The organism is Nonomuraea sp. MG754425 (genome assembly GCF_021699195.1).
GTDB lineage: Bacteria > Actinomycetota > Actinomycetes > Streptosporangiales > Streptosporangiaceae > Nonomuraea.
On record NZ_SSXE01000031.1, the window covers coordinates 1 to 57671 of the forward strand.

Sequence of the window (57671 nt, forward strand, 5' to 3'; positions counted from 1 at the left end):
GTGGCGGGCGTGGGGTGGCGAGCCGTGGGGTGATGGGATCAGTTGAACGTCTGCCAGGTGTCGCGCAACGGCCGCTGCCCGGCTCCGGGCTTCGTCCAGTCGCACACACCCGACGGGAAGATCTCCAGCAGCCGGCGGCGCTCGGCCGGGCTGAAGGTGGCCGGATAGTCGCGCCGGTCGACGGCCTTGCGCCGGCAGGTCACCACGTCGCCGCTCAGCGGCGCGCCGGCGACCAGCCGCGGGGTGGCGTAGGCGGGGAACAGCCGCCCGCACTCACCGGTGTTGTCCGCGGTGAGCCGTTGCACGATCTTGCGCGGCTCGGCGTCGCGGCTCCAGCAGGCGTCGGTGAGCTCGGCCGGCTTGTTCCGCACCACCTTGCGGTGCGCGGACAGCCGCGAGTCGTCGGCCGCGATCGCGCTCAGCCACGCCTCCATGCTCGTCAGGGCGTACCGCAGGGTGGGGCTGGTCAGGCTGAACCCGCCGTAGCGGCCGTCCTCGACCAGGAAGACCTGGTTGCCGGCGTCGCCGTTGGCCGCCTCCAGCCGCGCCCGGGTGGCGTAGCCGTGGGTCATCATGTGGATGTCGCCGTTGGCGGCGTCCTCGGAGTAGGACCGGTAGTCGATGATCGGAGTCCCGGCCAGGCCGGCTCCGCCGTGAAGGACACGCCCGGTGCGGTAGGCGGCGTCCCTCGCGATCGGGTCCGCCGCGGTGCGGTGGGGTGTCGGGCGGGCGTCGAGGTCCAGGCCCCCGATGCCCTCGTTGAGGTCGAGGAACTGCCGCGGGGTGATCGCGCCCGCGGTCAGCGCGGCCAGCCCGTACTGCACGCCCACGTTGTCCAGCGGACGCCGGGCGAACCCGGTCGCCGGATCGCGCCCGTAGACGTTCACGGTGTGGTCGTAGACGTCCGCGCGCGCTCCACCGGGGTTGCTCTGCGGGTGGTAGCGCAGGTCGGCGGGCAGCCCGTCGGGGAACTCGGCGAGGGGATCCAGCCGTTTCGCGCCGTCGCTGAGGTTGCCGATGCTCTCCCACCGCAGGAAGCCGGCGACCTGGCGCTGCTCCTCCCGGCTGAAGGCGTCCGGCGCGACCTCGGTGAAGTAGTGCTCCAGCAGCCGGGCGTCGAACAGCGTGATGTTGGTCGCGGACGCGACGTCGGGGAACGACCGGCCGACCACGATGCCGTCCAGCAGGCCCGGGTAGTTGTCGGCGATCTGGTGGCTCTGGTACGAACCGCCCGAGGAGCCCCACCCGATGGTGAACAGCGGCTTGCCGTACCGCTCGACGAAACGCTCCTTCACCATCATCATCGTCTCGGCCGCCAGCAGGTCGTTGCAGTTGTTGCCGAAGACGTTCAACGACGCCGACGCGACCGCGTAACCGCGGCCGAGCATCTGCGGATCCAGGACGCCGCCGGTGTCGGTGCCCTGGGTGTACCAGCCGCGCCGGCAGCCGCCGCCGAAGGTGTAGATGAGCCGGTCGTTCCAGGCGGAGGCGGCCGGGTCGTGCAGCATGGCTATCTGGTAGATCGCCCGGTTGAGCGTGCCGGTCTCGATCCGGATGAGGAACGGGACCGTCCGGCCGGTGAGGGTCGTCGTCAAGGCCAGATCGGCGGGTCTGGCCGCCGGATCCGGCAGCGGCCTGGTCCTGCCGCCGGTCGTGCGGTAGGCGTAGTCGGTCCGGGTGGCCACGGAGCAGTCGGCGTCGAGCGGCGGCCCGAGCGTGCTGCCGTCGAGGAGCCGGAACCGGTCGGTGGTGCAGACGTACGGCGTCTCGTGCGGGCCGCTGAGCACCGGCCCGGTGGCCGGATGGTTGGTCAGGACGAGCCGGTCGCGCAGCCGCCCGGCGGTCGCGACCAGGTGGTTGGCTCCGGGGCGGAGCCGTTCGACCAGGCCGGTGAGGGTGTGGGCGGCCGGGTCGGCCCGGAAGGAGCCGGTGACGTCGGCGCCGTTGAGCGTGAACCGCACGGCGTCCAACGGCCGGCCGGGCGGCACCTCGGCGGTGACGAGCACGTCGTCCGCCGTCACCAGGTCGGGCCGGGCCGACACCGCCACCAGCCGCAGCCCGTCGTCCGCCGCTGCCGGAGCGGCGTGCAGGCCGGCCAGGACCAGGACGACGGCGAGGATCGATCGCATCTCACGCTCCCGCGGAGTAGACGGCGAACTCGGACACCTGGGTGTTGTGGCCCGGCTGCGTGGGGTAGCGCGTCCCGGTGATGCGCAGCCGCACGTGGCGTGCCTGCGCCGGCGGGAACGCCGTGGTGGCGGGCCCGTCCGTGACCGATGCCACGGTCGTCCACCGCTCACCGTCCACGGACGTCTGCACGTCGTACGAGCGCGGGGCCCAGTTCCCCCGGCCGCTCAGCGCCACCGCGCCCACTGTCGTGGTCAGCCCGAGATCGACGCCGACGAGCTCCGGGCTCTCGGGTGTCGGCGCCTGCCCGGGCGTGTGCCCGCCGGACACCCAGTACGTGGCCCCCGACCCGTCGGTCAGGAACGACGGCGGATGCTGGTATTGGTAGCTCCCCGCCCACACCCGCGGATACGGGCTGCCCGTCGCGTTGAGCGCCAGATTCGCCGAGTGCCGGAGCGTGACGTACGCCTGCCCGCCCGCCCCGTTCGCCGCCGCCGCGTCCACGACCAGGCCGGACGAGCCGGACGCCCGCCGGCCGCTCACCCGGACCGGCACCGTCACCGACGAGCGGCCGGGGATCCGCAGGGCGGGCCGGTCCACGGTCGCCTCGACCCCGTCACCGGCCGTCGCCTCGGCCGACACCGACACCGACACCGACACCGACACCGGCCGGGGTGAGCCGTTGGTGATGCGGACGCGCGCCTGGTTGACGCCGCCGGCGGCCAGCGGCAGGTCCCGCTCCAGCGCCTCCACCGCCAGCGTCGGCTGCCGGGCCTCGCGCGGCGTCAGCCGTACCGGCCCGAACAGCCCGTAGTCCTGGCGCGGCCGGTCGGCGGCCCCGGTGCCGGGCGCGACCCGGACCGCGTTGCCGAGGGTCGAGGCGACGCGCACCGTCAGGGTGTTGGCGCCGGCGCGCAGGTGCCGGCCCACCTCGATGTGCCGCAGGTCCTGCGGGCTGCGCGCCGGCAGCCGGGTGCCGTTCAGCGTCACGGTGACGGTGTCGACGGCGGCCCCCAGATCCAGGTACGCCGAGCGCACCCCGGCCCACGCGTCGCCGAGGGTGAACGTCGAGGTGTACGTCCCGACGCCGGAGACGTCGCCGAGGTCGACGCCGTAGCCGTTCGCCGGGGTGATCGCCGACCACGGCGGCAGCTCCCCGCGCTCACCGGCGACCGGTCGGACGGCCGCGAGCGTGGTCTTGGCGGTGTCGCCCGGCAGCCCGGACGCTCCCCGGCTCCAGCTCACGACCTGCAGAGCCCAATCGTCGATCAGCTCGGCCCCCAGCCCGGTGTTGGCGGCGACGGTCGGCCCGTGCTGCGGGAGCGTCCCGTCGAACCGGGTCGACAGCGCGATGACGGCGGCGTCGGACGCCTCCAGGGTGACGTCGACGACCACGCCGTGCGCGGTCCGCCGGTAGTCGGTGAGCGGGGTGATCTCGCCCGTCCAGGTGTCCAGCCGGTACGGCCGCCCCTCGCCCGTGAGCGTCAGCCGCTGTTCGCTCGCCCACGACCGCTGGTTGAACAGGTAGTAGTAGTCGGCGGCGGCGTCGGAGCGGCGCACGCTCAGCACGTCGGCCGACGGCGTGGCGGGGGCGGCGGCCGGCGCGATCCCGAGCCGGGCGAGCAGGTCCGGCAGCGCCGCGAGGTCGGCGACCCGGTGCACGCCGGGCCGCGCGGCCAACCGGCCGACCAGGCGACGCAGTTCGGCATCCTGCCCGGCCGCGTCATGGAAGCCCGGGGCGGCCGACGGCAGCTCCCCGACGAAGATCACGGGCAGCCCGTCGCGCTCCAGGTCGAGCAGCCGGCGCGCGGTGTCGGCCGTCATCGTCTCCTGGTCCTTCACGACGATCGCCCGGTACGCCCCGGCCTGCGGGAACAGCCGCCCGTCCGACACCCGCGCCGAGGGCATCCGCAGGTGTGCCGGGCTGAGGTACTCGTAGGTGTAGCCGCGCTCGGCCAGCGCCGAATCGCTCTCCAGGAGCGCCCCCGGCCCGGTGAGCGTGGTGGCCGGCGACCGCAGCCCGAAGTCCTGCAGGTACAGGGCCACGTCGAAGACCGGCCGGCCCTGCCGGAGCACCAGTTGCAGCCTTGCGAGGTGGTCGTTGACCTCCCGGTAGCCGGGCCAGTTGGGGCCGCCCTTGGCGCCCCACGCCTCGGAGAAGGAGGTGTTGCCGCCGTACGACATGCCCGGCCACACCGCCTGCTCGGCCGTTCCCTCTCCCCTGCTCAGGTACGGGTAACCGTGCCACACCACCTGGGTCACGCCACCGGCGTACCCGCGATGGACCGAGCGCAGGTTGGCCGCGTCGTCCCAGCCTCCGGCGGTCGTCGCCCACACGTTCGCCCGCGCCGCGCAGCACTCGCTCGACACCACCGGCGTGCCGTTCAGATGCGCGCCGACCGACACCAGCCGGTAGGCCTCGATGTTGTCGCCGAACACCAGCGACTCCCCCTCGGGCACGTCCACGTGGGTGGCCGCCTGCGGCGTGTCGATGGGCCCGCCGTACGGCTGGCTCCGCAGCGCCATGCCGCGCTCGTTCGCCCACCGGCGCAACGGCCCGAGCCGGGCGTCGATGTAGAGGTCGTTCCAGGTCTGCCGGTAGTCGGTCCGCACGCGCGCGCCGCTGCCGTCGGCGAAGTCGAAGAACGGCGCCGTGGTCAGGCCCGCGGAGCCGGCATCGGTGAGCGCCGGCAGCACGGGGATCGGCGAGTAGCCCCGCCGGCGCTCCCACTGGCCGGCGAAGTCCCACGTCCACTTCTGCGCCGTCCCGAGTTCGAGCGAGTCCTCGAACAGGTCGACCCGGCCGACGCCCTCGAGCGCCTCGCGTACCGGCGGGGTGAGGATCGAGGCGTCGTAGAACTGCGCCGTCGCCTGGACCCCCTGCTCGCTGAGGTGATCGAGGACGTAGTTCGACCTGGTCGTGGTGAAGTTGTTGCGCACCTGGCCGTCGGCGGTCTGGAAGAAGGCGATCAGCGCGTAGGTGTCGCCGGCCTCGCCCGGCACGTCCACACGCAGCGTGCCGTCCGCGCCGACGCTGTCACTGAGGTCGCGCACGCTGTCGCGCCGGAGCAGCCGCGGACCGCCGTCCTGACCGTCGCAGGCCGCCTGCGCGCACCGGGCGAGCAGCACGGCGATCGGGGTGCGCCGCGCGCCGTCCGGAGGCCGCGGGCTGTAGTTGGCCGGCACGGCGCCGTCGTAGCGCGTGCCGCCTTTGACGAAGGCGTGCGAGAACACCAGTTGCTGCGACGCCCGTGGATCGTTGACGTCCGTCACCGTGGGGACGATCGCCGGCCACCGTGGGCTGATGGTGAAGTCCAGCGCCAGGTCGAGCCGGTCGGCGGTCTCGGCCATGCTCTGCACCTGCCGCGTCCAGCGCGGCGACCCCCACCCGTACTCCGCCAGGAACGCCGGGTCGTCGGCCCGCGGGCCGACGACGGTGGTCGTGGCGACCTCCGCGCCGCCGGCGCCGATGGCCTTCATGTCGGCGAGCTCGGCGCGTAACTGCTCGTCCTGCGTGAAGGCCATCGGCATCCACCAGCGATACTTCGGCCGCACCGACGCGGGCGGATCGGCGAAGGTCGCCGCCGTCAGCCTCGGCACGGCCTGTGCGGGTGGCGCGGGAGGCGCGGCCTGCGCGGGAGGCGGGGCGGCCTGGGTGATGACGACGGGGGTGACGGCGAGCGCCGCCGCGAGGACCAGCCGCATCACGGGCATCACCCGGCCTCCGCCCTGCCCGCAGGCACCACGGCGTTCATCGGCAGGTGGGCGGTACGGCCACGCACGTGGTTGGTGTTGGTGGCGCGCAGCACCACCACTTCGGCGGTGCTCAGTGCGCGGTCGTAGACGCGGAACTCGTCCATGCTGCCGTGGAAGCGGTTCGTGCCGTCGAGTTGCTGCCCCAGGTAGAGGGGGCCGTCGGTGCTGATCGTCCCGGCGGAGCCGGAGGTGGCGCTGATCTGACGGCCGTCCACGAAGAGGGTGAGATTGCCGGCGTGGCGGCGCAGTGCGAGGTGGTGCCAGGTGCCGTCGGCGTAGGCGCTGGAGGTGCTCACCTCGGCCGTTCCGGTGGTGGTGGTGACGGTGCCGCGGATCCGGTTGCCGCCGGGTTCGGCCTGCACGGACGGCACCTGCACCCGGCCCCGCACCCCGTCGAACGCGAGCGCCTGGCCGTGCACGCCGCGCGTGGTGGTCACACCGTCGAACACCAGCGCCGACCGCCCCGGCACGTCCGGAGTGGTGGACGGAGTGTGCAGGTCGCGCTCGTCGAACACCACGAACACGATCTCCGAACGGTAGTCGGTCGCGCCGCGCTCATAGATCAGCCCGACCTGACCGCCCGGCAGTTCCACCAGGTCGCCGTAGCCGCCGTAACAGGCGCACTCCTCCACCGTGGCGCTACGGTCGTCGGTCCCGTACACCTGGACACCCTCGTCGGTCGAGTCGAGCGGGGTGTCCACGGACTGCCAGCTCACCCCCTCGTCGAACGACGAGCGGATGGTCGGCCGGATCCGCGGCTCCACGTTCACCGACGGGGCGAAGGTGAGAATCCGGTTGTACGCGTCGCCCTCGTCGGTCGCGCTCAGCCGCAGCGACGACGACTGGATGTGCGGCGCCTCGAACCCGCGCAGCAGCGTGAACCCGCTGTGGTAGCTCGCCCCGCCGTCCTTGCTGATCGCCACCGCCCGGTGCGGACGGACGTCGAGATCCGCCTCCTCCTCGGGGGTGCCGCCGGTCCAGTTCTGCCGGGCCCACACCATGACGTCACCGTTGACGAGCTCCACCAGGCTGAGTTCCTGCGGGATCAACCGGGCGTCGCCGCCGTAGCGCGCGTCGGCGCCCCGCTGCCAGGTGAGGCCCCCGTCGTCGCTGTGGACCAGCATCGCGCCGGCCTGATCGCCGACGTTGTAGTTGACGCCCGCGATCAGCCGCCCGGCGTGCGGGCCGCGGGTGAGCTGGATGGCGTGCACCGGCCCGGTCGCGTAGTGGCCCCAGGACGGGTCGTCCAGCTCCGCCAGCATGCGCGGCTGACTCCAGGTCACCCCGTGGTCGTCACTGTGCACGACGTACGGTGTCCGCGGCGCGGTCCGATGGTTGGTGCCGGGCTTGGTGGGATCCACCGGATTGTGCGTGCCCAGCAGCACGATCCGGCCGTCCGGCGCGTCGGCCGCAGCGGCGCCCGGCAGACGCCGGTAGACGACCGGGCCGGGATTGCCGCGGGTCGCCGGCGCCACCGGGTCACCGGCTTCGCCGCGCACCACGGTCCGCGGCGGCTCCCACACGGTGGCCCCGGCGGGGAGCCGCCGGACCACCGTCTCGATGTTGGACTTGTCCGCGCACGTGTGGAACCGGTGTTCGGCGAAGGCCAGCAGCGAGCCGTCCACCGCCCGTACGACCGCCGGGATCCGGTAGCACCCGGTCGGCACGTTCGGGCTGGAGAACAGCACGGTGGTCCGCGCTGCGAACGGGTCCGCCGTCGCGGCGGCGGCCTGGACCGGCGTCAGCGCGGCGACCACGCTGACCCCGATGGCGAGCAGTACCGCACGGCTCCTGTTTCTCATGAGGATCACGCGCCGGGCGGGATGACGGCGTTCATCGGCAGGTGCGCGGTGCGGCCGGGAATGCCGCTGGTGTTGCTCGTGCGCAGCCGGGTCAGCTCGATGGTGCTGAGCGCGCGGTCGTAGACGCGGAACTCGTCCATGCCGCCGTGGAAGCGGTTCGTCCCGTCGAGTTGCTGCCCCAGGTAGAGGGGTGCGGGGTCGTCGCTGCTGATCGTCCCGGCGGCGCCGGACGTGGTGCCGGCCTGGGTGCCGTCCACGAAGAGGGTGAGGGTGCCGGCGTGGCGGCGCAGTGCGAGGTGGTGCCAGGCGCCGTCGGCGTAGGCGCTGGAGGTGCTCACCTCGGCCGTTCCGGTGGTGGTGGTGACGGTGCCGCGGATCCGGTTGCCGCCGGGTTCGGCCTGCACGGAGGTCACGGTCGTCGAGCACCACGAACGCGATCTCCGCCCGGTGGTCCGTGGTCCCGGCGCACGTCCGGGTCGACCAGCAGCCCGACCTGGTCCGCTCGTAGAGCAGCCCCACATCGCCGTCGGGCAGTTCCACCATGTCCGAGTAGCCGCCGTAACAGGCGCAGTCCTCGACCGAGATACCACGGTCGTTGTCACCCCACACCTGCACGCCCTCGTCGCTCGACCGGGCGGGCGTGTCGACGCCCTGCCAGCTCAGCCCCTCGTCGAACGTCGAACGGATGGTCATCCGGCTACGCGGATCGGTGTTCACCGACGCCGCCGACGTGAGGATCCGGTTGTACCGGTCGCCCTCGTCGGTGGCCCGCAGCCGCAGCGCCGCCGACTGCACCGGCGGCGCCTCGAACCCGCGCAGCAGCGTGAAGTCGCCGTCGTAGCTCTGGCCGCCGTCCTTGCTGACGGCCACGGCCCGGTGCGGGCGGACGTCCGGGTCGGCCTCCTCCTCGTCGGTGCCGCCGCTCCAGTTCTGCCGCGCCCACACGAAGATGTCACCGTTGACCTGCTCGGCCAGGCTCATCTCCTGCGGGATCAACTGCCGGCTCAGCGGATACTCCGCCCGCGCGCCGCGCTGCCAGGTCGTGCCGCCGTCGTCGCTGTAGACGAGCATCGCGCCCCGGACACCCGGCGGGACGTAGTTGACGCCCGCCACCAGCCGCCCGGCGTGCGCGCCGCGGGTGAGCTGGATGGCGTGCACCGGCCCGGTCGCGTAGTGGCCCCAGCCCGGGTCGTCCAGCTCCGCCAACATGCGCGGCTGACTCCAGGTCACCCCGTGGTCGTCACTGTGCAGCACGTACGGAGTACGCGCCGCGCCCCCCTGACTCTGGCCGGGGTTGGCCGGATCCACCGGATTGTGCGTGCCCAGCAGCACGATCCGGCCGTCCGGGACACCGGCCGCCGCCGCAGCACCCGGCAGCCGCCGGTACACCACCGGCGCGGCGTTGCCCCGCGTCGCCGCCGCCTGCGGATCGTCCGGCTCGCCGCGCACCACCGTCTGCTCCGGCAGCCACTGCTTGGCCCCGGCCGGCAGCCGCCTGACCACGGTCTCGATGTCGGACTTGTCGGCGCAGCTCCTGAGCCGGTGTTCGGCGAAGGCGAGCAGCGAGCCGTCCACCGCCCGCACGATCGCCGGGATCCGGTGACATCCGGACGGCACGTCCGGATCGGAGAACACCACCGTCGTCTTCGCCCGGAAAGGGTCGGCGGTCGTGTCGGCGGTCGTGTGAGTGATCGTGTCGGTGATCGTGTCGGTGGCGTCGGCCGAGACGGGTACCGCCGTCATCGGCAGCATCACCGCCGTCAAGCCGACCAGAGCGGCTAACCAGGTGCGAGGAGTTGTCACGGTCGTCGTTCCTCTCCTGACGAGGGGGTCACGAGTCGGTGTGGTGCTTGGCGACCTCGGTCGCGAACAGCTCGTGCCGCGCGGCACGGTCGTCCTGGGTGGTGTCGCCCCGGCGCGGGGCGCCGGGGTCCAGATAGGTGGGCGGGGTGGCCTCGTAGAGCGCCCACCGCGTCACGGCCGCGCGCAGCCGCCCGATCTCGGCGCCGTACGCGGGGTCGTCGAGCAGGTCGGTCAGCTCGTGCGGGTCGGCGGACAGGTCGAAGAAGGACTCACCGGCCGTCTGCGACCACAGCAGTTTGTGCCGCCCGGTGCGGGCCATGCCCGCGGCGCCCAGACGGCGGCGGGTCTCGGCGAAGACGTACTCGTGCCCGGCCGCCGGCTCGGTCAGGTCATGCCCGGGCAGCGGAGACGCAGGCCGCACACCGCAGTTCCCCAGGACGGTCGGGGCGACGTCGATCAGCGAGACGAGCGCCTCACTGACGTCGCCGCTCCGCCGCCCGCCCGGGAACTTGACCAGCAGCGGCACCTTCACCACCGGGTCGTACATCGGCCCGTCCTTGAGCAGCAGGTGGTGGAAGCCCAGGTACTCGCCGTGGTCTGCGGTGAAGATGATCAGCGTGTCGTCGTAGAGGCCGCGCCGGCGCAGCAGGTCGAGCATGCGGCCGACCTGGTGGTCGAGCTGCGTGATGGTGGCGTAGTAGTGCGCCATGACCCGTTGCAGCAGCGGCAGGGTCAGCGGTTCGTTGTCGAAGTACTCCCGCCGGTATCGCCGGTCGCCGTCCGGGATCGTGTCCGTCCAGCCGGGCAACGGGGTCAGCGTCGCCGGGTCGTACCGGTCGTCCCAGCCCGCGGGCGGGTCGAACGGGTGGTGCGGCTTGATGAACGACACGTGCAGCAACTGGCCCGACTCGCCGGACCAGCCGTCCAGCACGCCGAGCGCCCGCTCGCCGATCCACGTGGTGGAGTGCCACTCTTCCGGCAGGTTCGACCGCCCGCTGCCGAAGGTCTCCCAGTACGCCGCCGGCGCCTGCGCACGGAACTCCCGCTCCTGGTCCACGAGGTCGGTCACCGGCGCCAGCCCGGCCGCGGCCAGCTCCCGGTGGTAGTCGTCGTCGTAACGGCCCGGCCCGTCCTGTTCGGCCAGCTCCATCCGGTCGTAGCCGACGTCGAGATAGGTCGGCGTGAAGTGCATCTTGCCGACCGCCGCCGTCCCGTACCCGGCCCGCCGCAACGCCCGCGGGAACGTGTCGATGCCGGGCGCGAGCGTGCACCGGTTCGTCCAGCCGCCGTGCTGGCGCACGTGCAGACCGGACAGCAGGGAGTACCGGGACGGGGTGCACACCGGGAACGGGCAGAACGCGTTGTCGTAGCGGACGCCGTCGGCGGCCAGCCCGTCCAGGTGAGGGGTGTGCACGTCCGGGTTGCCGTCGGCGCCGAGGCAGTCCGCCCGGAACTGGTCGGCCTGGATGAGCAGGACGTTCGGCATCACTGGGCGCCGAATCCGAGCCGGGCCACCTCTTCGCGCAACCCCGCCAGCCCCTGCGGATCAGGCGACACCAGCGGCCGCCGGCAGGGCCCGCAGTCCACACCGAACAGGGAGCCGAGCGCCTTGAAACCCGCCAGTTCACCACCGTAGCGCCCGGCCACATCGATGACCTGCTGCGCCAGAAGCTGAAGACGCCGGGCCGCCTCCAGATCTCCTTCGGCGGCGTGCCCGAGCATCCGGCGGAACAGCGGGCCGGAGAAGTTGTACACCGACCCGATGGCCGCCCGCGCCCCCCACTGCCAGGCGGCGAGCACCAGCTTGGCGACACCGACATAGATCTCCTGCTGCCCATCCGCCAGAGTCAGGCAGCGTTGCAGGTCGACCATGTCGTTGTGGGCGAACTTCACCCCGGCGAACGTCGGGATCCGCTCCCGCGCGGCCAGCAGCACGTCACTCGCCCGCAGGTTCACACCGGTCGCCGACGGGATGTGGTAGTAGGTGAACGGCAGCGTCGGGGCGGCGTCGGCGATGGCGGCGCACGCGTCGACCAGCGCCTCCACCGTGTTGGGACGATGGAAGTACGGCGGCACCGCGGAGATCGCCTTCACCCCCAGCGACTCCGCGTGCGCGGCCAGCCGGCCGGCCTCGGTGACACTGGCGTGCCCGACATGCACGAGAACGTCCAGCCGACCGGCCGCGACCTCGCACCACCGCTCGACCAGCGCCATCCGCTCGGCGGTGGACAGAGACGCCCCCTCACCGGCGGTGCCGCCGACGAACGCGGCCGGCGACCCCCACGCGACCAGCGCGTCCGCCTGCTTGGCGACGACGTCGAGGGCGAGGGCGCCGTCCTCGTCGAAGGGGGTGAACACGGCGGTCAGCAGCGCCATGTCCGGTCCGTCGGTGCAGTAGCCCAAGCGGGTCATGCGGTTCCTTTCGATTGACCGACGCCTACGTCAGGCCTTCGTGTCGGTGAGGGTGACGAAGTCGCGGGGATCGGTGTCCAGGCCGGTGACGCGCTTGTCCAACGCGAACAGCGACGGCTGGGTGGAGATCCCGATCGCCCACGACTCCTCGGCGAGGACCTTGTTCAACTCCGCGTACGCGGCCTGCTGATCCTGCGGCGTGAGCGCGGAACCGGCCGCGGCCACCGCCTCGACATAGGCGGGCGGCACCTTCTCACGGAACGTCGTGTTCTCCTTGCCCGGCAACATCTGTCGGCCCCGGGCGATCAGCGAAGGGCTCTGCAGGTTGTTCGGCTGCGCCGCGACGGTGCACTGCAGCTTGCTCGCGAACAGCGCCTCAAGGTAGGCGGCCTCCTCCTGCGGCGCGATCTCCAGCTCGAACCCGATCTTCTTCAGATCGGCCTGGATGATCTGCAACGCCTCCACCGAAGGGCTTCCCGAGGTCACACCCGCGGTGGCCGCACGGGCGCCGCCGGACTTCTCCAGCAAGGCCGCCGCCGCGTCCAGATCGAACCCGTGCGCATCGAGATAGGCCCCGTCGAACGCGGGCGAGGACGGCATGAACGCCGTGTAGATGGGCGCGCCGATACCGAAGTTGACCTGCTTGATGATCCGCTCACGGTCGATCGCCCGCGCCAGCGCCTGCCGGAGCAACTTGTTGTCGAACGGCGCGATGGTGGCGTTCATGAAGAACAGGCTCATCCGGCCGCCACCCTGCACCAGGGTGAAACGGCTCTTCAGCCGCTCGGAGTGCCGGAACCCGATGTAGGCGGCACCGTCCACCGACCCCGACTCGAGCGCGGCCACCAGCGCGTCCTCATCGGTGAAGAACCGATACTCGACCTCGTCCAGGTACGGCTTGGCGGCGTCGTAGAAGTCGGGGTTCTTCGTCAGCTTCAGCCGCTGGTTGCGCCGGAACTCCCCGAGCCGGAACGGCCCGGACCCGGCCGGCTGGTGTTCCAGTTGCTTCGGGTCGTTCTTGTCCGCCGGGATCAGCGGGAAGGCGAACATCCAGTCGATGACCAGCGCCTCCGGGGTGGGCGCCTTGAAGGTGACACGCACGGTGCGGTCGCCGTCCGCGGTCGCGCTGTCGATGAAGGCGGACGGCTGCGCGAGGGTGAACGCGGCGTCGGGGTTCTGCGCCCGCTTGATGCCCGCGACGACGTCGGCCGCGCTGACCGCCGCACCGGAGTGGTATTTCGCCGCCCGCAGGGTGAGCGTGACCGACTTGTGGTCGGCGGCGAACTCCCACTTCTCGGCACCCGCCGGAACGGCCTGGTACGTGCCGTCGCTCGGATAGTCGACCAGGTAGGTGTAGAACGCGTGGATATGGATGTCGGTGTTGGTGAGGTACGGGTCGAACTGCATGATCTTCGTCGTGCCGAGCGTGAGCTTGCTCGCGTCACTGCCGCCGCCGGTAGCGGCACCGGAACCGCAGGCGCTGAGCAGCGGCGCGGCGGCGAGCGCGCCGGTGGCCGCCAGGCCGGTGCGCAGCAACGTGCGACGGGAGACGAGGCGTGACTGCCGCGGGGAAATGGACATGGTGATCCCCTCTGAGGTGGATGGGGGCGGAGGTCAGGTGAGCCGGATACGTGGATCCAGGACGCCGTAAGCCACGTCGACCAGGAGATTCAGCAGCAGGAACGTGGCCACGACGAACAGCACCCCACCCTGGACCAGGGCGTAGTCGCGTTCCCCGATGGCGGTGTAGAGCAGCCGCCCGATTCCGGGATAGTTGAAGACAGCCTCGATGACGACGGTGCCGCCCAGAAAACTGCCCAGTTGAAGCCCGACGACGGTGACGGTCGGCAGCGCCGCGTTCCGCACGGCGTGCCGCCGGATCACCTCACGTTCGGGCACACCCTTGGCGCGAGCCGTACGGATGTAGTCCTTGCCCATCACCTCGCCCAGCGAGTTGGCCAGGAACCGGGCGGTGACACTCGAGGTGTGCACCGCGATGGCGACCGCGGGCAGGATCGTGCTGGTCAGCGCGGCACCGGGATCCTGCCACAGCGGCACGAAGTCACTGGAGGCGGGCAGCCACCGCAACTGCACGGCGAGCACGATGATGAGCAGCAGACCGAACCAGAACGCCGGCACCGCCAAACCGATCGTGAGATAACCCTGCAAGAGCCGCCCCACAGCCGAGTACGGCCGCAACGCCACCACGATGCCGACCGGCACCGCGATGAGCAACGTCAACACCAGCGTGAACCCGGCCAACTGCACCGTCGCCGGGATCCGCGCCATCAGCTCGGTCAGCACCGGCTCACCCGAATAGTAGGACAAGCCGAGATCACCGCTCACCGCGTGACCCAGCCAGACCCCGTACTGCGCCAGAAAGGGCTCGTCCAACCCCATGCGGGCACGGGTCGCCGCCAGCTCGGCGGCACTCGCGTCCGCGCCGATCAGCACCGTCGCCGGGTCACCGGGCAGCAGGAGGACGAACGCCCACACGGCGATCGACCCGAGGAACAACACCACCGCGAACTGCATCAGACGGCGGACAAGATAGCCGTACATCTACACCGCTCCTCTGCCGACGCCGCGCACACCCGCGCGCGACCCGCCGCCGCCGACCGCCAGTTGCAGGCCACGCCCGATCCGTTCCAGGAAGAACACGGTGGCGGCCAGGCAGATCCCCGGGAACAACCCGTACGTCGGACTCTGGTACAGGTACGAGCGGGCGTCCTGGAGCATGCCGCCCCACGACGGCGCCGGCGGCGGAGTGCCGAGCCCGAGGAAACTCAACCCCGCCTCGACCACCACCGCCGTCGAGGCCGTGATGACGAACTGGACCATGATCGGGCCCAGCACGTTCGGCAGGACCGTGCGTGCCATCGTGTCCGCGGTGCTCGCGCCCATCCCCTTGGCCGCCAGCACGAAATCGCGCTCACGCACCTCCAGCGTCGCCACCCGCGTCAGCCGGGCGAACTCCGGCACCGCGCCGATCCCGATCGCCAGGATCAGGTTGACCCGGCCGGGACCCAGCACCGCGATGATGACCAGCGCGAGCAGGATCCCCGGCACCGCCAGCAGCAGATCGACCACCCGCATCGCGATCGTGTCGGCCCACCGCCCCAGATATCCGGCGACCAGCCCCAGCGGCACCCCGACACCCGCGCCGACCAGGGCAGCGCCCGCCGCGACGATCAGCGAGCCCCGGGCGCCGTGGATCATCCGGGAGACGATGTCCCGGCCGAGCTGATCGGTGCCGAGCAGATGCGCCCCGGACGGGCCGAGCAACGGCTCGCCGCCCTGCGCGGCCGGGTCGAACGGCGCGACGATCGGCGCCAGCACCGCCACCAGCACGAGTGCGCCCAGCCCGACCGCACCGACCACGGCCGAGCGGGACCCGGCGAACCGGCGCACGGCCGCCAGCCGTCTTCGCGGGGCGCTCATACGCTCACCCGCCCGGACTCGTCGGCGAAGTGGCAGGCCGTGTGCCCACCGGCGACCTCACGGAGCACGGGTTCCTCCTCGGCGCAACGAGCCACCGCGATCGGGCATCTGGTACGGAACCGGCACCCCGACGGCGGGTCCACCGGACTGGGGACGTCACCGCCCAGCGGCACCCGCCGCCGCGTCTCACGGCCGACCGGATCCGGCACGGGCACCGACGCCAGCAACGAACGGGTGTAGGGGTGGCGCGGATCGTCGTACACCCGCGCCACCGGCCCGGACTCGACGATCTTCCCGAGATACATGACCGCGACCTGGTCGGCGACCTGCCGGACGACCGACAGATCATGGCTGACGAACAGATAGGCCATCCCCGACTCCTCTTGCAGGTCGGCCAGCAGGTTCAGCACCTGCGCCTGCACCGACACGTCCAGGGCGGACACCGGCTCGTCGAGGATCAGCAGCCGGGGCCGGGACGCCAGGGCCCGCGCGATCGCCACCCGCTGACGCTGACCGCCGGAGAACTCCGCCGGGAACCGGTCGAGGTGCTCCTCCCGCAGACCCACCCGGCTGAACAACTCGCGCACCTCCTCCCTGCGCCGCGCGCGAGGAAGACGCTGCAGCCGCAGCGGTTCGGCCACGTTGTCGCCGACGGTCAGGCGCGGGTTCAGCGAGCCGTTCGGATCCTGGAAGACCATCTGCGCGCGCCGCCGGATCCGCCGCAGGCCCGACCGGCTCGCCCGCCCGACGTCGTCGCCCTCCACGAGGATCCGGCCGCCGCTCGCATCCACCAGCCGCAGGACCAGCCGGGCCAGCGTGGTCTTGCCGCAGCCGGACTCGCCGACCAGGCCGAGCGTCCCACCGGGCGGAATGCGCAGCGACACCCCGTCCACGGCGTGCACCCAGGCGCTCGCCCGCGCGAACACCCCGGATCGCACCGGGAACCGGCTCACCGCATCCCCGACCTCCAGAACCGGCACCTCCGCGTCCGGCACCTCCGCGTCCGGCACCTCCGCGTCCGGCACCGCGGCCTCACCGCTCGACGGCCCTGCGGCCTCGCCGCTCGACGGCTCCGCCGACTCGGTGCTCGGTGGCGGGGCGCCGGGGGCCGCCACCTCGTCCGGGAAGTGGCAGGCGCTCGCGCCATTGCCGGCGTCGTCGGCGCGCAGCTCCGGCCGGGTCTGTACGCAGACCTCCCGGCCACGGGAGGTCGGGCAGCGCGGCGCGAACGCGCACCCCGGCGGTATCTCGGAGAGGTCGGGCGGCTGCCCCGGGATCGGGAGCAGCCGTTCCGCCGTGCTGTCGAGCCGGGGCAGCGAACGCATCAGAGCCGCGGTGTACGGGTGGCGCGGCCGGGTGAAGATCGAAGTGACGTCACCGGTCTCCACGATCCGGCCGCCGTAGGTCACGGCGACCCGGTCGGCGGTCTCGGCGACCACACCGAGATCGTGGGTGATCAGCACGACGCCCGCGCCGGTCTCCTCCCGTGCCAGCCTGAGCACGTCGAGGATCTGCGCCTGGACGCTCACGTCCAGCGCCGTGGTGGGCTCGTCCGCGATCAGAACCTTCGGCCGGTTGGCGATCGCCATGGCGATCATCACACGCTGGCACATCCCCCCGGAGAACTGGTGGGGATACTGGTCGTAACGAGCCCGCGGATGGGGCACACCCACCATCTCCAGCAGCTCCACGACACGCTCCCGCGCCGCATCGGCCGTCAGGGCCCGGTCGTGCACCCGCAGCCCCTCGGCGATCTGGTCGCCGACTCGCTGGACCGGGTTGAGCGCGGAAATGGCGTCCTGGAAGATCATCGCCACGTCACGCCCGAGCCGCCGCCGCAACTCCACCTGCGGCAGGGTCAGCAGGTCCACACCGTCGAGCACCACCTCGCCGGAGACCCGCCGCAGGTTCGCCGTCTGGAGCAGGCCCAGCGCGGCGAGCACGGAGACGCTCTTTCCCGACCCGGTCTCCCCCACGACGCTGAGTGTCTCGCCGCAGTAGACTTCATAACTCATCCCGTCGACCGCGCGCACCACGCCCGCCGGCGTCGCGAACTCCACGACGAGGTTCCGCACGCTCAGCGCCGGCCTGACGGGCATGGTGCCGCTGTGGGCGACGTCGTCACGGACCATACGATCCAGGCCTCCACCTGACACCGACGACCTCCTCCGCACCGGATGACCAGTGCGTTGCTGCAAGATGTCCTACAGATTTCGTTACCGTAGGCTTCGCCGTTCACGGGTGTCAAGACTGGCAAGATATCCTACAAGTTGATACGAAGGGGGAGGTCGATTCAGAACGTGGTCACTCGGGAGGACGACACGCAGCCGGAGTTCCGGCGGCTCGACAACAACCCTCCGCTGCACAAAATCGTGCAGCAGGAGATCAGAAACTACATCCTCAAGCAGGGGTTGCGCCCCGGCGACCCACTCAAACCCGAGTCCGAACTGGCCCGGCTGTTCGGAGTCAGTCGCAACTCGGTCCGCGAGGCGGTCAAAGCCCTGGAGTCCACCGGCGTACTGGAAACACGCCGCGGCAGCGGCGTCTACGTATGCCACTTCTCCTTCACTCCACTGCTCGACCACCTCCCCTACGGCCTCATGCAAGGCCCCCGAGCACTACGAGAGCTGGTCGCACTACGCAAAACCCTCGAAGCCGGACTCGTCGCCGACGCGATGCGCGTCATCTCACCCACCAGCCTCGCCGCCCTGCGAGAAAACCTCGACACCATGCGCGCACTCGCCGAACAGGGACAGGGCTTCCCCGAACAGGACCGCCAGTTCCACCAACTGCTGTTCCACGACCTCGACAACACGATGTTGCTGAGACTGTTCGACCAGTTCTGGCTCGCCTTCCACGCCGCCGCACCACCACCGCGAGGCCGCACACCGATGGACGCCTACCACGGCCACGCCGCCATCTTCGACGCCATCCTCAGCGGCGACGCCGACCGGGCACGCACCGCGGTCCAGGAACACTACGTCGGCATAGAGTCCAAACTCACCGAGACGCCGGCGGAGCCGGAGTGACCGGACCGCTCGTGGGGCCGGCCGGGCATCGTCCTTGACCAGCACGGATACGCCGACCGCGACACACCCCGGTATCGCGGTCGGCATCCCCCAGGCGGAACCGCCGCCACCGGCGCCCGGCTTCTCGGCCTCTTTCGGAGGAAGGGCGGGCGAAGCCCGTGCCTTTGCTGTCCTGAGGACAATTCGCACAGCAGACCGACGCCCTTTACATTGTAGATTTCTTAACTGGCGAGACGCCGGCAGGCCGCCGTCACCCTGCTGGGCCAACCGCCGGCCAGCAGGCCGCGACCGCCCTCACCGCCCTGACCACCCGCCGCACCACCGGCAAGGTCATCCTCCGCATGGCGTGCAACCCTGCCGCGGCAGGCACCCCGGGACTTGCGGGCAGGCGATCGCAACCTGTAGGTTGCCATTAATAGCAACCCACAGGTTGCAATGGAGGGTGAGTATGAGTTCGGACGTCATCGAACGCGTGGTGGTGCTGCGGCACCCCATCGAGCGGGTGTGGGCCGCGCTGACCACCGCGGAAGGGCTCTCGCGGTGGTTCGGCTCGGTGGCGGAGATCGAGCTGCGCCCCGGCGGGCGCGCGTTCTTCCGGTGGGACGACCTGGACGAGGAATCCGTCGCCACGATCGTGCTGGTCGACCCACCACACCGTTTCGCGTTCAGGTGGGCCATCGAGGGCCTGCCGGCGGATGACGCACCCCGGACGCTGGTGGACTTCACCCTGGAGCAGGTGCCGGGCGGCACCCGGGTGAGCCTGGTGGAGAGCGGGTTCGCCCAGGCCGCCACCGACGTGGCCCGCTCTGCCCACCAGGCCAACAGTCAGGGATGGGACGCCGAGCTCGTCGACCTGGAGACCTACCTCGATGCCACCGCCTGATGCGGAAGAGCAGGCCGTCGCGGTGTTCGCGGCGCTCACCGACCCCACACGGCGGGCGCTGCTGGAGGAACTCGGCCGCGCCGGCCCGGCGACCGTCTCGGATCTGGCGCGACGGTTGCCGATCAGCCGCCAGGCGATCGCCAAGCACCTCGGCCAGCTCGCCGAAGCCGGCCTGATCAGCTCCGGCGAACCGACCGGCCGCCGCCATCCCTACCGGCTGGAACCAGCCCCTGTCCGCGCGGCGCAGGTGTGGCTGGCCATGCTCGCCAACAGGTGGGACGACCGGCTGGCCGCGCTGGAACTCGCACTGGACGCCACCGACACGAAGGAGTCAAGCAACCATGACCAAGCCTGAATTCACCGCCGGCCTGAACATCGCCATGAAGATCCCCAAGGCGCAGTACGAGGCCACCGTCGCCTTCTACCGCGACACCCTGGGCTTCGACGTCAAAGAGGATGACGTCTCCTACGCGCCGACCGTCTCGAGGACGCATTCGGTGCAGTTCGGACCCAATACGCTGTGGCTCGACTGCGTCGACAACTACAGTCAGCCCGACCTGTGGCTGCAGCTCCACACCGACGACCTGGACGCGGCAGCGGCCAGACTGGCCGACAGCGGCATCCACCCGTGCGACGAGGTCGAGCCCCTGGAGAACCTCGATTCCAGAACCCACTGGATCAAGAACCCGGCCGGTGTGGTGCACCTGCTGGCGCAGTCCGGCTGATCCGCGAAGTCCTGCCGCGCACCCGTCCCTGCCACAACCCGTGATGAACAGGCTCGACATGGAATTCTTCTGTTACCACCGTGACCGGCCCGGCTCCGCAGCGCTGCGCGAGAAGCTCACCGAGGAGCACTGGTCCTACATGGACCGCTACGATGATCGGCTGATCGCCCGCGGCCCCACCCTCGACGGCGACACGGCCACCGGCAGCGTGCACATCGTCGACCTGCCGGACCCCGCCGCCGCGCGGGCGTTCGCCTTCGACGAGCCCAACTACCAGGCCGGCATATACCGGGACGTGCTGCTGCGCCGCTGGCGCAACGTCCTGGGCCGCACCATGTGGGACTTCCCCGGGGGCCGCGAGGACGGCAGCCGCTATCTGGTTCTCGGCCTCGGCACCGGCCAGGCCGCCGACGTCGTCCCACCGCCCGGCCGGCGGGACGACCTGATCGCCTACGGGCCGCTGCTGTCCGACGACGGCGGCACCTGGCTGGGCACGGCAGCCTTGGTCCGGACGACGGATCGCGACACGGCCCGCACCGTCCTGACCCCGGACCGCTATGCCGACATCGAAGTCCACGACTGGGAGTTCGGCGGACGACGGTGATCAACGGCCCGGCGCGAGCCGTAGCCGGCCGTCAGGACGCCGCCCAGAAATACCAGCCCTGGTCATCGAAGCAGGGATGGGTCTGCGTCCCACCTGCCTGGCCGTACCAGTGCCCCGCCGTCTCCTTGGCCTGCGCGGGACTGACGGAGAACAGTAGAGCCGCGAAGCCCCGGTGCCAGCGACGAAGCGCCGCCGCCGCGTCACAGAACGGCCGGGTGTCTCGTCCTTCTTGCGAAACCCCCACAGGAGAACCAAGAAGGGACGGCGGTCATGCGTATCGCAGTCTTCGGAGCGAACGGCCCCACCGGCCGTCTCCTCACCGGCCAGGCACTCTCCGCCGGACATCAGGTCGCCGCGATCACCCGGCGGCCGGACTCGTTTCCCCTGCGTCATGATCGGCTTGAGGTGGTGGGCGCTGACGTGCTCGATCCGGCGACCGTCGATGCCGCGGTGGCGGAGCGGGACGCGGTGCTGTCGACGCTCGGAGTACCGGCCGGGAAGGAACCGATCAGCACCTATTCACGAGGCGTGGCCAATATCGTCGCCGCGATGAAACGGCACCGGGTACGCCGGCTCGCCGTGGTGAGTTCGAGCGCGGTCGACCCGCACCCGTACTCCGAGGGCGGGTTCCTGTTCAACCGGCTCCTGCTTCCCTACGTGACGCGGGTGCTGGGTAGAACGCTGTACGACGACATGCGGCGGATGGAAGCGCTGGTCCGCTCCAGCGATCTCGACTGGACGATCCTGCGCCCGAGCGGGCTCTATCACCTGCCGTCCGTCACCGACTACACCGTTGTCGAGGGCCACGCCGACGCCAGGTTCACCGCGCGTGCGGACCTGGCCGCGTGCATGCTGGCCGTGCTGGACGACGACCGCCGCGTCCGCGCCACCCTCAGCGTCGTCACCACCGTCGACAACCCCACCTTGCTGCAATGGATCCGCCGAGAGGCGCTCGCCAGAGGCGGAGCGAGAGTCGGATCGCCCGCGCCGACCGCCTTTACAAAGTAAGTTCAGCGAAGTGGATCCAACGACATAACCGCCCTGATCGTCCGGGCCGGACTCGCTATCGTGATCCACATGGGGGTTCACGAGGTCCAGTTCAACATCTTGGGGCGGCTTGAAACGACGGTGGGCGGGCGGCCGGTGCGGTTGGGCGGCCCGCGGGCGCAGGCGGTGCTGGCCATGCTGGTGGTCGACCACGGTCAGGTGATCAGCATCGACCGCCTGGCCGGCGCGTGGGGGCAGAACCCGCCGACGACCGTACGCAATCAGGTCATGATCGCGGTGGCCGCCCTGCGCCGGGAGCTGCGTCAGGCGGGAGCCGCGCCGGACCTCATCAAGACCGAAGGGTCCGGCTACCGGCTGGACGGCGGCCTGGTGGACGCGCACCGCGCGGAACGGTACATCGAGCAGGGCCGGCAGGCGGCACAGGAGGGACGCCCGGCCGAGGCCAGCGACCTGCTGGGCCGAGCGCTGGCCCTGTGGCGCGGCCCGGTGCTCGCCGACCTGGAGCTGGGAGAGATCGCGGCCTATGCGGGACGATGGGACGAACTGCGGCTGGCCGCCATCGAGGAGCGGGCCGAACTGGACCTCGCCCTGGGCCGGCACCGCGACCTGGTCGCCGAGTTGTCGGAACTGCTCGCCGAGTATCCGCTGAGCGAGCGTCTACGGGGGCTGCTCATGATGGCGCTGCACGGCTGCGGGCGGCGGTCCGACGCGCTGCACGTGTACCGCACGGGGCGGAGCCTGCTGGCCGCCGAACTCGGCCTCGATCCCGGGCCCGAGCTGCGCCGGTTGGAGGCGGCGATCCTCGCTGACGCTCCTGACCTGGACGCCTTCCACGCACGGGACGAGACGAGACCGGTGCCCGCCGAGTTGCCCGCCGAGGTGACCGGCTTCGTGGGGCGCGAGCACGACCTGACCCTGCTGCGTCAGCACGTACTGTCCGGCAGCACGCCCGCCGTCACCACTGTCACCGGCGTGGCCGGGGCGGGCAAGACCGCCCTGGCGGTCCGGTTCGGCCATCTCATGGCGGACGAGTTCCCCGACGGGCAGCTCTATGTGAACCTGCGCGGCCATGCCGCGGCCCGGCCGATGGATCCGTTGGAAGCGCTGGTGCGGATGCTCGGCTCGCTCGGAGTGCCCGCCGAGCAGGTCCCCGGCGAGGAGGAGGCGGCGGCCTGCTTGTACCGCTCGCATCTGTCAGGACGCCGGGTCCTGGTGCTGCTCGACGACGCGCGGACGGCCGCACAGGTGCGGCCGCTCTTACCCGGTGCCGCCGGTTGCCTGGCCCTGATCACCAGCCGGGACGCGCTCACCGGGCTGACCGCCTCCCACGGCGCCCGGCGGATCTCGCTCAGCGTGTTCAGCCAGGACGAGGGCCTGCGGCTGCTGGAGTCGCTGATCGGCGCCCGCCGGCTGTCCGCCGAACCGGCCGCGGCCGGGGAACTCGTGGAACTGTGCGGTCACCTGCCGCTGGCCCTGCGGGTGGCCGCCGCCGGCCTGTCGGCTCATCCGCGCCGGTCGTTGGCCCACTACACCGAGGCCCTGGCGGTCAGGGGGCTCGACATGCTGCGGATCGACGGCGACCTGGCCGTGCGCGCCGCGTTCGACCTGTCCTATCGCGAACTGCCGGAGGCGGAACGGCGGCTCTTCCGGCTGCTCGGCCTGGTGCCCGGGACCGACGTGACGGCTCCGGCCGCCGCCGCGCTCGCCGGGCTCGACGTCGCCGAGGCGGAACGGCTGATGGACCACCTCGCCACCGTCCACCTGCTCGACGAGCACCGGCCGTACCGGCACACCTTCCACGATCTGCTCCGCCAGTACGCGGCGGAGCGCGCCTCCTTCGAGGACGACCCGGCGACCAGGAGCGAGGCCGTCGAACGTCTCGGTGACTGGTACGTGCGGGAGGCGGTCGAGGCCGCCGCGACCGCCTACCCGTCGATCACCAGGCTCCCGATGCCCGTCACGACCGGGCACAGGACGCGCGCCGAGGCGATGGCCTGGCTGGAGACCGAACGTGCCAACCTCGTCGCCACGGCGGTGCACGCTGCCGAAGGCACGGATCCGATCCTGCACGCCCCCACCGCCAGGGCTGTCCCCCGGTCTTCCGGCGGGCCTCTGAGGCATGCCTGGTTGATCGCCGACGCCCTGCGCGGCCATTTTCTCCACCACACCACCACCAGCCTGGCCGATTGCATGGTCATCGCCGACGCCGCCGTACGTGCGGCCGAAGCCGCGGGCGACGCGCTCGGCCTGGCCGCGGCTCACCTGTGTGCGGGTTCCGCCGCCCAGGCCCGTTCCGGGTTCGGCGCGGCGCGCGTGGCGTACGCGCTGGCCGGCGAGCACAGCGAGCGGGCCGGCTGGCTGCCCGGCATCGCCACCGCGCACAACAACGCGGCCGGCACCTGCCACGATCAGGGCAGGTTGCGCGAGGCCATCGGCCATCTCACCGAGTCCGTCCGGATCAACCGCGAGGTCGGCGACGCCCACGGCGAGGCGAAGGCCACCAGCAACCTGGGCCTCGTCCATCTCGAACTGGGGGAACAGGAGTCGGCGGAACGGTATGTGTCCCGCGCCGTCACCCTCCACCGGAGGTTGCGCGACGGCGCGCTGAGTCACTCGCTCAACGAGCTGGCGACCATCCGGCGCATGCAGGGCGATCTCGACGAGGCGCTGGCCCTGACGACGGAGGCGCTGGACCACGATCGGGCGAGCGGCCTGCACGTGCCCGAGGCCAAGAGCCTGGCCACGGCGGCCGAGGTCCACCGCGACGCGGGCCGCCTCGATCTCGCCCTCGACCAGGCGACCCTGGCCGTGGAACGAGCCGAGGACGCCCACCACGTCTACTCCGTGTGTGTCGCCACGCACGTCCTCGGCACGATCCACACCAGCGGCGGAGACTACGGGGAGGCGATCGTCGCGCACCGGCGGGCGCTCGACCACGCGACCGCGGCCGGCATGCGGTATCTGCAGGTCAGGGCGCTGCTGGGGCTGGCTCGTGCGCACGTCCGCACGGGCGCTCGCGAGCAGGCGCACGCCTACGCCCGCCAGGCGTTGGACTGCTCCCGCACGTTCGAGTACCGCCTGCTGGAGGACGAGGCGCTGGCCATCACCACCGAACTCGACGGCGACCCACGCTCCACGACCGCGGAGGACCGCTATCACGCACGTTGACCTGACGGTGCCACGCGCGGGGGTGCCCTCCGGGAGGCTCGTTCCCTAGTTCTTCGAGGGGTCGACCGCGTTGAACGTGGCGCCTACGGCGACGTTGTCGTGGAAGATCACCCGGTTCGTGACGAGAGTCGGGCCGGTGTTCCACGCGGGCTTGTAGAGCCCCCACTTCAGATAGCCCTTGGTCGTGGCGTCGTCGTTGAAGGTGTTGGCCCCGGCGACGTTCACGACCTGCTTCCAGCCGGGCGTCTTGTGGGTCTGATGCCAGCCGGTGAGGGTGCCGTCGCTGCCGTGGCTCCACTTGATGTGGAACACGAAGTCGTGCCACCGGCCCGGCTCGACGTCGGCCAGGTTATAGCTGGACTGCTTGAGGGACTCCAGCGTCGAGCAGCGGTTGCCGTCGGAGTTGACGCGGAGCTGGAACTTGCCGGTGGGCTGCACCGTGAGGAACGCGCTGGGCCACTTCTGCTTCTCGCACTTGTCCGCCCACGGCTTCCACTGGAAGACGATGTCTTCCCTGGAGTCCTTCTGCCACGTGCTCGGGATGTAGACGCTGAACCCGTAGTAGGCCGTGGTGCCCGACCTGAAGTGACCGGCCTCGTTGCGGAGCGTGTGCGATTCCGCCCTGACCCCGCCCTCGACCAGCGGATCGCCGTATTTCAGTTGGCTCATGACCGCGTGCGCACCGGTCCGTCCGCTGGAACTGATGCCGAGCGAGTGGCCGCAGCACTTGTTGACCTCGAGCGCGGTACCCGAGGAGAGCTTGCCGTTCTCGTAGGTGAATCTCAGCGTGCCCGCCGCAGTTCCCGCCGTAGTTCCCGCTGCCGTGGCCGTCTCGGTGGCCGTCAGCGCGGCGCAGCCGATGACCAGTGCCGCGCAGGCGGCACCCAGCCGGTAACTCCAGAGTGTCACTTTCCTCGCCTTCCGCCGTGTACGCAATGGGCCGTGATCGTAATGACGGACGGTATGTCCCAGGTATGCCGGACCAGGGCATGCCTCATGAGCCGGTCAGGCCGACGGCTCCGCCTCGTCCCCGGGGGACGTCAAGGCCGAGGAAGCAGCTCATGCTTGATTGATTCTGGCCACTTATGATACGAATTGCGCAAATATCGGACCAGTCCGTAAATGGAAGGCAGTCCCCCCATGCCGTTCAACGCAGTCGTCGCGGGCGTCATGGCCGCCGTCCTTACGACCGGCGCACCGGCGCCGGTCGTCGAGGACCTGGGCCCCGCGTCGTCGGTCACCTCGATCAACGGTTCGGAGTTCGTCGGCGACAAGCTGTACGTCGCCACCGGCGGTATCACCCCGACCAGGATCGGCGCCTACAATCCCGCCCAGCGCAAGGTCACCTCCATCACCGAGCTGCCCGCGGGCGACGGCGCCTGGGCCACCGCCGCCGTCGGCAGCGACCTCTACGTCGGCACGTACACGCCCGGCGACATCCACAAGGTGGACACCACCACCGGGACGGCCACGAAGGTCGCCGACGTCAAGCCGGACAACTTCGTCTGGTCCATGGCCGCTTCCGGCGACGGCAAGCTCTACGCGGGCACCTACCCGGGCGGCAGGGTCGTCGAATACGACACCGCCACCGGCCGCACCCGCGACTTCGGCCAGGCGGCCACCGGCGAGCAGTACGTCCGCAGCATCGCGGTCGACGACACCACGATCTACGCCGGAGTCGGCGCGCACGCGCATCTGGTCGCCATCGACCGGGCCACCGGCGCCAAGCGCGAACTCCTCCCGCCCGAGCTGGCCGACCGCACGTTCGTCGCCACGCTCACCCTGAAGCAGGGGCTGCTCGCGGCCGGCCTGTCGGCGACCGGCGACATGCTGCTCATGGACACGGCAGACCCGTCGAAGTACACGCTGGTTGACGCGCCCGGCGACTCCTACGTGACCGCCATCGAGATCGACACGGCCAACAACGACGTCTACTTCGGCACCCGTCCCTCGGGCACGCTCTACCGCTACGACCGCGACACCGCCGAGCTGGAGAAGCTGGTCGTGCCGTACGACGGGGCGTACTTCAACCGGATCTTCCTGCGTGGCGGCAAGGTCGTCGCGGTGCTCACCAGCCAGGTCGTCGAGTACGACCCGGCCACCAAGGAGCTGACCGGCGTCGACCTCACCCAGGCCGGCATGCCGCCCGCACCGGAACTCGCCATGGCCATCACGGCGACCGAGGATCAGGTGCTCGTCAGCGGCAAGGCCGGGATCCAGGTGCACGACCTGGCCGGCGGCACGAGCACGCGCACCTTCCTGCCCGGCGAGGCCAAGGTGATGACCCCGATCGGCGACCAGGTCTACCTGTCCGTCTACACCCTGGCGTACCTGTTCGGCATGCGGCCTGACGGCTCCGACCTGCGGCGTCTGACCCGCGTCGGCGCCGACCAGAACCGGCCGCTGGCCGCGCACTACGACAAGCTCACCCGCCGCCTGCTGGTCGGCACCCAGCCCGAGTACGGCCTCCACGGCGGCGCCCTGGCCCTCTACGACCCGCGCAAGAACACCGTCGAGCCCTTCCGCGGCGTCGTCGAGAACCAGTCGATCAGCGCGATCACCAGCCTGCTCGGCACCGCGTACGTGGGCAGCGAGATCTACGGCGGCCTCGGCACCACCCCGATCGAGTCCGAGGCCGAGCTCGCCGCCTTCGACCTCCGCACCAAGCAGGTCCGCTGGAGCCTGGTCCCCGTACCGGGAGCCAAGCGGATCAGCGCGCTGACCGAGCAGCGCGGCAAGCTGTACGGCATCGCCTCCACCGGAGTCGCCTTCGAGTTCGACCTCTTGCGCAGGAAGGTCACCAGGACCGTCCCGGTGCCGGTGGCGAGTGGGGGCAGCGGCTCGCTGGTCGAGGCCGGCGGCAAGATCTACGGCACCGACGGCGACCAGGTCTACCGCCTGGACACCAGGACCATGACCGTCTCCCCGGTCGTGTCCGGGCTGGCCGCCCAGGCGTACGGCACCCAACCGCTGCTGGCGGCCGCGCCGGACGGCAACAGCCTCTACGCGCTCAAGGCCCGCAACCTCGTCCGGATCAAGCTCTAGAAGTGCCGGGCGGGCGCGACAGGCGGTCGCCTGCCGCACCCGCCCTGCCGCGGGACCCCGCCGCCGAGTTGAACACCCGCCACGTCAGGGTCAGCCGGGCGAGCGGTGGACGACCTTCGCCGTCGAGCGGCCGGGATAGACGACGAGCAGGTGCTCCTCCAGCGGCGCATCGGGGTCGTTCTCGTCCCATGGCCGCGTACGGGCGTGGACGCGCAGGCGGTAGTGGCCTGGACCGGCGACCGCCAGGTCGGGCAGCGGCCCGGCCGCCCCGCTGTCGCCGCCCTCGGGGTAGGTCGGCACGACCAGGCGACCGCTGCGGCTGGCGATGCCCACCTCGACCACCTGGTCCCAGCCGGCAAGCCGAAGCGGCGGCGCGCTGCCGAATGCCTTGACCGTGAGGCACATCGCCGCGTTCTCCTCATCAGTCACGATGGCGGCGCTGCTGCCTGCGGCGTCGATGAACCCGTCCTCGATGGCGGCGAAAATGTCGGCGGACTCGCCGTCGACGCCCCCAGGACCGCCCACGCCGTCGTCGCGGTCGTCGAAGACGGCGTAGCCACCCCCTTCGAACAGCAGGTACGCGGCCGTGCCCTGCCGCCTGGCCCGTGCCCCGGGCCACGGGTCCGCGCACCGGGCGTTGGCCTCGGCCTTCCATGCGGCTTCCTGCCGGTCGTGCTCGGCCTGCCGGCGACGGGCGTCGGCGGTCTGCCGGGCGACGATGCCGGGGCACAGGTAGTCCAGGGCCGCGACCAGCTCGATGACGTCCGCCGTCCCGCCGGCCCGCTCGTACAGCGCCTGCCGTTCCCGATCGCCGGGCAGCGCGCACAGTTGCCCGCCGTAGGCGAGGATGCGCTGGTCGGCCAGGTTCTCGGGGAACATCGCGTCCGCCGCGAAGGTCGTGCCCCTGGCCAGGCAGAGGAACGACCGCCGCCGCTCCTCAGGCCCGCGACCGGCCGCGGGCCCGAGCTGGTCGCGGCAGCCCTCGTCCGCGGCCGTGTAGGTGAGCCGGGCGTCCCTCTCGGCGCCGACCACGGCCATCGGCAGCACGAGCACGACGGCGACGGCGACGAGCAGCGCCGGCGTCCGCCCGGCTCCGGGCGGCGCGACGTCCGGAGCCGGGCGCGGCGAGCTCGTGCGCGGTGCGTGCCGCCCACACGACGATCAGCCCGCCGAGCGCATGCACCACAAGCGACAGACCGTCGGACGCCCCGGCGCGCGGCGCGGCCGGGCCGCGCAGGATCTGCCACAGCGCCCACGCGTTGAGCACACCGATCGCCGCAGGCAGGAGCCGGACCCCGTCGTCCGACGGCCAGAAGCTCGTCGTCGCGACGACGGCGAACCACCGCCCGCCGTCGTACCCGGCGGCGACGGCAGTCAGGTAGAGCGCGACGGCGACGGCGGCCGGGCGCCCGAATCGGTAGCGGGCGACGGCGGCCCGGAGTAAGGCGACGATGCGGGTGATCTTATGGGACCCGCCGGGACCCGGGTGGAACAGCAGGACGGCTCGCTCGCGCATGCCGGTGATCCCGTACCCGCTGCCGGCTCCTCGAGAGCATGAGGCGACCCCTGTTCGACGCTCCCGGTCACGGGTGACGCATGCGTCACTGCCACGCCATATCACTGTCAGTAACTTTCTGATTACCCTCTGCAGGCAGCTTGATGGTGCCTTGACGGCAGAGCGAAGGCGAGGTGGCGGGTGCATCTGACTCCGCACGAACAGGAACGCCTGATGATCCATGTGGCCGCGGACGTGGCCCGCAAGCGCAGGGAACGGGGGGTCAAGCTCAACTACCCGGAGGCCGTCGCGCTGATCACGGCGCACGTGCTGGAGGCGGCCCGGGACGGCGAGTCCGTCCACGAGCTCATGTCCACCGGCAACGAGATCCTCCCCCGTGACGATCTCATGCCGGGCGTCGCGGAGATGATCTCCGACCTCCAGATCGAGGCGACCTTCCCCGACGGCACCAAACTGGTCACCATCCGCGATCCCTTCGCCGAACCGCAGGCCCAGCCGAGAACCGACGCGGAAGCGGAGGCGAGGACGCCGATCCATCCGGGCAAGATCGACCATCCCGACGGCGGCGAGCGGGTGGCCTTCAACGAGGGCCGCGAGATCACGACGGTGGAGGTGACCAACACCGACGACCGTCCTGTCCAGGTGGGCTCGCACTACCACTTCTACGAGGCCAACCCGCTCCTCGACTTCGACCGCTCCGCCGCCTACGGCAAGCGCCTGCACATCCCGGCCGGCAGTTCGGTCCGGTTCGAGCCCCGGTGCACCCGGACGGTGAAACTCGTGCCCATCGAGGGCCGGCGCGTCGTCGCCGGTCTGCGTGGCCAGGTCGGAGGGCAGCTCGATGGATGAAGCCCTGGACACCTCGTCAGCGGACCAGGCGCCGGACGTGCAGCCGGTGCCGGAGGAGTGCGGGTCCGGTGCGGAGATCCTGCCGATCGACCGGCCGCTGACCCGGGTCGAGTACGCCGACCGGTACGGCCCCACGCTCGGCGACCGGATCCGCCTGGCCGACACCAACCTGCGGATCGAGATCACCGAGGACTGGGCCGGCGGCCCGGGACGCAGCGGCGACGAGGTCATCTTCGGCGGGGGCAAGGTGATCCGGGAGTCGATGGGCCAGTCCTGCGCGCCGCGCGACTCAGCGCGTTTCGGCGCCCCGCAGCCGCCCGACACCGTCATCACTGGCGCGGTCATCCTGGACCACTGGGGTGTGGTCAAGGCGGACGTGGGCCTGCGCGACGGCCGGATCGTCGCGCTCGGCAAGGCCTACAACGACGAGACCATGAACCGGCTGCACGACGGCCACGAGCACGCCACCGACTTCCTGATCGGCCCCGAGACCGAGGTCATCGCGGGCAACGGCAAGATCCTGACCGCGGGCGGCATCGACACCCACGTGCACTTCATCTGCCCCGAGCAGGTGCACGAGGCGCTGGCCGCCGGGGTCACCACCCTGATCGGCGGCGGCACCGGCCCCGCCGAGGGCAGCACCGCCACGACCGTCACGCCCGGGGCCTGGCACGTCGCGCGGCTGTTCGAGGCGCTGGACGCCTTCCCGGTCAACATCGGGCTGCTCGGCAAGGGCAGCACCATGTCCACCGAGTCCCTGTACAACCAGGTGGAGGCGGGCGTACTCGGGTTCAAGATCCACGAGGACTGGGGCGCCACCCCGGCCGTACTGCGCCGCTGCCTGGAGGTGTGCCGGGCGACCGGCGTGCAGTTGGCCCTGCACGCCGACTCGCTCAACGAGGCCGGGGCCGTCGCCGACACCGTCGAGGCCATCGGCGAGCACCCGATCCACGTCTTCCACGTCGAGGGCGCGGGCGGCGGCCACGCCCCCGACATGCTCACCATGGCGAGCCTGCCGAACGTGCTGCCCGCCTCCACCAACCCCACCCGGCCCTTCACCGTCAACACGGTCAAGGAGCACATCGACATGGTGATGGTCTGCCACCACCTCAACCCGCTGGTGCCGGAGGACCTGGCCTTCGCCGAGTCGCGGATCCGGCCCTCCACCATGGCCGCCGAGGACGTCCTGCACGACCTCGGCGCCATCTCGATCATGTCGTCGGACGCCCAGGCGATGGGCCGCATCGGCGAGATGATCATACGGACGTGGCAGACCGCGCACGTGATGAAGGCCCGGCGCGGCCCGCTGGAAGGCGACCGGAGCGGCGACCACAACGGTGACCACGGCAGCGACCAGAACGGCGACGGCGGAGCCGACAACCACCGCGCCCGCCGCTACGTGGCCAAATACACCATCAACCCGGCCGTCGCGCACGGCATCGACCACGAGGTCGGCTCGGTCGAGGTGGGCAAGCTCGCGGACCTGGTGCTGTGGGAACCGAAGTTCTTCGGCGTCAAACCGCATCGGGTGATCAAGGGCGGCCAGATCGCCTACGCCCAGGTGGGCGACGCCAACGCCTCCATCACCACCCCGCAGCCGATCCTGCCCCGCCCCATGTGGGGGGCGAGCGGCCGGGCGCCGGCCGCCAACGCGGTCAACTTCGTCACCGAGCACGCCCTCCGGGCCGGCCTGGCGCAGCGGGTCAGGGTGGGCAAGCCGTTCACGGCCATCCGCGACACGCGCAAGGTGTTCAAGGCCGACATGCGGGAGAACGACGCCTGCCCCGACATCCGAATCGATCCCGACACCTTCGAGGTGGAGATCGGCGGCGCGAAGGCCAAGGACGTCAGGACGGACATCGACGACCGGCCCGTCGACGGCGGCCAGTACGCCGACACGCTGCCCATGGCCCAGCGCTACTTCCTGTTCTGACCCCCGCGCCAGGCAACGACTCCGACGGAAGGTGAGCCGCGCACGATGAACCGTGCCGCCCTGCTCGTCCTGGCCGATGGCCGGTTCCCGGCCGGTGGGCACGCACACTCCGGCGGGGCCGAGGAGGCCGTCACGTCCGGACGGGTCCGCGACGTGGCGGGCCTGCGGGAGTACTGCCTCGGCCGGCTGCACACGTCCGGCCTGGTCGCGGCCGGGCTCGCGGCCGCGGCCGCCAGCGGGTACGACCCGCTGCTGCTGGACGAGGCAGCCGACGCCCGTACCACCGGCCCCGCCCTGCGGCACACCTCGCGCCGGCTCGGGCGGCAACTGCTGCGCGCCGCCCGCGCCGCCTGGCCCTGCGCCGAACTCGACGCCCTCGCCGGCGCGCGGCCGCGTGGCGCCCACCAGAGCGTGGTGCTCGGTCTGACCGCCCGCCGCGCCGGGCTGACGCCGCTGGACGCCGCCCACGCGGCGGCGTACGAGAGCGTCGGCGGACCGGTCACCGCGACCGTCCGCCTGCTCCGGCTGGACCCCTTCGACGCCACCGCCGTCCTCGCCCGCCTGTCCGCCGACATCGACCACGTCGCGGCGGTCGCGGCCGAGGCCGCGCGGCGCGTCCACACCGATGGGCCGGCCGCGCTGCCGGCCGCCTCGGCGCCGCTGCTCGACATCGCCGCCGAACGGCACGCCATCCGCCCGGCCCGTCTGTTCGCCTCCTGACCACTCCTTCGACCCCTTGCCTGGAGCAGCCATGCACCTCCACCACGACGACACCTTCCCCGAGGGTTCCCCGCACGGCCCCGGCGGCTCCTCCCCCGGGCGTCCCGGCGGCGGTCGCCGCGCGCTGCGTGTGGGGCTGGGCGGGCCGGTCGGCTCCGGCAAGACCGCCACCGTCGCCGCCCTGTGCCGCGCGCTGCGCGAGCACCTGTCCATCGCGGTCGTGACCAACGACATCTACACCCGCGAGGACGCCGAGTTCCTGCTGCGCGAAGCCGTCCTGCCCGCCGAACGCATCACCGCCGTGCAGACCGGGGCCTGCCCGCACACCGCCATCCGTGACGACATCTCCGCCAACCTCGAAGCCGTCGAGGACCTCGAGGAGCACCTCGGCCCGCTCGACGTGATCCTCATCGAGTCGGGCGGCGACAACCTCACCGCCACCTTCTCCAAGGGCCTGGTCGATGCCCAGATCTTCGTCATCGACGTCGCCGGCGGCGACGACATCCCCCGCAAGGGCGGCCCCGGTGTCACCACCTCCGACCTGCTCGTCATCAACAAGACCGACCTCGCCCCGCACGTCGGCGCCGACCTGACGGCCATGGCCCGCGACGCCGAGGCCCAGCGCGGCGGCCTGCCCACCGTCCTGACCGCGGTCAAGTCCGCGGGCGGCGTCACCCCCGTGGCCGAGTGGGTCCGCGCCCGCCTCGCCGCGTGGACCGCGGGCCCGGCATGACGCATACGGCCGCTCCGCCCGCCGTGATCGGCGTGCAGGCCACCGCCCGCATCCTCGCCACGCGGGCCGGCGGCGGCACCGCCCTGCCCGTGCTCACCGGTGACGGCCCCTTCGACCTGCGCCGCGCCCGCCCGCAGGGCGACCAGGCGCGTGTGTGCGTCCTCGGTGTCATGAGCGCCCCTCTCGGCGGCGACCGGCTGCGCATCCGGGCCACCGCCGAGCGCGACGCCCACCTGCACGTCACCACCGCCGCCGCCACCATCGCGCTGCGCGGACCCACCACCGCCCACGCCACCTACGACGTGCACCTGACCGTCGCCGAGCAGGCCAGCCTGCACTGGCTGCCCCAGCCGCTCATCTCCACCGCCCGCAGCAACCTGCGCCAGAGCTGCACCGTCGACGTGGCGCCGACCGCCCGGCTCCTGCTGCGTGAGGAGATCGTGCTCGGCCGCTCCGGCGAGCCGCCCGGCCGGCTGTCCACCCGCCTGACCGTCCACCGCGACGGACGCCCCCTGCTGGACCAGCAGACCGGCTACGGGCCCGGCGCACCCGGCTGGGACGGCCCCGCCATCGTGGCCGGCCACCGCGCCGTCGGCCAGATCCTCATCGTCGACCCCGTCCTGGACCGGCAGCCGCTCCGTGCCCGCCTGTTCGGCGACGACCCGGCGACCGGGCAGGCCGTGCTGACCCCGCTGGCCGGGCCCGCCATCCTGATCACCGCGCTGGCACCGGACACGCTGCGCCTGCGCCGCCTGCTGGACGCGGCGCACCCCATCGCCTGAACGTCCTGCGGACACGCTGGTACATGCGGGGCGATCCAGCACGTCTCCGGTGAACATTCTACGTTCACCATCTATTTCACATTCGACGTAGGACGTAGGATGTCCCTCGTAATCTTCTCCTGAGGAAGGGCGAGGACATGCACGATGGTCATCCCCCGGAGGGCCGCACCCGGCGCCGCCGGGCGGGCGCCGTCATGGTGGTTGCCGGCTTACTCGTCAGCGCGTTCGGCGCGCCGGCGACGGCTACGCCGACGGAACCCGCCGCACCGTTCGTGGACGAGCAGGTGCTCTACAAACAGGGCGACTTCGGATACGGCTGCTTCCGGATCCCCGCCGTGGTGCGGGCCACGAACGGCATGCTCCTGGCGTTCGCCGAAGGACGGGTGAAGGACTGCGGCGACGACGAGGACATCGACCTCGTGCTGCGCCGTTCCGCCGACGGCGGACGGAGCTGGGGGCCGCTGCAGGTGGTCTCGGAGGGCAACGGCGCCACCCACGGCAACCCGGTGCCCATCGTCGACGAGCGCACCGGGCGGGTCGTGCTGGTGAGCACGCACAACGGCGCGGAGCCGTGCCCGAACGGCTGTGACCGCGACCCCTGGGTGCAGTCCAGCGACGACCACGGGGCGACCTGGTCGGCCGCCAGGGAGATGACCGAGGGCAAGCGTCCGGAGTGGAACTTCTGGTACGCCACCGGCCCGATGCACGGCATCCAGCTCAAGCAGGGCCCGCACGCCGGCCGGCTGGTCGTCGGGGCGAGTTTCGAGAGCTGGGACCGGGTCGGCGCGCACGTCTACGGCACCCACCTGCTCTACAGCGACGACAGCGGGGTGACCTGGAACATCGGCGCCGAGACGGCCCGCGACGACGGCGCGGTCATCGCCCAGGAGGTCACCGTCGTCGAGCTGACCGACGGGCGGATCTACGCCTCGGCCCGCGAACGCGGCACCGACGAGGGCAGCCGGGCGTACGCGACCAGCGGTGACGGCGGCGAGACGTGGGACGCCCCGTTCCGCACCATGCCCGCGCTGGCGACGACCGACGTCCAGGCGTCGCTGCTGCGGTTCGGCGAGGATCGCCTCCTCTTCTCCTCGCCGATGCACCCGAACGCCCGGGAGGCGATGGGGATCCGGTCGTCCTACGACGAGGGGCGCAGCTTCGAGACATGGGATGAGGGCAAGGTCTTCCACTGGGGGCCGTCGGCGTACTCGGACATGGTGCGGCTGGACGGCGACGAGGCGGCCCTGATGTACGAGGCCGGCGACATCACGCCGTACGAGCAGATCCGGTTCGCCCGGTTCAACGAGGCGTACCTGGAGACGCCGAACGGTCCCCCGCCCGGCATCCCCGGTCCCCCGGCGCCCGGCCCGACGACGCCGGACAGCTCGCCGAACCGTAACCAGGCGTACGTGCGCGGCGGCGCACAGACCACCGACGGGCGCTTCGGCGGCGGGCTGGCCCTGGACCGGGTGGACGACCGGGTGGAGGTGCCGTTCAGCGACTCCGTCGACCTCGGCGCGAAGGACTTCACGCTGACCTCCTGGATCCGGTACTCCGAGCAGACCGGCGCGCACGCGATCCTCTGGTTCCACCGGGTGAACAGGGGCACCAACCCTCCGGCGCTGTGGCTGCGGGCCGAACCGGCGAGCAACCGGATCAGGGCGGTCCTGTCCGTCGACCGGTACAACGTGACCGTGCAGTCGCCGAGCGCGTACAACGACGGGCAGTGGCACTTCGTGGTGCTCCAGCGGGCACGCGGCGAGCTCCGGCTCCTGGTGGACGGCGTGCAGGTCTCCTCGGCGGCGGCGCCGGCCGGTTCGCTGACCCTCGGCAAGGAGTTCGGGCTCGACGGGATCCACATCGGACAGCGGATGGACGGCGTGGACCGCTTCCGCGGCACGCTCGACGAGGTGCGCGTGTACCGGCGCGCCGTCACCGACGCCGAACTGGACCTGATCAGGACGCGGAACCTCCCGATCGGCGGTCAGCTCGGGCTGCGGTTGCCGCTCGACCGCGTCGGCTGAGCTGCGGCGATGGCGTCCGCCGGCTGAGCGGGCGCCATCGCACGTGACGCAGGCGGACGTCCTATGTCCTGGCTACGCTCCCGGGAAGAGCTCAGGCAGGTGCGCCCGGACCACCGGCCTGAGCCGTACGGCCAGCGCGGCGTCCACCGAGTCGTACGGCCACCGGACCCGGGTGCCGATGTCGGCCCAGCCGCCGAGGTGGGCCAGGAACTTGTCCAGCGCGGCGTTGGCGTACCCGTCGTGCTGGAGCGGCCGGACGTGCTCGGCGAAGAACGCGTGAATCCGGCGCTCCACGTCGAGCGCGGCGTCGGGTCGCGCGAGCATCATCCGCTGCCAGGCCATGGCGCCGGCCGGGCTGAGGGCGGCGATGTTGGAGTAGGAGCCGGCGGCGCCGTGCCGCCGTCCGGTCGCCAGGTCGTGGCCGGCGACGAAGACGGCGAGACCGGTCGTGTGGCGGCGCATCTCCGCGTACCACCGCGCGTCGCCGCCGGCCACCTTGATCCCGACGACCGCGGGCACCTCGCGGCGGATCACCGGATAGAGGGCGGCCGGCACCTGTGTCTTGGCGTGCGGCGGGTTGTACAGCACGAGCGGCACCGGGTCGGCCTCGGCCGCGACGCGGGCCAGGAAGCGCACCACCGCGTCGCGCGACAGCGGCAACCAGTCCGGCAGCGTCACCTGGATCGCGCCGGGCCGGAACTCCCGCGCGCGGGCCGCCCGGGACAGGCAGATCTGCGCGCTCATGTGGCCGGCGCCGATCTGGTACGGCAACCCGTGCCGCTCGCACCGCTCGGCCAGCAGCGCGTTGACGCGGTCGTACTCGTCCTCGCCGAGTGTGTGGAACTCGCCCGCGGTGCCGTGCGCGTACAGGCCGTCGAGCCCCATGGCCACGAGCACGTCCAGCTCCGCTTCGAGGCGGGCCCGGTCGATCGACTCGTCGTCGCGTACGGGCAGCAGGACCGTGCCCCAGGTGCCGCCGAGCGTCTCCGCCGTCAACGCCTCCACGACGCCCGCCCTTCGATCGATAGCACGTAGGACATCCTATGTCCGAAATGTGGAGGCGAACAAGCCATGTCCGCCCGGCGGGGCATCTGTGTCGGCGGCGTAAACTTTCCCTACCCCGGCTGGCCTTCCGGCGCCGAGAGGTGGGATGTTTGACGCAAGGTCTTCGACGAGCCTGGAGGTGACATGCGTACCGGTGACGGCACGTCGCTTCAGGAGCGTATCGTCGCCCTGATCCACGAGCGCGGGCTGGCCGCCGGGTCGCCGATGCCGACCGAGGTGCAGTTGATGGAACTGCTCGGCGCGAGCCGCAACAGCGTCCGCGAGGCCGTACGGGCTCTGCAGGCGCTGGGCATCGTCGAGATCCGGCACGGTCACGGGACGTTCGTCGGACGCGCGCCGCTCGACGCACTGACCTCGTCGTTCGCCTTCCGGGTGCGTTCGGGCCCGGACGGCATCCGCGCACTGCAGGATCTGGTCGAGGTCCGCGAACTGCTCGAGACCGGGCTGATCGGCCAGGTGGCGCAGAGCACCAGCGCCCCCCGCCTCGCCGCGTTGGAGGCCCTGGCCAGTGGCATGGACCGGGACCGGGAAGCCGATCGGGCGTTCCACGCGCTGCTGTACGACTCGTGCGGCAACGAACTGGTGCTGCAACTGATCGGCCTGTTCTGGGACGTCTACCACGAGGTCGAGCCGACGCTCGGCCCGCCGGAGGAGCGCACCGCGGAGATCGCCGTCAACCATCGCCGGATCGTGGCGGCGCTCCGCGCTCGGGACGCCGAAGCCGCCCGGGAGGCGATGCGACTGCACTTCCGCGACGTCAAGGCGCGCATCGCGCGGGCGGAGGCCCGCGCGCAACCCGCATCGACCTGACCCGCCTCCCCCATTGCCGTGGCTGCCAGCGGGGGTGTCGTGCGGGTCGACGACGGTCAGCGGTCGAGGTCCTGGGCGGTGGCTCCTCCGACCGCCCGGCGTCGTCCGCCGCGCCGCGCCGCCGGCACCGTGCTCGTCCCGGGGCCGACGGGGTGGTGATCGTGCCGGATCCGTCCCGTTCCCCGGCCACCGGCCGTCGCTTCCGCTCCTTCCCGGGGGCTTGTAGCGTTCGCCTGTGAACCCGAGCGAGGGGAACTTCACGCACGAACCGCGCCCGTCGGCCGACGGCGATCCCCGGCGGATCGCGGGCTACCGGCTGAGCGGCGTCCTGGGGGCCGGCGGTCAGGGAGTGGTCTACCTGGGCCGGACCTCGACGGGGCGGCCGGTGGCCGTCAAGACGCTGCACGCTCGCCTGGCCGGCGACACCAGGGCCCGGGGGCGCTTCCTGCGCGAGGCCGAGATCGCCCGCCGGGTGGCGGCGTTCTGCACCGCGCGCGTGCTGGACGCGGGCATCGCGGACGGGCGGCCGTATGTGGTCAGCGAGTACGTCCAGGGCCCGTCCCTGGACGCGCTCGTGGCCGGGGACGGCCCGCGCACCGGCGGCGGCCTGGACCGGCTGGCGATCACCACGCTGACGGCGCTGCAGGCGATCCACCGGGCCGGCGTCGTGCACCGGGACTTCAAGCCGAGCAACGTGATCATGGGACCCGAGGGGCCGGTGGTCATCGACTTCGGCATCGCCGGCCTGCTCGAACAGTCCACCACCGGCTCCGGCCTGGTGGGCACCCCGGCCTACCTGTCGCCCGAACTGCTCGACGGCGACCGGGCCGGCGTCGCCTCCGACGTGTTCGCCTGGGCCGCGACCATGGTGTACGCCGCCACCGGCCACCGGGCCTTCCCCGGCACGGTCACGGCGGTCGTCCTGAACGCGATCATGACCCGCGAGCCCGACCTGACGAGCGTGCCCGGCCACCTCCGCCCGCTGCTGGCCGCCTGCCTGGCCAAGGACCCCGACTCCCGGCCCACCGTCGCCGACCTGCTGACCGCCCTCACCCAGGAACGACCCCTGCCCGGCCCCCGGGCGACCGTGGGCCGCCGCCGTCTGGTGCGGGCGCTCGCGGCGGGGGCGGCCGTCGCCGTGGCGCCCGCGGTGTACGGGCTGACGAACCTCCTCTCCTCCGAGGCCGGGACCCCGTTCGGGCGTCTGGTCCGCGAGCCGGTCGCGGGCCCCCAGAAGTGGGTCCTGTCGGTGGCGCTGAGCCAGGTGAACGGCCGCCCGGTCGTGGTCAGCGGCGGCTACGACGGCACCGTCGTCATGGCGGACCTGGCCACGGGCGCTCCCGTGGGCGCGACGCTGAAGGGTCACCGAGGGCCGGTCTGGTCGGTGGCGACGGGCCTGTCACGCGGCGGCCCCGTCGCGGTCTCCGCAGGCCGCGACGGCACGGCCCGCCTGTGGGACCTGTCGGCCGGCACACCGCTCCTCGAACCTTTCACGGGACACCGAGGCTCGGTGGAGTCGGTGGCCGTCGGCCGGCTGGGCGAGCGTCCCGTGGCGGTGTCCGGCAGCCAGGACGGCACGGTACGCGCGTGGGACCTGACGACCGGCGCGCCGATCGGCAAGCCGTTCGCGGCCCGTCCGGCGTGGGTCCTGGCGGTCGCGATGGGACAGCTCGACGGCCGCCCGGTCGTGGTGTCCGGTGACCACCATGGCGGGATCTTCGTCTCCGACCTGGCCACCGGCGCCCGAGTGGCCGAGCGCCCCAAGGGCCACCGCGGGCCGGTCGAGTCGGTGGCGGTGGGGCGGCTCGGCGACCGTCCGGTGGCGATCTCGGGCGGCGGCGACGGCGACCACACGGTACGGATCTGGGACCTGGCGAGCGCCGCGCCGATCGGCGAGCCGTTCACGGGCCACCGGAGCTGGGCCCTGGGCCTGGCCGCGGGCGAACTGGGCGACGGCCGCGCCGTGGTGGTGTCCGGCGGCTACCGGGACGGGACCGTACGGGTCTGGGACCTGGCCACCGGCGCACCCGTCGGCACCGCGTTCCTCGGCCACCGGGGCCTGATCGAGTCGGTGGCGATCGGGCCGCTGGACGGCCGCACGGTGGCGGTCTCCGCCGGTGACGACGGCCGGATCCGGGTATGGAGCCTCGGACCGCCGTATCCGGCTTGATCGCACCGGCCTGGAACGTGACTCCGGGCATCGGATTTTCACCCCGGCGGGATGATGCCCCATTTATCCCGTTCCTGCAGACCGCGACCGGCTGCTCGATCGTGAGGCCATCCATCGACACGGGCAGGCTTACCGCCGAGACATCTCCGAAAGCCACGTCGATCGTGGTCGTGCCAGACGTTTCCCGGCCACTGCGCAACAGCAGCAACGGCGGCGCTGTTCCCTCGTACACTCTGCGTCCATGCGATTAAAGATGATCTTTGTGCTGCTGGTGGTCTACGCCGTCACGGCGGCGCCCCTGTTCCTGCCCGGTGAGCTGCGGGTGGTCGTCCAGCCGGCTACCGCCGACGCGGTCGAGGTGTACTACGAGCCTGTCTCACCCGTGATGCTCCGGTCGTACGAGGGCATCGAGCCCTTCAACCGGGCGCAGATGCTCGCGGAGCAACGGGCCGAGGCGTATCCGGACGATCTCGCTCCCCCTTACATCGCCCACGGCGGACCGTACCGGCTCGTCGCCCCTTACGTCACGGCGCGCGGACGCGCGCTGGCTGCTCCGGTGCTCTCGGGGGTGTACTGGGACGAGGGGAGACAGGTCAGGTACGACATCGTGCCGGAGGTGCGGCAGGTCGCGAACAGTCAAGCGGCGCTGAACCGGGCGTTGCATGAAGACGGACTGCTTGACGAACCCGCAGCTCTCGGCGCGGGAATCGACGCGGAGACCAACCGGGTCGTCGTCGAGACGAACACCTTTGACCAAAATCTGCGCCACAGGCTGGCCGAGCGGTATGGCGGGCTCGTTGCCGTGATGTGGGATCCCCTCGCCCAGCCGCTACGCCTCTTGTGAGAGTTGCCGTCGATCATCCGGCGGGGCAGTCCGTGCCCGGCTCCGGGAGCGCCGGCTCCTGCGCTCCGGGCGTCGCACACGCACGAGTCGTCCGCACGCGCCATGGACCCTGATGCCGACCTCCATGCTCGTCGGCATGGTGCCTGCGCAGGCGCCAGGCGGCCTGGGCTCCCAGGCTGGTGTCGATGTGTTCGCGCATCGCGGCCGCGGCCGAGTCCGCGTCGCCCGCGATCACGTGGTCCAGCAGGGCTTCGTGTTCGGCGGCCTTGCGGTCGCGGGCGGCCTGGTCGCGTTCGACCTCCAGGGCGAGGCGGCGGTAGCGGTCGGACTTGTCCCACAGGCCGTCGAGGGTCTGGATGAGCAGGTCGTTGTGCGAGGCCGCGTAGAGCGCGGCGTGGAAGGTGCGGTGGGCGACGAGTTGTTCGTAGGCGGGGTTGCCGGGGAGCGGCCTGAGCCCTTCGTGGGCGGCACGGATGACGGACCGTTGGACAACGGGCGCTGCCTTGAGCTTCTGGAGTTCGCTGCTTCTCGGGCATGTGCGGTAGTCCGGACGGCCACTGGCGCGTCGCGTAGTGCTCCGTTTCCCCTGAGTTGTCAGGCTTTGCCCACCAAGCTGCCCTCCCGTGATGACTTCACCCCGGCTGTCTGGGGCAGAGCGGAGAGGCCGGCGGAATGGCCGGAGGCCACCCGTAGGGCGAGTGTGAGCGAGTTCGGCTGGCGTCTTCACGGCTGCTTACTGACTTGGGCGGTGGCGTGTGCGGCGGGTGGCGGTCGCCGGGGTCGTCCGGCCGGTGCGCCGGGACCGGCCGAGGCCGCATCAGTGACATGAAGGGCGAGAGCGGGAACTGTGAAAGGGGATGGTCGCCGGAGCGGCTGAGGCGGATCCAGGCATCAAGCGCTTACCATGAGCAATGTTATCAACACGAGGAGTGATTTCAATGGGCAGGCGAATGCTTGCGGCGTTCGGTGGTCTGGCCGCTGGTGCGGTACTCACGCTGGGCGTGAGTCTCCCAGCCCGCGCCGCTTCCGGCATTTTCGAGTTCACCACCCCCGGCGGAGTCCAAGACGTACTGATCAACCCCAACGACGAGGTCTGCTACAGCGCCGAAATCGGTGGTTTCACTACAAACGGCACTAATAGGAGCGCTGTTGTTTACAGCGGTGCCAATTGCAGGGGAGGTAGCCGGACGCTCCCCTCTCGTTCCTCGGGAAACCTAACCGGTCAAAGCGTTAGGTTCGTGCGTTAACGCTGCTGTGGGTGGGGCTGCTGGAAACACCACCGTACTCGCAATCTCGTCCGCAACGTGGGCCTGGCGGAGTACAGGCCCATGCAGTCGCAGACCTCCCCTGAGATGACGTTGGGCACGGTGTAACGGCGGCGCGTCCGATGGTCGGCGGGCGCGGTGGATGTGGTGTGCTCGGCATAGTCGGCTGCGGCATCGGCGGCATCGGCGGCATCGAGGCCGAGGCCGCGCTGCTCGGGCAGTCAGTCTCCATCCTCGTCCCCGACGTGATCGGCGTGCGCCTGCACGGCGACCTGCCCGTCGCCGCCACCGCGACCGACCTCGTGCTGACGCTCACCGAACGGCTGCGCGCGCACGGGGTCGTCGGCAAGATCGCGGAGTTCCACGGGCCGGGCGTCACCGCGCTGCCGGTCAGCGACCGAGTGACCCTCTCCAACATGAGCCCCGAGTTCGGCTCCACCGCCGCGCCGCCCGTCTACGCCGCCGACCTCGACCTCGACCTGGCCGGCATCGTCCCGTCCCTGGCGGGTCCGCGCAGGCCGCAGGACCGGATCGCCCTGGAGGGGGTGAAGGCGGCGTTCCGGGCTGCCGGCCACCCGCCGGCACGCGCGCGGCTGGCCGGCGGCGAGGAGATCGGGCACGGCGCCGTCGCCGCCGTCACCTCCTGCACCAACACCTCCAACCCGTCCGTCATGATCGCCGCCGGCCTGCTCGCCAAGAAGGCCGCCGAGCACGGACGTGGACGTGGCCGCCGTCCTGTCGGGCAACCGCAACCTCGAAGGCCGCATCCAGCCCGAAGTCCGCTCCAACTACCTCGCCTCCCCGCCGCTCGTGGTCGCCTACGCCCTGGCCGGCACCATGGACGTGGACCTCACCACCGAACCCCTCGGCACCGACGCCGAGGGGCGTCCCGTTCACCTGCGCGAGCCGTGGCCGAGCCCCGGCGAGGTGCGTGCAGTCATCGACGAGGTGATCCGCCCGGAGATGTTCACCCGGGCCTACGCCGACGTCCCGGGGTCGGCCACCTCCCCCTGGGACCCGGCCTCCACGTGACCGCGCCGCTCACCCGGCGACGCGGGCGCGGCCGGGTGTGCTCGCGCGGACGACGACCGCGCGCTGCCGAGCCGGGAGGGCGCCGGTCGCCGTCCACAAGGCGGCACGGTCGGCCACCGCTCCGTTCCCGGATGGCGGGCCGGTCCCGGTCGACGTCAGTTTCGACGCTGGCAGGCGTGCCGCCTCCCGAAGGGCGTCCCCGGGGTTCCCCGTAGCCGTGACAGGTGAAGATGCGCTTCCCCGCCCGCCTATTCCGAAGGCGCGTGGGCGGGCCGGAGGCCGTCGAAGACGACTGCCAGCGTCCGCGTGCGGAGCTCTTCGTCCCAGGTGTTGTGCTGGGCCGCCAGGCACGTGGCGCTCAGCAACGCCAGCAGCACCTCCATCTCCACGTCCCCCCGGACCGCCCCCGTCGCCTGGGCCCGCACCAGCAGCACCTCGATCGCCCCTCGGATGTCCGGGGCCCCCGCCTTGGCGTCGATGCCCACCGAGGCGAGCGCGTCCACCAGGACTTTTTTCACGGTCGAGTCCTCCACGACCGCCGTGAAGTACGTGAAGAACGCCGTGCCCGGATCGTCGGCGGTGGCCAGCTCGTCGGCCCGGTCGGCCAGGCGCCGCATCCGGTCGAGGACGATCGCCTGGTACAGCGTCTCCTTCGTGGGGAACTGGCGGTAGATCGTACCGACCCCGACGCCGGCTACCTCGGCGATCTCGCGCATGGACGCGTCCAGTCCATCGCGGGTCAGCACCACTTCGGCGGCCTCCAGCACGCGGGCACGGTTGCGTTGCGCGTCGGCGCGCATCATCCCCCATCACCTTCCCGTCTCACATTGACAACCGGAACATCTGTTCCGTATCGTCGAACCGGAACGATCATTCCGATTCTAGGGGACCCCCATGGACCACCTGAACCTGGGCCGCTCCGGCCTGCGCGTCTCGCGTGCCTGCCTGGGCACCATGAACTTCGGTACCGGGCACGGCCTGGCCGCCGGCGACGAGGCCGCCGCCGGACGGGTCATCGACGCCTTCCTGGAGGCGGGCGGCACCATCATCGACACCGCCGACCTCTACCACCGGGGCGAGACCGAGGAGATCGTCGGACGGGCGGTACGCGGCAGGCGCGAGGAGGTCATCCTGGCCACCAAGGGCGCCATGCCCGTGGGCGCGCAGGGACGCGGCCTGTCCCGCCGCCACCTGACCAGGGCACTCGACGCCAGCCTGCGCCGCCTCGGCACCGACTACATCGACCTGTATCAATGCCACCAATGGGATCCCGCGACCCCGATCGAGGAGACCATGGCCACACTCGACGGCTTCGTACGGGCGGGCAAGGTGCGCTACCTCGGCTGCTCCAACTTCAGCGCCACCCAGATCGTCGAGGCGCAGTGGGCCGCCGCCCGCGTGGGCGGAACCCCGTTCGTGAGCCTGCAGCCGCAGTACTCCCTGGCCCAGCGCGTGATCGAGGCGGAGATCCTGCCGGCCTGTGAACGGCACGGGATGGGCACGATCGTCTACGGAACCCTCGCCGGCGGCGTCCTGACCGGCCGCTACCGGCACGGCGAGACGCCCGACCCGGACAGCCGGATGGGCAGGCTGCTCGGCGAGCCCATGCCCGGCGCGAACCGCTGGGCCGGGTCGCTGCTCAATGACCGCAACCTGGACATCGCCGAGCAGGTCGTCAAGGTGGCCGCCGAACTGGGCATCGCGCCGTCGAAGGTGGCACTGGCGTGGGTGGCGGGCCGTCCCGGCGTGACCTCCGTCGTGCTCGGCCCCCGTACAGTGGAGCAACTGCGCGAGAACCTGGCCGCGTTCGACCTCGACCTGCCCGCGCAGGCACGGGCCCGCCTGGACGAGGTCTCCCGCCTCGACCTCGGCCCCCTCGACGGCTCCTTCTTCCACCTCACCCGTCCCATCGCCGGATGACCATCGTCGGACACGGTCCTCCCTCGGAGGGGCGTCGCCCCGAGCACGAACAAATCCGGCGCCGCGCACATCTGATCAGGCATGAGCGAGATCGATGCCGAGCGCGAGCCGGTGCCCGCCGATCGACACCTCGACTGGGATGGCTGCTTCAACGCCCGTGACCTCGGCGGCATCCCGGTGCCCGGCGGCGGACGGATCCGATGGCGGGCCGTCATCCGCTCGGACAGTCCGGAACGGCTCACCCCCTCCGGCTGGTCGGCGCTCACCACGTACGGCATCCAAACCGTCGTCGACCTGCGCAACCGCAGCGAGCGCCAAGGCGATCGGTGGGCGCGCCCCTCAGCCCTGAGCACGGTGCACGTCCCGCTGGACGACGCGGACGACACCGACTTCTGGACCTACGTGTGGGACAACGAGCTGGACGGTTCGCCGCTCTACTACCGGCTCTTCCTCGAGCGCAAGGCGCAGCAGTGTGTCGCCGCCGTCGCCGCCGTCGCCCGGGCCCAGCCTGGCGGCGTCCTCATCCACTGCGGCCTCGGCCGCGACCGCACCGGGCTGGTCGCCATGCTGCTGCTCGCCCTGGCCGGAGTCGGACCGGACGACATCGCCGCCGACTACGCACTGAGCACCCCGCGCCTGCCCCGGCTGTTCGCCGCCCTGGGGATCGACGACCAGACGGACGGCATCCAGGACATCCTGACGCGCAGGAACACCACCGTCCGGGCTGCCCTGCTCGACGCCTTGGACGGACTCGATGTGGAAGACCACCTGCGGGCGGCGGGGCTCATCGCGCCGGACCTCCAAGCCGTTCGCGAGCGTCTTGTGCGGGTGTGACCCCTTGCGCTCGCGGCTGGTGCGCCTCGGCTACCGAACGGTGGCGCGGATCATGGGGTGCTGTGTTCCACGCCTCGTGCGCCGGCCGGTACGGCGCGGGCGTCCCGCCGCGGGCGGATGAGGTCCTTCCAGTGGGCCGGCCAGTTCGCCAGCGCGACCATGGCCGTGATCACCAGGTGGACGGGGGCCGAGACCTCTTCGTACAGGGGCGCGTCATCGATGAGGTGCGTGGTCACCGCGGCGGTGAGGAGGAAGACCAGACTGGTGGCACCGAGGAATCTGAACCGTTTGTCAGGGATGACCAGCAAGATCGCGCAGATCAGCTCGATGGCCCCGGCGACGAACCTGAACCAGGCGGGAAACCCCCAATCGACGAATTTCACCGAATACGCCGGCCCGAAGAACGTCGGCCCCGGCCAGAACTTGGTGGCGAAACCGACGAAGAACTCCGCGGCCAGGACCCAGTAGAGGGCAGTGCGCAGCCATTGCGGGATACGTGCGGACATGATGCTTCCTCCGATGGAGAAACGGGTGCGCTCGAACCGCTGCATGAACGCCGGGCATGGTCGTCCTGCCGCTCGTCACACCCGCGACGTTTCGCGAGTCATAGACAATGACTTGCCGCGACGGAGGAATGTGACCGATGAGCGAACACGATCTGCTGACCGACCGATTCGAGGAGCACCGCGGGCATCTGCGCGCGGTGGCCCACCAGATCCTCGGCTCGGCCGCCGAGGCCGACGACGCCGTCCAGGAAGCCTGGCTCAGGCTCAACCGGTCCTACAGCAGCGAGGTGGAGAACCTGCGCGGGTGGCTCACCACCGTCGTCGCCCGCGTGGCGCTGACCATGCTGCGCTCACGCACCGCCCGGAGCGAGGATCCCCTGGACGCACCCGTGCCGCACCTGGCCGAACACGGCGACGACCCCGAGCACCAGGCGATCCTGTCCGACTCGGTCGGCCTTGCCCTGCTGGTGGTGCTGGACACGTTGCCGCCCAACGAGCGCCTGGCCTTCGTGCTGCACGACATGTTCGCCGTGCCGTTCGAGGAGATCGCCCCCATCGTCGACCGGACGCCGGCCGCGGCCAGGAAACTCGCCAGCCGAGCCCGCCGCCGCGTCCAGGGGGCGGCGCCGTCCCCCGACACCGACCTGGGCCGGCAGCGGGAGATCGTCCGTGCGTTTCTCGCCGCTTCGCGGCGCGGCGACTTCAACGCGTTGCTCGAGATACTGCACCCGGACGCCGTGCTCCGCGCCGACCGCGCCGCCACGGTCATGGGCGCCTCCGGGCTGGTCCATGGCGCCTCGGCGATCGCCGACACCCTCTCCGGCCGCGCCGTCCACGCACGCCTGGCACTGATCGACGGGGTCCCCGGCGCGTTGTGGACCCAGGCCGACCGGCCACGCGTGGCCTTCACCTTCACGACCTCCGCCGGCAGGATCACCGAGATCGACCTGATCGCGAACTCCGAACACCTCCGCACACTCGAACTGGTGCTGCTCAACGAGTGATCCGCTTCGACCGAACACAGATCCCCACCAGCGCACGGCGACCGGCAGGAACGGGTGCCGGGCCGGAGGCGGGAGCCGGCGCGGGCGAAGATCGCCGGTGGCAGAATCTCCGTGGTGACGATCTCTGACATTGTCCGTCATGTTCGGCGTACCAGCGTGCTGCTGCAGAGCTTCCGTTGGACGGCACGGCAGACGGTGCGGCTGGCGGCGCCCGCCCTCCTGGTGTCGCTGCCGGTGGCCGTCGTGGTGCTCCTGGCGGCCGTCCCGTTGGCCGGTGATGCGGGCACCCTGGTCAACGGCGAGTTCGCGCTGCTGACCCCGCTCCCGGGGCCGTCGGTGGGCTGGACGGTGGCGCTGCTGGTCGTCTGGATCCTCTCGCAGGCCGTGGTGTTGCCCGCGACGGTGCTCATGGCGGCGGGGCCGATGCTCGGACGTGCCGTGCCCCCGTCCGTCGCGTTGCGGACCGCGCTGCGGCGCGCGCCGGCCATGCTCGCGGCCGGTGCGCTCATGCTGCTCGAAGGGGTGGCGATCGGGGCGGCCGGGCTCGGCGTCGCCTGGGTGACGCATCAGGACTGGTTGTCGATCCTCGTCATGGCGGTGCTGGCGGTGGCCGCGGTGCCGTGCCTGCTGGCCGTCCCCGCCTTGATCCTGGAGGGACGTCCGGGGTGGCGGGCGCTCGGCCGCGGCCATCGCCTGGCCGGCGGCAGGCCGGCGTACGTCGGGGTCACGCTGCTCGTCGGGGTGCTGGGGCTGCCCGCGCTGGCCTGGCAGGGGCCGGACCTGCTCCCGCCGCTGCTGCCCGACTCGATCGCGGCGGCCGTCACCGGTGTGGTGTTCGCCGTGGTGAGCGTGCTGGTCGGCGCCTTCCAGGCGGTCGTGGTGGTCAGGATGTTCCTGCTCCTGGTGTCCGAGGCGGAAGGGGAAGCGGCGTTCGAGGCGATCGTGCGGCTGCTCCCGGACGCGCCGCCCACTCCCGCCAGGCCCGTACGGGTGCTCGCGGCTCTGACGCTGCCAGGTCTCCTGTACGGCGGCGTCGTCCTGGTCAACCCGCTCGGCTGGGTGGAGGTGGCGGAGACGAACGTGACCGGGGCATGGACGCGAGGGTCGCAAGCCCCGGGCGGCGGCGGTCGCACCGCCTCACCCACCTACGTCGACCTGCGTGCCCTGTACTCCGGCACGGACCGGACGCTGACCATGCTCATGGACAGCACGGAGAGCCCGACCAACCTGCTCACGTGCGCGGACTCCGGCTGCCGCGACACCACATTCATGTGGGCGAAGGAGCGCTCGCAGGTCGGGCCCGTGGCGGGCAGCGCCCGGCTGGCCGACGGGCGCCTGGTCCTGGCCGTCTGGAGGAGGGACCTCGAAGCCGACGACCCGGCCCGACGCATCCCCGTGGTCCGGCTCGGCCTGCTGATCTGCGACCGGGACGGGTGCGCTGCTCCGCAGGAGGGCGAACCGCTCTCCGAGCCCACCGATTACGCCGTGGCCAACTCCGTGGCCCTCGCCGTACGTCCGAACGGCGGCCTGGTCGTGGTGCAGACGCGCCGCAACGGCTCCGCGTCCGAGGATGATTCGGAGACGGTCTCGTTCACCTTCTGCGACGACCCGATCTGTTCCCGGCCCGAACGCAGGATGTCCGCCGGCCTGGACGCGGCCTTCGGGGACGGCGATGAGCGCAGCCTGACGCTGGTGGTCGGCCCGGACGACCGGCCGGTGGCCGCGCGCGCCGACTCCAGGACCGGCGCCATGTCCGTGATCGCCTGCGCCGAGGCGACCTGCGCGACACCGCTGGTGACGACGCCCGTGCAGGGCAGGCGCACGGCGGACGCCGACTACCGCAGCCGCAAGCGCGGCAGTGTGTCCATGGCCGTGCGAACGGACGGGCAGCCGGTCATCGTCCGCCGGGACGTGCTGGACGACTCGATCAGCCTGCTCGACTGCCGTGACCGGACCTGCGCTCAGCTCGACAGGATCGCGCCGGCGGGTCCGTCGCGCCTGCGCTCGCTGCCCGCCCTGGCACTGGACGGGGACGGGCGGGCGCTGGTGGCCTACCAGGATCCCGGCACCCGGCTGATCATGCTGGCCGCCTGCTCAGGCGGCACGTGCGAGACCACCGCCGTGACCAGCATCCGGTACGGCGCCGGCAGGGGCGTGGCCATGACCCTGGACGACCGGGGGCGGCCGGTGATCGCCTGGGTGGACGACAACGGGGGACGCGAGCGCGGCTGGGCACTCAAGGTCACCACGGTGCTCGACGCCGGGAACGTCACCACGTCGCCGGCGCGGTAGCCGCCTGCCGGAACGAGCCGGACTCAGCCCTCTCGCGCCAGGGCCCCCATCAGCGCGTCCAGCAGGCCCGGCACCGCCTGCTGGAGGGCGGTGCGGCGGAGACGGTGTCCGCGGGACGGGCCGACCATGACCGGGTGGAGGATGCCCGCCTCCACCAGGATCTTGAAGTGGTGGGTCGCGGTGGACTTGTTCAGGCCCTCGTAGAGATCCGAGCAGGGAGCCTCGCCGGCGGGATGCGTCGCCAGCCGGCGCACCATTTCCAGCCGTACGGGGTCCGCGAGGGCACGCAGCAGTTTCTGGACGGCCGCGACGGGCGGCAACTGGTCCGGCGGGGTCTCCCAGGACGGCATCAGACACTCCAAGTTTGACGAACATCGTACTTCTCCCTAGCATCACCGAAGTACGATCGGCATCAAACTTACCAGGAGTCCTCGTGCAGGCACTCTCCCCGGGCCGCCGTCCCCAGCCATGGAGCTACGCGGCCCTTCTCGTCCTCCTCATGCTCGGGCAGGCGACCTCCGCCATCCCTTCACCGCTCTACTCCCTGTACGCCGAGAAGTGGGATTATCCCCCTTTCCTGACCACCGTCATCTTCGCCGCGTACGGGGCCGTGGCGGTCGTCGCGATCCTTGTCTCCGGGCCGCTGTCCGACCGGTACGGCCGCCGGCCCGTGCTCCTGGTCGCCGTCCTGCTGCTGCTCGCCGGGCTGGCCGTCTTCGCCTTCGCCGCGGGGCCCGGGTATCTCGTCGTGGCGCGGATGCTCAACGGCGCGGGGATCGGCGCGATCGTCGTCGTCGGCGGGGCCGCCCTGCTGGACGTGAATCCGCAGCGTGCGGCCCACAGCGGGACACTCACCGCCATCGCGTTCAACGTCGGTATCGCCGTCGCCGCACTCGGCACCGCGGCCCTCGCCCAGATGGGCTTGCACCCCTTGCTCCTGCCGTATCTCGCCGACGCGCTCATCGCCTTCGTCCTGTTCGTCCTTCTGCTGGTGATGCGCGAGCCGCACGCCTCGGCCAGTGGCGCGCCGCTGGGGATCCCGCGTCCGCAGGTGCCCAAGGAGATCCGCGGGCGCTTCGCCTTCGCCGTGCTCGGCGCCGGCGCCGCCTGGGCCGTGCTCGGGGTCTGTTTCTCGCTCGAACCCTCGATCGCCTCCCACGCCGCGCAGGTCGACGGGCCGTTCTTCGGCGGCGTCGTCATCGCGGCCGTGACCCTCTCCGCCGCCTGCGCGCAGGTCGTCAGCGCCCGCTACCCGGCCCGTACGGTCGCACTGGTCGGTGACACGGCGCTCGCCGTGCTCATGCTGGCCGGGATAGCCGGCTTCGCGACCGGCGACGCGGTCGTCATCATCGTCACCGTCGCACTCCAGGGCGGCGCCTACGGACTCGCCTTCGGCGGCTCCCTGCGCCACCTGACCGCACACATCCCCGCCGAGCGGCGCGGGGCCGTCATGTCCATGTTCTACCTGCTCGCCTACGGCGCACTCATCACACCCACGCTCCTCGTGGGCATCGGCGCGACCGTCTGGAGCGGCACCGCGATCTTCCCCGTCTTCTCCGTGCTCGCGGCGCTCGTCTGCTTCTCCGCCGTGGCCGTCGAATGGGTGCTGGGACGTCGAGGACGACGCCTTGAGCCGACCCGGGTGCCGGCGACGCAGGTGCCGGGGCTGAGCGAGATCGACTGACCGGACCGGCCACCGTTGGGGCAGTCGGCGATTTCTGGAGATCGCCGCATATGACGCCACAGACGCCACAACAGCGTTCGCCGCGTCAGGTGCTCTCGATCGAACCGGAGACCTGACCGCCGTTCTCCTCGTGCGAGGTCCTGTGTGCTGAGGCCGGCACCTCGACCTGTTCGGTGTCCTTGTCGCGGGTCACCCAGAAGTAGACCAGCGCGCCGATGAACAGCACGATCGACGTCCACTGGTTGATCCGCAGTCCCAGGAGCGTCACCGCGTGGTCCACGCCGCCGACCGGGTCGATCCGCAGCCCTTCGATCCAGAACCGTCCGAACGTGTAGCCGGCGACGTAGAGGGCGAACAGGCGGCCATGGTGCAGGGCGAACCGCCGGCCGGCCAGGATCAGTGCGAAACCGAGCGCCGCGTCCCACAAGGACTCGTACAGGAAGGTCGGGTGGTAGAGCACGCCCGGCTCGCCGCCGTGCGCCTGGTCGATCTCCAGCCCCCAGGGCAACGTGGTCGGGCTGCCGTACAGCTCCTGGTTGAACCAGTTGCCCCAGCGGGCGATCGCCTGCCCGAACGCGATGCCGGGCGCGACCGTGTCGGCCACCGCGCCCAGCGACAGCCCCCGCCGGCGGCAGGCCAGCCACACGCCCAGGCCCCCCAGGGCGACCGCGCCCCAGATGCTGAGCCCGCCTTCCCAGATGAACAGCGCCTGGTAGGGCTCCTTGATCGCGCGCGGGCCGAAGTAGGTCTGCCAGTCGGTGATGACGTGGTAGAGGCGAGCCCCGATCAGTCCGAAGACCACTCCGGGGACCGCGATGTCGCCGATCACGCCCTTCTCGCCACCGCGGGCGCGCCAGCGGCGCTCGCTCAACCAGATGCCGAAGCCGATCGCGACGATGAAGCACAGTGCGTAGGCCCGGATCGGGATGAACCCGAGATGCCAGACCCCTTGGGCAGGGCTGGGAATCGAGGCGAGAAGCATGCCGGTGAGGCTAGCCAACGCCAGGCCGCTCGGCCGCCTTCGTGTCCTGATCGCGAACGTACTGCGGCCGATCGGTTGCCGGCCGGTTTCCCTTCGCGGCGCGGCCGAGGCGGACGGCCGAGATGAGGAAGAAGATGCCGCCGGGGATGGCGTAGCCGGCCGCGTTGGTCAGTGTCGCGTCGGGCGCTGCGGCGCCGACGATGAAGGACACACCGGCGAGTACGGAGATGCCACCGCTGATGATCATCGGCCACTGGCCGCCCATCGTGCGACGGGTGACGCCCACGATGAGCTGGACCAGGCCGGCCACCACCGCCCAGGCGCCCCACACGCGCAACACCGCCGGGATGCCGGAGGCGCAGGCGATGGCCACGCCGACGGTGGTGATCAGGCTGACCGCGATGTTGACGTACAGCAGGGCCGGCGATCCGGTGCTGCGCGACGCGCGGGCGTCGGTGACGGCGGCGGCCACGTCGAACAGCGGGTAGAGCACGAGCAGGGTGACCGCGAGCGGACCCAAGGTCGAGGCGGTCGTGAACATCGCCAGGGCCCAGACGATGGCGAACGCGAACCGGACGAAGTACAGCCGCCGCAGTGTGGACGCGGTCCCGGGGATACCGACGGCGATAGCGCTCATGATGCTTCCTTCGATGGATGATCTTGCCGGCCGGCCACCCGGATGGGATGGCCAGCTAGACCGAACGTTCTGTCTCGGCTGAGCATGGCAAGCGGCGACGCCGCCTGTCAAGACCGAACGTTCTATCCGCTACGATGGCCGTATGCCCAGCCAGTCCGAAGGCCGGCCGTCCGAAGCGCGGTCCCGGCTGCTCCACACGGCCACCCGGCTCTTCTACGCGGAGGGCATCCACGCCGTCGGCATCGATCGCATCGTCGTCGAGGCGAAGGTGACGCGGGCCACCCTCTACCGGCACTTCCCCGGCAAGGAAGACCTCGTCCTCGCCTACCTGGCCGAGGTCGACCGAGCCATCCGGGGTCAGGCCGACGAAGCCCTCGCCGCCCGGCTACCGGCCGCCGACACCATCCGGGCCCTCAGCGAGGGCATCACCCAGGGCATCCGGTCCCCCGATTTCCGGGGGTGCGCCTTCCTCAACGCCGCCGCCGAGTATCCCGACTCCGCGTCCCCGGTGCACCAGGCCGTACTCGGCCACCGCCAATGGTTCCTGGAGACCGTCACGGCGCTGCTGGCCAAGATCCATGAGGACGGCGCCGAACCCGCCGCCCGCCACTTCGTCATGATGCGCGACGGCGCCATGGCCGCCGGCTGCCTGTTCGACCCGGCGCTGATCTGCGAGACCTTCCTGCACGGAGTCGAGAGGCTCCTGCGGGTCTATGCCACCACCGACTACAACGAACCGACGCAAGCCTGAAACCGCCGGCCCGCGCGGTACGGCCTGGCCCTGCCGGGGCGTGCGACATCGGTCAGGTTGGAGCGATCAGGAATCGAGAAGCGCCGGCCGCCCATTCGCAATAGCGTGACGAGCACGCCGCAAAAGCAGGCGACAGCGTCACTCGGCAAGGAGCGAAACGGCATGGCACGCAGCCGGAAGATCATTTATTGGGCTTCCACCCTTATGCTCGCATCGGGGTTGGTCGGTTCCGGGATTCAGCAATTGTTGCGAACCGAAGGCGAGGGGGCATTGGCGCCGCCCTACGCCTGGGGAATCGTGGAGCTGGGCTACCCTGTTTACATTCTGACGATGCTGGGCATCTGGAAGATCCTGGGTGCGGTGGCGATCGTCATCCCCAGGTATCCGCTGCTCAAGGAGTGGGCGTATGCCGGGCTGATCTTCCTTCTCACCGGCGGGATGTTCTCGCATATCGCGTCGGGCGACCCCTGGTATCAATTGCTTCCGGCACTCTTCCTGCTCGTTTTCACGGCGGCGTCATGGCACTTCAGGCCGACCGACAGAAGGCTGCTGACGCATCGACCCGACCCTGGTTTCGCGTAGTCTCGCGAACACGACGTCTGCTTCCTTCCGGCGTGCAGGCGCCCCGCGCTTGCAGCGCGTAGGCCAGGTGATCGAACACGAGGCGCAGGCCCAGTTCGCCGCCGAACATGCCGGGCCGGCGAACCGCCTGGTTGAGCCGGTCTCTGAGGTAGACGCGGATCTCTGTCGTTCAGCCCGGCCATCCCCGAGGGTGGCTACGTCTCACAAAAAAGCTGGCTTACCCGTATTGCGTGCGCGTGTGATGCGCGAGAGTATGCGACTGACAGCAGATTGATCTTGGTGTCGACGGGGCTGGGGGTGCCTCTTGGATATCCACACGGGGGAAGATCCGCTCGTTTTCGCTAAGAAACACCCGGCCGGTCGGGAACGTTTTCCCGCTGTGGTGAAATTCAAATTTGTCGTCCGATCCTGAGCGATCCGTGCAGCCGTACTTCCGGAAGTCCTTGGTCCAGCCAACCAGCCGGTGCCGAGCGCCGCGGACGCCCTACCGCCCGAGCAGTTGCGCGGCATGCTTGGCACGTTCCCGAAAGGGGTCCGCCCAGGTGAAACTGGGTCCGGGCAGAACCAGCAGAGCAAGAATCCCCGTCACCGCCAGGAGGCCCTTACCGATGCCCGATGCCCCCCTGCTGCACTACAGCGCCAGCACCGCTCCCCTCCAGGCAGGCAGCCCCGACAACCCCGCCGCCAACACCATCGACATCACCATCTCCAGCCCGGCCGGCCAGAACATCTACTGCGACAAGATCGACGTCGCCGTTCCGATCAGCGAACCGGGCGACGGAGGCGCGTACTTCACCGAGAACCCGCAGTCCTCGATCGCCGGCAAGTGGAGCCCGGCGCCCGCCCAGGTGAAGACCGGGCGGGCACTCGGCCTCGCCTCCGACGCGAACTACTACCACTTCCCCTTCAACGCCCCGCCCATACCCGGGTTCGACCTCATCGACGAACCGCTGAAAATCACCATCACCGGCAACCTCGCCGCCACTCCCGGCAGCGTCCTCACCTGCCTGGTCACCGAGGACTCCGGCACGACCAGCGGCCACTACACCCGCAAGGAGACGCAGGAATTGACCTGGGACACCGCGGAGCCCGTCTTCTTCCTGCGCAACTTCCTGGCCACCGCCCCAAGCGAGCCGACCATACCCAAGACCAAATTCAACGCCGGCGACGAGATCTACCTCACCTGGGAGAGCAACGGCGACTCCTACTTCCTGTACGACGGCGACGGCACGATCCTCAACCCGGACACCCCCTCCGCCACCTCTCACCTCATCACGAGCGCGATCGCCAACGACACCACCTTCACGTTGAAAGCGTCCAAGAAGAACGCCACCGGTTTCGAGACGGTCGACCGATACGTCACCATCACGGTCACCATCAACAATCCGACTCTTAGCGGATTGACCAGCACCGGAGATATCACCGCCAAGGCCGGGCTCGATGTGAGCGGGCTGCTGGAGGTCGCGAACAGAATGACCATCGGCAACTACCCGATCGATGGGTCAACCAACTACCTGAGCGTCAGAGGGAACGTGGACATCGGAGGGGCTCTGCTGGTCACGAACGGAGAAGACGGTGAAACCTACCTGGCTCTCGGCGGGAAGCACATGGAATTTCACGGGTTTCTTCGCGTGAATGACCTGCTGGTTCGAGGCGACGACGGCGTCGGAAAACTGACAACCGAGGACAGCACCGGGCTGAAGGTCGTAAGGCTGGAGTACGACAATGACATCTGACGAGCGAGGTGGCACCCACAAGGTCTCCATCTCATGACGCATCAGGCGGGTCGTGTTCGTCGACGGGGACGTCACGACGTCATGGACTTCCGGCTTCGCGGGGCTCGTCGCGCGTCGCTGCTCCCGTGCGGTGAACCAGGCCGCCACGTTGCGGTCGCGTTCGGTCTCCGGCGGCATCGCCTCCAGCAGCCGCGTGTGACGGTCGGTGATCGCGGCGGCCAGCATCCGGTCGGTGGGTACGAACAACTGGTTCCGCCTGACCGCCTCGATCACCTGCCTGCCGCCGGCATCGGGGTCGATGCCGGCTTCGTGGAGCAGCGCGTCGCCTGCTGGGTCAGGTGCCGGGTGGCCGAGTTGGCGATGATCGAGGTGCGGACCATGCCGGGGCAGAGCACGGTGATCCCGATCTTCGCGCGGATCAGCTCGGGATGAGCGGCCAGGAGACCTTCGAGACCATCCGGCGCGGGCTGCCCCTGCTGACCGGCTCCTGGCCGAGCGGGCCTGCTCGGGGTGCCGGCGCTCTCGAGTACCGAGCGGGTCGGTATCCGGTTGGATGCGGTTCTGGGTCTTTCTCGCGGGGCCGCGATGAGTTCTGCGGTGTCCGGCGGTCTTAATGTCGTACCCGTTGACCGAGGAGGACTCTTCATGCACAGCGTTACCGATTCGATGAGCGTCGAGCCGGACGGCCGCTTCGGCAGGCCGCCGGTCGACGACTGCGACATGCCGATCGAGCGGGAGGCGAGCTCGTGCTGAGGCAGGTCGCGGAGGGTGTGCTGGTACACGAGAGCGAGTTCGTGCAGAGCAACACCGTTGTGGTGCAGGGTCGGGCCGGTGTGTTGCTCATCGACCCTGGGGTGACCGGCTCCGAGATCGACTGCCTGGCGAACGACCTTCGTGGGTTGGGTCAGTCCGTTGTGGCGGGGTTTTCCACGCATCCGGACTGGGATCATCTGCTCTGGCACGCCCGGCTCGGCGAGGCCCCCCGTTACGGCACTGCGCGCTGCGCGGCCACTATCGGCGCGGAACTGTCGGATCCGGGGGCGAAGGCCCGCATCGCCGACCACCTGCTCGAGACGGAAGTCGCCGGGCAGGTACCGCTGGACCTGCTCGGCCTCATCGTCGGCCTGCCCGCCGGGACGGCACAGATTCCTTGGGACGGCCCTGAGGTCCGGATCATCGAGCATCAAGCGCATGCCC

Annotated in this window: 47 protein-coding genes and 2 pseudogenes (1 of these 49 running past the window's edge); 28 read left to right on the forward strand and 21 right to left on the reverse strand. The window is 71.1% G+C overall.

Annotated elements, in window-relative coordinates:
* Positions 1-38: 38 nt before the first annotated feature.
* The 11 genes and pseudogenes from FAF44_RS13540 to FAF44_RS13580 form a co-directional block, all read right to left on the reverse strand.
* On the reverse strand, positions 39-2129 hold the full coding sequence (locus FAF44_RS13540) for a DUF6351 family protein (RefSeq protein WP_237103470.1): 2091 nt from the start codon (positions 2127-2129) through the stop codon (positions 39-41).
* Between the two features lies 1 nt (position 2130).
* Positions 2131-5841 carry a glycosyl hydrolase gene (locus FAF44_RS13545; protein WP_237103471.1) on the reverse strand — a complete coding sequence of 1237 codons (3711 nt, stop codon included), beginning with the start codon at positions 5839-5841 and terminating at the stop codon, positions 2131-2133.
* The gene (locus FAF44_RS56365) at positions 5841-7685 is read right to left on the reverse strand and encodes a LamG-like jellyroll fold domain-containing protein (protein WP_368857758.1); all 1845 of its coding nucleotides are present in this window, start codon (positions 7683-7685) and stop codon (positions 5841-5843) included. Before FAF44_RS56365 ends, FAF44_RS13545 begins: the two co-directional genes overlap by 1 nt.
* A 5-nt stretch (positions 7686-7690) precedes the next feature.
* Positions 7691-8206, reverse strand: a complete 516-nt coding sequence (locus tag FAF44_RS56370; protein WP_368857759.1) for a LamG domain-containing protein — start codon at positions 8204-8206, stop codon at positions 7691-7693.
* A 130-nt stretch (positions 8207-8336) separates the two neighbouring features.
* Positions 8337-9437 (reverse strand): annotated as a pseudogene (locus tag FAF44_RS56375) (exo-alpha-sialidase); the annotation flags it as partial.
* A gap of 79 nt (positions 9438-9516) precedes the next feature.
* Positions 9517-10974 carry a sulfatase-like hydrolase/transferase gene (locus tag FAF44_RS13555; protein WP_237103473.1) on the reverse strand — a complete coding sequence of 486 codons (1458 nt, stop codon included), beginning with the start codon at positions 10972-10974 and terminating at the stop codon, positions 9517-9519.
* Positions 10974-11900 (reverse strand): dihydrodipicolinate synthase family protein, encoded by a 927-nt coding sequence (locus FAF44_RS13560; protein WP_237103474.1) that lies wholly within the window; start codon positions 11898-11900, stop codon positions 10974-10976. The genes FAF44_RS13555 and FAF44_RS13560 overlap by 1 nt, the downstream gene beginning before the upstream one ends.
* Positions 11901-11930: 30 nt before the next feature.
* The gene (locus FAF44_RS13565) at positions 11931-13481 is read right to left on the reverse strand and encodes an ABC transporter substrate-binding protein (protein ID WP_237103475.1); all 1551 of its coding nucleotides are present in this window, start codon (positions 13479-13481) and stop codon (positions 11931-11933) included.
* A 33-nt stretch (positions 13482-13514) separates the two neighbouring features.
* A complete protein-coding gene (locus FAF44_RS13570; RefSeq protein ID WP_237103476.1) occupies positions 13515-14462 on the reverse strand; it encodes an ABC transporter permease in 948 nt (315 codons plus the stop codon).
* Positions 14463-15341 carry an ABC transporter permease gene (locus FAF44_RS13575; RefSeq protein ID WP_237103477.1) on the reverse strand — a complete coding sequence of 293 codons (879 nt, stop codon included), beginning with the start codon at positions 15339-15341 and terminating at the stop codon, positions 14463-14465.
* Complete coding sequence (locus tag FAF44_RS13580; protein ID WP_237103478.1) at positions 15338-17473, reverse strand: ABC transporter ATP-binding protein; 2136 nt, start codon at positions 17471-17473, stop codon at positions 15338-15340. Before FAF44_RS13580 ends, FAF44_RS13575 begins: the two co-directional genes overlap by 4 nt.
* 168 nt (positions 17474-17641) lie before the next feature.
* Between FAF44_RS13580 and FAF44_RS13585 the strand changes: the two genes are divergently transcribed.
* The 7 genes from FAF44_RS13585 to FAF44_RS13615 all read left to right on the forward strand — a co-directional run bounded on the left by FAF44_RS13585 (position 17642) and on the right by FAF44_RS13615 (position 24758).
* Positions 17642-18370, forward strand: coding sequence for a FadR/GntR family transcriptional regulator (locus tag FAF44_RS13585; RefSeq protein ID WP_237103479.1), 729 nt, complete (start codon positions 17642-17644; stop codon positions 18368-18370).
* Between the two features lie 448 nt (positions 18371-18818).
* On the forward strand, positions 18819-19253 hold the full coding sequence (locus tag FAF44_RS13590) for an SRPBCC domain-containing protein (RefSeq protein ID WP_237103480.1): 435 nt from the start codon (positions 18819-18821) through the stop codon (positions 19251-19253).
* Positions 19240-19608: a helix-turn-helix transcriptional regulator gene (locus FAF44_RS13595; protein WP_237103481.1), complete on the forward strand. Its 369-nt coding sequence runs from the start codon at positions 19240-19242 to the stop codon at positions 19606-19608. Before FAF44_RS13590 ends, FAF44_RS13595 begins: the two co-directional genes overlap by 14 nt.
* Positions 19595-19978, forward strand: a complete 384-nt coding sequence (locus FAF44_RS13600; protein ID WP_237103482.1) for a VOC family protein — start codon at positions 19595-19597, stop codon at positions 19976-19978. The genes FAF44_RS13595 and FAF44_RS13600 overlap by 14 nt, the downstream gene beginning before the upstream one ends.
* A gap of 58 nt (positions 19979-20036) precedes the next feature.
* Positions 20037-20582, forward strand: coding sequence for a YciI family protein (locus FAF44_RS13605; protein ID WP_237103483.1), 546 nt, complete (start codon positions 20037-20039; stop codon positions 20580-20582).
* A 270-nt stretch (positions 20583-20852) separates the two neighbouring features.
* Entirely contained in the window at positions 20853-21590 is a 738-nt protein-coding gene (locus tag FAF44_RS13610) for an NAD(P)-dependent oxidoreductase (RefSeq protein ID WP_237103484.1), read from the forward strand.
* 69 nt (positions 21591-21659) lie between these two features.
* Positions 21660-24758 (forward strand): AfsR/SARP family transcriptional regulator, encoded by a 3099-nt coding sequence (locus FAF44_RS13615; RefSeq protein ID WP_237103485.1) that lies wholly within the window; start codon positions 21660-21662, stop codon positions 24756-24758.
* Positions 24759-24803: 45 nt separating this feature from the next.
* Here FAF44_RS13615 and FAF44_RS13620 read toward each other — a convergent pair whose 3' ends face one another.
* Complete coding sequence (locus tag FAF44_RS13620) at positions 24804-25667, reverse strand: polysaccharide lyase (protein ID WP_237103486.1); 864 nt, start codon at positions 25665-25667, stop codon at positions 24804-24806.
* Between the two features lie 231 nt (positions 25668-25898).
* Here FAF44_RS13620 and FAF44_RS13625 point away from each other — a divergent pair, with 231 nt between their 5' ends.
* Positions 25899-27803, forward strand: a complete 1905-nt coding sequence (locus tag FAF44_RS13625) for a PQQ-binding-like beta-propeller repeat protein (protein ID WP_237103487.1) — start codon at positions 25899-25901, stop codon at positions 27801-27803.
* A 90-nt stretch (positions 27804-27893) separates the two neighbouring features.
* On the opposite strand, the gene FAF44_RS13630 is transcribed toward FAF44_RS13625, so the two are convergent.
* Together FAF44_RS13630 and FAF44_RS13635 are read right to left on the reverse strand one after the other, a co-directional pair.
* Entirely contained in the window at positions 27894-28856 is a 963-nt protein-coding gene (locus tag FAF44_RS13630; RefSeq protein ID WP_237103488.1) for a hypothetical protein, read from the reverse strand.
* Entirely contained in the window at positions 28741-29319 is a 579-nt protein-coding gene (locus FAF44_RS13635; protein ID WP_237103489.1) for a hypothetical protein, read from the reverse strand. The genes FAF44_RS13630 and FAF44_RS13635 overlap by 116 nt, the downstream gene beginning before the upstream one ends.
* 180 nt (positions 29320-29499) lie before the next feature.
* On the opposite strand from FAF44_RS13635, the gene FAF44_RS13640 reads away from it, so the two are divergent.
* The 6 genes from FAF44_RS13640 to FAF44_RS13665 all read left to right on the forward strand — a co-directional run bounded on the left by FAF44_RS13640 (position 29500) and on the right by FAF44_RS13665 (position 36360).
* Positions 29500-30168 (forward strand): urease subunit gamma, encoded by a 669-nt coding sequence (locus FAF44_RS13640; protein ID WP_308193322.1) that lies wholly within the window; start codon positions 29500-29502, stop codon positions 30166-30168.
* An 85-nt stretch (positions 30169-30253) separates the two neighbouring features.
* Entirely contained in the window at positions 30254-32101 is a 1848-nt protein-coding gene (locus FAF44_RS13645; RefSeq protein WP_237103564.1) for an urease subunit alpha, read from the forward strand.
* A 45-nt stretch (positions 32102-32146) separates the two neighbouring features.
* Positions 32147-32821 carry an urease accessory protein UreF gene (locus FAF44_RS13650; RefSeq protein ID WP_237103491.1) on the forward strand — a complete coding sequence of 225 codons (675 nt, stop codon included), beginning with the start codon at positions 32147-32149 and terminating at the stop codon, positions 32819-32821.
* Between the two features lie 31 nt (positions 32822-32852).
* The gene (ureG, locus tag FAF44_RS13655; protein WP_237103492.1) at positions 32853-33554 is read left to right on the forward strand and encodes an urease accessory protein UreG; all 702 of its coding nucleotides are present in this window, start codon (positions 32853-32855) and stop codon (positions 33552-33554) included.
* On the forward strand, positions 33551-34336 hold the full coding sequence (locus FAF44_RS13660; protein ID WP_237103493.1) for an urease accessory protein UreD: 786 nt from the start codon (positions 33551-33553) through the stop codon (positions 34334-34336). Before ureG ends, FAF44_RS13660 begins: the two co-directional genes overlap by 4 nt.
* Positions 34337-34473: 137 nt before the next feature.
* Positions 34474-36360 carry a sialidase family protein gene (locus FAF44_RS13665; RefSeq protein WP_237103494.1) on the forward strand — a complete coding sequence of 629 codons (1887 nt, stop codon included), beginning with the start codon at positions 34474-34476 and terminating at the stop codon, positions 36358-36360.
* Positions 36361-36432: 72 nt separating this feature from the next.
* On the opposite strand, the gene FAF44_RS13670 is transcribed toward FAF44_RS13665, so the two are convergent.
* The gene (locus FAF44_RS13670; RefSeq protein ID WP_237103495.1) at positions 36433-37365 is read right to left on the reverse strand and encodes a dihydrodipicolinate synthase family protein; all 933 of its coding nucleotides are present in this window, start codon (positions 37363-37365) and stop codon (positions 36433-36435) included.
* 183 nt (positions 37366-37548) lie between these two features.
* On the opposite strand from FAF44_RS13670, the gene FAF44_RS13675 reads away from it, so the two are divergent.
* The 3 genes from FAF44_RS13675 to FAF44_RS13685 all read left to right on the forward strand — a co-directional run bounded on the left by FAF44_RS13675 (position 37549) and on the right by FAF44_RS13685 (position 41249).
* Positions 37549-38235 (forward strand): FadR/GntR family transcriptional regulator, encoded by a 687-nt coding sequence (locus FAF44_RS13675; protein WP_237103496.1) that lies wholly within the window; start codon positions 37549-37551, stop codon positions 38233-38235.
* 235 nt (positions 38236-38470) lie between these two features.
* Positions 38471-40405, forward strand: a complete 1935-nt coding sequence (locus FAF44_RS13680; RefSeq protein WP_237103497.1) for a serine/threonine-protein kinase — start codon at positions 38471-38473, stop codon at positions 40403-40405.
* 241 nt (positions 40406-40646) lie between these two features.
* Positions 40647-41249, forward strand: a complete 603-nt coding sequence (locus tag FAF44_RS13685) for a hypothetical protein (protein WP_237103498.1) — start codon at positions 40647-40649, stop codon at positions 41247-41249.
* Between the two features lie 13 nt (positions 41250-41262).
* Here the strand turns inward: FAF44_RS13685 and FAF44_RS13690 are convergent, their stop codons facing one another.
* Positions 41263-41976: an FCD domain-containing protein gene (locus FAF44_RS13690; protein ID WP_237103499.1), complete on the reverse strand. Its 714-nt coding sequence runs from the start codon at positions 41974-41976 to the stop codon at positions 41263-41265.
* A 690-nt stretch (positions 41977-42666) separates the two neighbouring features.
* Between FAF44_RS13690 and FAF44_RS13695 the strand changes: the two are divergent.
* Positions 42667-43504: pseudogene (locus FAF44_RS13695) on the forward strand (aconitase family protein); the annotation flags it as partial.
* Between the two features lie 290 nt (positions 43505-43794).
* On the opposite strand, the gene FAF44_RS13700 reads toward FAF44_RS13695, so the two are convergent.
* Positions 43795-44349 (reverse strand): TetR/AcrR family transcriptional regulator, encoded by a 555-nt coding sequence (locus FAF44_RS13700; RefSeq protein WP_237103500.1) that lies wholly within the window; start codon positions 44347-44349, stop codon positions 43795-43797.
* 91 nt (positions 44350-44440) lie between these two features.
* Here FAF44_RS13700 and FAF44_RS13705 point away from each other — a divergent pair, with 91 nt between their 5' ends.
* Both FAF44_RS13705 and FAF44_RS13710 read left to right on the forward strand, forming a co-directional pair.
* The gene (locus tag FAF44_RS13705) at positions 44441-45466 is read left to right on the forward strand and encodes an aldo/keto reductase (protein ID WP_237103501.1); all 1026 of its coding nucleotides are present in this window, start codon (positions 44441-44443) and stop codon (positions 45464-45466) included.
* 81 nt (positions 45467-45547) lie between these two features.
* Positions 45548-46300 carry a tyrosine-protein phosphatase gene (locus FAF44_RS13710; protein WP_237103502.1) on the forward strand — a complete coding sequence of 251 codons (753 nt, stop codon included), beginning with the start codon at positions 45548-45550 and terminating at the stop codon, positions 46298-46300.
* A gap of 50 nt (positions 46301-46350) precedes the next feature.
* On the opposite strand, the gene FAF44_RS13715 is transcribed toward FAF44_RS13710, so the two are convergent.
* On the reverse strand, positions 46351-46806 hold the full coding sequence (locus tag FAF44_RS13715) for a DoxX family protein (RefSeq protein WP_237103503.1): 456 nt from the start codon (positions 46804-46806) through the stop codon (positions 46351-46353).
* Between the two features lie 137 nt (positions 46807-46943).
* On the opposite strand from FAF44_RS13715, the gene FAF44_RS13720 reads away from it, so the two are divergent.
* On the forward strand, positions 46944-47810 hold the full coding sequence (locus tag FAF44_RS13720) for a sigma-70 family RNA polymerase sigma factor (protein WP_237103504.1): 867 nt from the start codon (positions 46944-46946) through the stop codon (positions 47808-47810).
* 114 nt (positions 47811-47924) lie between these two features.
* Positions 47925-50102 (forward strand): hypothetical protein, encoded by a 2178-nt coding sequence (locus tag FAF44_RS13725; RefSeq protein WP_237103505.1) that lies wholly within the window; start codon positions 47925-47927, stop codon positions 50100-50102.
* A gap of 23 nt (positions 50103-50125) precedes the next feature.
* Here FAF44_RS13725 and FAF44_RS13730 read toward each other — a convergent pair whose 3' ends face one another.
* Entirely contained in the window at positions 50126-50452 is a 327-nt protein-coding gene (locus FAF44_RS13730) for a helix-turn-helix transcriptional regulator (protein WP_237103506.1), read from the reverse strand.
* A gap of 83 nt (positions 50453-50535) precedes the next feature.
* On the opposite strand from FAF44_RS13730, the gene FAF44_RS13735 reads away from it, so the two are divergent.
* On the forward strand, positions 50536-51786 hold the full coding sequence (locus FAF44_RS13735; RefSeq protein WP_237103507.1) for an MFS transporter: 1251 nt from the start codon (positions 50536-50538) through the stop codon (positions 51784-51786).
* Positions 51787-51871: 85 nt separating this feature from the next.
* On the opposite strand, the gene lgt is transcribed toward FAF44_RS13735, so the two are convergent.
* A complete protein-coding gene (gene lgt / locus FAF44_RS13740) occupies positions 51872-52768 on the reverse strand; it encodes a prolipoprotein diacylglyceryl transferase (RefSeq protein WP_237103508.1) in 897 nt (298 codons plus the stop codon).
* 10 nt (positions 52769-52778) lie between these two features.
* Complete coding sequence (locus tag FAF44_RS13745; RefSeq protein ID WP_237103509.1) at positions 52779-53405, reverse strand: hypothetical protein; 627 nt, start codon at positions 53403-53405, stop codon at positions 52779-52781.
* A gap of 142 nt (positions 53406-53547) precedes the next feature.
* On the opposite strand from FAF44_RS13745, the gene FAF44_RS13750 reads away from it, so the two are divergent.
* The 5 genes from FAF44_RS13750 to FAF44_RS13770 form a co-directional block, all read left to right on the forward strand.
* Positions 53548-54156 carry a TetR/AcrR family transcriptional regulator gene (locus tag FAF44_RS13750; RefSeq protein WP_237103510.1) on the forward strand — a complete coding sequence of 203 codons (609 nt, stop codon included), beginning with the start codon at positions 53548-53550 and terminating at the stop codon, positions 54154-54156.
* Between the two features lie 105 nt (positions 54157-54261).
* Positions 54262-54738, forward strand: coding sequence for a DoxX family protein (locus FAF44_RS13755; RefSeq protein WP_237103511.1), 477 nt, complete (start codon positions 54262-54264; stop codon positions 54736-54738).
* 608 nt (positions 54739-55346) lie between these two features.
* Positions 55347-56474 (forward strand): hypothetical protein, encoded by a 1128-nt coding sequence (locus tag FAF44_RS13760; protein ID WP_237103565.1) that lies wholly within the window; start codon positions 55347-55349, stop codon positions 56472-56474.
* Positions 56475-56507: 33 nt separating this feature from the next.
* Positions 56508-56906, forward strand: a complete 399-nt coding sequence (locus FAF44_RS13765; protein ID WP_237103512.1) for a hypothetical protein — start codon at positions 56508-56510, stop codon at positions 56904-56906.
* A gap of 314 nt (positions 56907-57220) precedes the next feature.
* Positions 57221-57671, forward strand: partial view of an MBL fold metallo-hydrolase gene (locus FAF44_RS13770; RefSeq protein WP_237103513.1) — the 5' portion only. The gene runs 383 nt beyond the window's last position; only the first 451 of its 834 coding nucleotides appear in the window; it begins with the start codon at positions 57221-57223; its stop codon lies beyond the right edge, outside the window.

Coding starts and splice junctions, on each gene's coding strand:
- FAF44_RS13650 (WP_237103491.1), top strand. CDS start 32,147: ATGAACCGTGCCGCCCTGCTCGTCCTGGCCGATGGCCGGTTCCCGGCC.
- FAF44_RS13600 (WP_237103482.1), top strand. CDS start 19,595: ATGACCAAGCCTGAATTCACCGCCGGCCTGAACATCGCCATGAAGATC.
- FAF44_RS13750 (WP_237103510.1), top strand. CDS start 53,548: ATGCCCAGCCAGTCCGAAGGCCGGCCGTCCGAAGCGCGGTCCCGGCTG.
- FAF44_RS13730 (WP_237103506.1), bottom strand. CDS start 50,452: ATGCCGTCCTGGGAGACCCCGCCGGACCAGTTGCCGCCCGTCGCGGCC.
- FAF44_RS13660 (WP_237103493.1), top strand. CDS start 33,551: ATGACGCATACGGCCGCTCCGCCCGCCGTGATCGGCGTGCAGGCCACC.
- FAF44_RS13565 (WP_237103475.1), bottom strand. CDS start 13,481: ATGTCCATTTCCCCGCGGCAGTCACGCCTCGTCTCCCGTCGCACGTTG.
- FAF44_RS13580 (WP_237103478.1), bottom strand. CDS start 17,473: ATGGTCCGTGACGACGTCGCCCACAGCGGCACCATGCCCGTCAGGCCG.
- lgt (WP_237103508.1), bottom strand. CDS start 52,768: ATGCTTCTCGCCTCGATTCCCAGCCCTGCCCAAGGGGTCTGGCATCTC.
- FAF44_RS13570 (WP_237103476.1), bottom strand. CDS start 14,462: ATGTACGGCTATCTTGTCCGCCGTCTGATGCAGTTCGCGGTGGTGTTG.
- FAF44_RS13765 (WP_237103512.1), top strand. CDS start 56,508: ATGACGCATCAGGCGGGTCGTGTTCGTCGACGGGGACGTCACGACGTC.
- FAF44_RS13665 (WP_237103494.1), top strand. CDS start 34,474: ATGCACGATGGTCATCCCCCGGAGGGCCGCACCCGGCGCCGCCGGGCG.
- FAF44_RS13590 (WP_237103480.1), top strand. CDS start 18,819: ATGAGTTCGGACGTCATCGAACGCGTGGTGGTGCTGCGGCACCCCATC.
- FAF44_RS13560 (WP_237103474.1), bottom strand. CDS start 11,900: ATGACCCGCTTGGGCTACTGCACCGACGGACCGGACATGGCGCTGCTG.
- FAF44_RS13700 (WP_237103500.1), bottom strand. CDS start 44,349: ATGATGCGCGCCGACGCGCAACGCAACCGTGCCCGCGTGCTGGAGGCC.
- FAF44_RS13715 (WP_237103503.1), bottom strand. CDS start 46,806: ATGTCCGCACGTATCCCGCAATGGCTGCGCACTGCCCTCTACTGGGTC.
- FAF44_RS13605 (WP_237103483.1), top strand. CDS start 20,037: ATGGAATTCTTCTGTTACCACCGTGACCGGCCCGGCTCCGCAGCGCTG.
- FAF44_RS13745 (WP_237103509.1), bottom strand. CDS start 53,405: ATGAGCGCTATCGCCGTCGGTATCCCCGGGACCGCGTCCACACTGCGG.
- FAF44_RS13545 (WP_237103471.1), bottom strand. CDS start 5,841: ATGCCCGTGATGCGGCTGGTCCTCGCGGCGGCGCTCGCCGTCACCCCC.
- FAF44_RS13635 (WP_237103489.1), bottom strand. CDS start 29,319: ATGCGCGAGCGAGCCGTCCTGCTGTTCCACCCGGGTCCCGGCGGGTCC.
- FAF44_RS13540 (WP_237103470.1), bottom strand. CDS start 2,129: ATGCGATCGATCCTCGCCGTCGTCCTGGTCCTGGCCGGCCTGCACGCC.
- FAF44_RS13575 (WP_237103477.1), bottom strand. CDS start 15,341: ATGAGCGCCCCGCGAAGACGGCTGGCGGCCGTGCGCCGGTTCGCCGGG.
- FAF44_RS13705 (WP_237103501.1), top strand. CDS start 44,441: ATGGACCACCTGAACCTGGGCCGCTCCGGCCTGCGCGTCTCGCGTGCC.
- FAF44_RS13675 (WP_237103496.1), top strand. CDS start 37,549: ATGCGTACCGGTGACGGCACGTCGCTTCAGGAGCGTATCGTCGCCCTG.
- FAF44_RS56365 (WP_368857758.1), bottom strand. CDS start 7,685: ATGAGAAACAGGAGCCGTGCGGTACTGCTCGCCATCGGGGTCAGCGTG.
- FAF44_RS13610 (WP_237103484.1), top strand. CDS start 20,853: ATGCGTATCGCAGTCTTCGGAGCGAACGGCCCCACCGGCCGTCTCCTC.
- FAF44_RS13555 (WP_237103473.1), bottom strand. CDS start 10,974: ATGCCGAACGTCCTGCTCATCCAGGCCGACCAGTTCCGGGCGGACTGC.
- FAF44_RS56370 (WP_368857759.1), bottom strand. CDS start 8,206: ATGTGGGGCTGCTCTACGAGCGGACCAGGTCGGGCTGCTGGTCGACCC.
- FAF44_RS13625 (WP_237103487.1), top strand. CDS start 25,899: ATGCCGTTCAACGCAGTCGTCGCGGGCGTCATGGCCGCCGTCCTTACG.
- FAF44_RS13595 (WP_237103481.1), top strand. CDS start 19,240: ATGCCACCGCCTGATGCGGAAGAGCAGGCCGTCGCGGTGTTCGCGGCG.
- FAF44_RS13760 (WP_237103565.1), top strand. CDS start 55,347: ATGCCCGATGCCCCCCTGCTGCACTACAGCGCCAGCACCGCTCCCCTC.
- FAF44_RS13710 (WP_237103502.1), top strand. CDS start 45,548: ATGAGCGAGATCGATGCCGAGCGCGAGCCGGTGCCCGCCGATCGACAC.
- FAF44_RS13720 (WP_237103504.1), top strand. CDS start 46,944: ATGAGCGAACACGATCTGCTGACCGACCGATTCGAGGAGCACCGCGGG.
- FAF44_RS13685 (WP_237103498.1), top strand. CDS start 40,647: ATGCGATTAAAGATGATCTTTGTGCTGCTGGTGGTCTACGCCGTCACG.
- ureG (WP_237103492.1), top strand. CDS start 32,853: ATGCACCTCCACCACGACGACACCTTCCCCGAGGGTTCCCCGCACGGC.
- FAF44_RS13615 (WP_237103485.1), top strand. CDS start 21,660: ATGGGGGTTCACGAGGTCCAGTTCAACATCTTGGGGCGGCTTGAAACG.